Genomic DNA, 57,671 nt, shown 5'->3' with positions numbered 1-57,671 from the left:
TTCTCGAAGGATTCCAATAATATAGCTTACTTTTTTCATAGGGTAATTTCTGGCAGCATCTAAATATTCGTTCACAAAATAAGGGTTCACTTTTAATGCCGAAGCTACACTACGAGGGTTTTTATCAGACATACCATGAAGGTGTAATAATTGAGAAAAAAAGCCAAATAGCAAAGCCACGGAAACAACTATAGGGTTATCCTTTGGGTTTTCTGCAAAATACTTCGCAATTTGATGCGCCTTTATCGCATTTCTACTACCGACAGCTTTACGTAATTCAAAATTATTGTAATCTTTACTTATACCAATATTTTCCTCTATATGGTCGGGTGTTATTTGAGTACCTTTGGGCAAAACGATCTTAAGCTTATTAAGTTCGTTATCTATTTTACTAAGGTCCGTGCCCAGAAACTCAACTAACATTTGAGCAGCCTTTGGAGATATATTATAATCCTGACCAGCTAAAACACGTCTAATCCAATCGGCTACCTGATTTTCATACATTTTCTTACTCTCAAAAATAACATTATCCTTTTTAAGCGCCTTATATAAAGCCTTACGCTTATCTATTTTTTTATACTTATAGTTGAGAACTAAAACCGTTGAAGGTTGCGGATTAGCTGCATATTTTGCTAATTGCTCTATGGTTCGGCTTAAATCTTGTGCTTCTTTAACAATCACCACTTGGCGCTCTGCCATCATAGGATAACGCTTGGCATTGCTCACAATATCGTCTATAGACACATCGCGTCCATAAAGCACCATTTGGTTAAACCCTTTTTCTGTTTCATCTAAAAGATGTTCTTCAATGTAATCAGATATTTTATCAATATAATAGGCTTCCTCACCCATTAAAAAATAAATAGGTTTTATATCTCCCTTTTTTATTGCAGCTACGATTTCCTTTATTTCGTCCAAATTGTAAAAATACCTAGTTAAAAATTTCAAATCTAAACGCTTAATTCAGCTTTACACCAAATTATCTAGATTTTAGTAATTGAAAATTGTGATTTGTGCTATTCTGCTTTAACTTTGGAAAAAATAAGCTATCTAAGGTGTTGCAAGATCTCAACTTTCCAAAGTTTGAATACCGTTTCAAAAGTACAGAAAATAAAGTTTCTATTTTTGATGTCATTCGGAAAAAATTTATCATTCTTCAACCTGAAGAATGGGTAAGACAACACTGCGTTCATTATTTAATTAATGAGAAAAAATTTCCAAAATCATTGATAAATGTTGAAAAAGAACTGATAATAAATGGCTTAAAAAAACGTTATGATATTGTTATTTTTAATTCCGACGGTAGCATTTATTTAATTGTAGAATGCAAATCATACAGCATCCCAATTAATCAGACTACTTTTGATCAAATTGCACGTTATAATTTAGCTTTAAATGCATCCTATTTAATGGTTACTAACGGTTTAAATCATTATTATTGTGAAATGGATTTTGAAGCCGAATGCTTTTCCTTTTTAAGAGATATACCCAATTATACACCATACTAAATGTTACAAACCAAAGATATAGCGATTGTTATTTTAAATTGGAATGGGAAGGCTTTGCTCAAACAGTTTTTACCCTCTGTTATAAAATATTCTCACGATGCTATCATCTATATAGCTGACAATGCTTCTACTGATGATTCTGTTAGTTTTATCTCTGAGCATTATCCAAACATAGTTATAATTAAGAATAATGACAACGGAGGTTACGCTAAAGGTTATAACGAAGCCTTAACGTACGTTATAGAACCACTACTCTGTTTGCTTAATAGTGATATTGAAGTTACAGAAAATTGGCTTCAACCGATTCTTTCAGAATTTAATAGCAATACCAATACAGCTATCATTCAGCCTAAAATTCTAGATTACAAAAAAAAATCTCATTTTGAATATGCTGGAGCAGCCGGAGGTTTTATAGACAAATATGGCTACCCGTATTGTAGAGGACGAATTTTTGAAACCATTGAAGAAGACAATGGCCAATACGATGACACTAAAACTATTTTTTGGGCATCAGGCGCTTGTTTTTTTATAAAAAATGATATTTTTAAAAGCCTAAAAGGCTTTGATGAAACTTATTTTGCGCATATGGAAGAAATTGATTTATGTTGGCGCGCATTTAATGCTAATTATACCACAAAATATGTAGGAGCTTCAACAGTTTATCATGTAGGTGGTGCAACATTGAATAGCACTAACCCTAAGAAAACCTATCTCAATTTTAGAAATAGCTTATTTACGCTAGTAAAAAATACGGATAACAATTGGGTTTTTAGAGTGTTGATAAGAATGGTATTAGATGGTGTTGCCGCGCTACGTTTTTTGCTTCAACTAAAACCAGCATTTCTATTTGCTATTTTAAAAGCACACTTCTCATTTTATTTTAATTTGCCACGACTTTTAAGACAACAAAAACAGCTTTCTAAGCGTTCTGGTTATTACGAAACAAGCAGTATTGTTTGGTCTTATTTCATAAATAAACGAACTCAGTTTTAAATATTTATAAAACTGTTAAAATTTATGTTAATCCATGATTGGAGAACTTTTGTTTTCCATAATTTTGCTATGTTAAAATTAACAATTTAAACTAAAATTCAATTATGAAAAAATTAATGTTATTAGGTGTTTGTTCAATGTTGTTTTTAGCATCTTGTGTGTCTAAGAAAGAACATGTTGCGCTACAAGAAAAATATCAAGAAACCCAAGATTTATTAAATACTGCGACCGTTAAATTAAACACTTGCCTCTCTGATGCAGCTGCTGCAAATGCGAGAGTAGAAACGATGAAAGATCAATTGGCTGATTTGCGTAAATCAAATCAAGATTTAATTGATACTAAAGGTGATTTAACTATCTTAACTAAAAAAGGTTCTGAAAACCTTGAGAAGTCTTTAGAGAGCTTAAAAGAACGTGATTTAAAAATTACACGTTTACAAGATGCTTTAACTAAAAAGGATAGTGTAACACTTGCTGTTGTTACAAGCTTAAAGAAAGCTGTTGGTATTAATGATCCAGATATTGAAATTAACGTAGAAAAAGGTGTTGTATTTATTTCTATCGCTGATAAGTTATTATTCCAAAGTGGAAGTTATAATGTAACAACAAGAGCTAATGAAATATTAGCTAAAGTTGCAAAAGTAATTAATAGCAAGCCAGATTTTGAAGCTATGGTAGAATCTCATACCGATAACGTTCCATATAACAAGCCACCATTAATTGACAACTGGGATTTAAGTGTTAAACGAGCGACTTCTATTGTAAGAGTTTTAGAAAGTTTAGATGTAAACCCTCAACAATTAATCGCTTCTGGTCGTAGTTCTTATGTTCCATTGGTAGAAAATGATTCTGCTGAAAACAGAGCAAAAAATAGACGTACACGTATTGTTGTGTTGCCTAAGATTGACCAATTTTACGAAATGGTTGAAAATGAAATGAAAAATTTATCTGAAGAAAAATAATCTTAATAGATTTTAATATAAGAAAGCCCAATGCGTTTGCATTGGGCTTTTTGTTTTAAATAGTTATCGTTTTAATTTCTCTCTTGGAATCTTTATCACTTAATCTGAGGACTTTAATAACCTTTGTCTCATTCGGTTTTCCATAATTTCTATAGATAGTCACTTTTAAACTTGCTGGTCCTGTAATTTTCTGAACACGATCAGAGTAATAATCCACTGAAACGTTATAATCTCCTGTTGGAGCCTCTTTTATCCAGTAACTCTCAGGACCATAGCCTTCAGTTAAATCTTCTGATAATATACCTCCAAATTCGGAAGCCGGGTGTCCATAATAAATAACTTGATTACCGGGATTTTTGACATACAAATCTAGATCTGTTTCACCGTGATTCCAATCGACAACCACTCTAATATCTGTTTTTATGGATTTATATATTTCCCTTAGCTTTTTAGATCTGATACTGTTATCTGTATTTACTAAATGACACAACTCAATATAAGCCACCTGCTCTATTCCATAATACATTTCCTCTTCATCCTTTTCTAATAAATCACCATTAATGATTTTTAAAAATAAATCAATTGCAGTATTAATATCTCCATTTGCCTCATAAGCTAAAGCTAAATCTCTATAAGATTGCGGATGCTCCGGACGCAGCTCTAATACATTCTTGTAAACATAAATAGCTAAATCATATTTTTCGTATTGCTCTAACTTATAAGCTAAAGCTCTAATGAGTTCATGATTATCTAATTCAATCTCTATTAGGTTTGTTGCGACTCTTAAGGCCAAATCTATTCTGTTCTTCGTTTCAAAAAAGTCTGCCACATCTAAAAAGAAAGACGGTGTGTTTCTATAGTTTTCTCTAATTTTTAAATAAGCTATATAAGCTTCTTCTGAGGAGTTTTGTTCGCTCAAATACTGAATATAAGACGCATTCTTATCCCAATTTTGTAATGTGGATTGCTCTGCTATCTTCTTATTTAATTCTTCAATCTCTTTTCTATTCGTTTTTTCACCTTTCTTAGTTGTAATTATAATAACGCCATTAGCACCTCTAGAACCATAGATAGCAGTTGCTCCGGCATCTTTTAATACAGATATAGTAAGTATGTCTGGCGTATTAATATCAGAGATATGACCTGTGTAAAGTAAACCATCAACAATATAAAGAGGTTCTTGACTTCCGTTTACAGTCCCTAAACCTCTAATTTTAATAGTAGAATTTGTTCCAGGACTTCCATCAGACCGAGCAATGTTAACACCTGAAACTTGCCCCATTAAAGATTGAGATGTTTTATTTTCTACACTTTCAGATGTTATTCTCGTTATAGAACTTGTAACAGATACTTTCCTTGTTGTTCCATAAGCCATAACGACAACTTCATCTAAAGTTGAAGCATCTTCTGTTAAGGAGATATTGAGTGAAGCATCAGAGCTCAATCTTTTTTCTACGCTAGTCATACCTACATATGACATCACTAGTGTTTCGTTTGGTGATGCATTAATAACAAATTTTCCATCAAAATCCGTTTGTGTACCTCTAGTCGTTCCTTTCACGATAACCGATGCTCCGGGTAATGGCAGACCATCACCAGATGCTTTAATTACACCATTAACAATAGCTTTTGTGGAATCTATATGATGTGTGGCAACTGGCCTTGGGTTTAAGCTTTGAGAACTATTATTAACTATGCGTGTTTCTGTATCAGTATTAGTCGTGTTGGTTACATTATTAACTTTTGGTTTTTTCTTTATAGGTGTCGTTTTAAGAGTAAAATCTTTATTGTACCAATCTCTTATAGTCTTATAATCATCTGTTAGATCTAATTTTCTATCTTTTAAATTGGCACGTAAATTTTGTTGTTGCAGCTTAGATTGTGATAATCTACGCTTATACTCTTCCATTAATTCTGAAGGAGGCTCTATTTTATAACGCACATAATCTTCTATGCGATCTAGCACAATCATTGATGTATAAGGTGAAATTAAATGGTAAGCTTTAGCCAATTCTACAATATCACTTTTATGTTCTTCTTTGTTTTTAGTTAAATAGTTAAGCTTCGCTTTTGCCCAAAGGCGTTTAGATATTTCAGAATTTGAAGATGAAGACATCTCTACTTTAATGCGTTCCGTAATTTCATCACCATAACCAAACAATAATTCAATAGGTTTCGCTTCAATATATTTTCCGCTTAAATTGAAATTTTCATTAACAATAGCATGTGCTTTTGGATACATTTCATAAAGAGAATTATTATGGTTTACACCAATAAATTGAAATACTTCATGTTTTAAATTTTCTAAAGCTGAATTTGCAGACGTCGTGTTAAAATTAATATAATGCCCTCCTCCATCGGATGCCATAACACTTAGTAATTGATGATTTGCAGAGTTAACAGAATTTAAACAATACAGAGTTGACTTATTCTCTAGATTTAATGCTCCTAAATTATGTAGACCATCAGAAAACAGTAGAACTTCGTCAGATTTAGGAATGGACAACCCTTTGTAAGATGTACCACCATCGTATGTGATATTTTTTAGAGTATGTATGAGCTCCATACTCTCCCCTTTTTTAATTCTATAAACACCATTGCTAATTTCGGTATTACTAAATACCACTAATGTCACTTTTACATCACCTAGATACTTTAAATAATTAGAGATAACATTTAACTCTTTTTCTAGCTCTCGATACTGCATAGAATACGAAGCATCCCAAAGAATTGAGATGGATCTAGGTTTTGTTTTTAGTCTTTTTTTAGGAACAAAAGTTTTACTCAAATGAAAGTACTCTTCAAAAGTTTGTAGTGCAAAAACATTTGTAATAGGTATTTCTAATTTTAAGTCTTTATCTAGTAGTATATTTTTCTCATGATATGTAGCAGAAAGACCGTTATCGGTATTAATAAATTTAAGAGTTTTATTAAAACGTTCTGTTACAACTGGTACTTGATCTAGATTGTGGCATTTAATTTCAATTTTAAAATCATTTAGAGCGTCTTTAAAACCAAAAGGAATCCCAAACTGATAATTCCCTTCATTTACCAATAAATTTTGCTCATAGGTAATAACAATTCGTTTGTAACCTTTAGCAGGAATAGGATAAACTCTAGCCTTGTAATTATTTCCTTGAGTTTGTTCTAATAGCGCTGGATCTATACGTTGTTTAATGGTATTCTCATAAGCCACTCGGCCTAATTCTTTCTCCACAACAACCGCAGAGCGTAGTTTTCCATTTAAGTCCATAGCAAAATGAGAAACACTCTGCCCTTGCGCTAAAGGAAAAGCTAATTGACCTTCGAGAACTCTATTGCGTCCATTATAAAATAACATGTCGTAAGTCACAGTTGCGTAGTTTCCAGAAATCTCTACATCTACTTGTAGTTTATCTAGTTTTAAACTGGTCTTATCTTCTAATTGTAGGAATGGGAAGTTCTGAGAATAACTTGTTACTGATTGAATCAATACAAGTATAAAAAGGAGTTGTTTTATCATTGGTTTAGCATTTAAAGTTTACTCAAAACTAAATGCCAAACCAATAAAATAAAACTTATAATGAGTTAAGTACGTATTTGAATGAGTTAACTCTTTAAAACAGCTTTAATCGTTTTTTTACGCTGAATTTTTCCATTTACAGTTTCTGAAAATTTAGCTATAGTATAGACTTGCTTAGGGACTTCAAACTTCCCTAATGTTTTTAGTTCTTTAATTGCCTTTAAAATATCCTCTTTAGATTCTGACGGGTTTTCTACAATAAGAATCAATTTTTCACCTAAAGTTACATCATCTTCACCTGCTACAATAAAACGCTGTGTAATAGCTGGCTGTAGTTTGTCTTCTATTTGCTCCGGAAACAGTTTTACTCCACCAGAATTAATAACATTATCAAAACGCCCAAATAGCTGAAAGCTTGTTTCCGATTGTAACTCTACAATGTCATTAGTAATTAAAGCTTCTTCAACCAATTTTGGAGCGTGTATAACCAAACAATTTCTATCGTCTTGCTCAAAAGTAATATGTTCTATAGCCTTAAAATAGGTTTCTTTTTCAGCAGATTTAGATTGCAACTGTCTTACAGCAACGTGTGTAACAGTTTCTGTCATTCCATAAGTTTCGTAAAACTTAGGCTCACAGTTTTTTATTTTTTCTAAAAGTGGTTTAGTGACTTTAGAACCACCAACAATAATAGATTTAATGTTCTGAATATAATTAACAGTGTGCTTTAGTTGTATAGGGACCATTGCACAGAAATCATAGGTCTTTTCGTAATCAAAAATAGGTTGCGCAGAAGGTTCTACAAAATCTATTTCTAATCCTAGAACTAAGGCACGAACAAACATCATTTTACCTGCAATAAAGTGACTTGGTAAACAATGTAAAGCTTTATCTCCTGGTTCTAATCCGAAAAAATTACCTGTAGCTATGGCAGAGTTAACCATTGCTTGTTTCATTAATTTTATTTCTTTTGGTAAACCTGTGGAGCCTGAAGTCGTTACATACAAAAAGTCCTTATTATTTAACCAATCGATTAAAAAATTACCTGTTACTTTTTCATAAGCTTCTCCTTCTTTGATAAGACTATAAGCAACTTCTTTTAGATCTTCATGACTAAAATGAAGTCCATTAAATTTAAAACGGTTGTGTACTTTGTTATATTCTGGTGTCATATTCTACTCAATTATTTTATAATTTTCTTTTGATGGTTCTTCTACTTTTCCGAATAATTTATCTTTCCAGTTTGTCCATCCATATTTTTTTGAAAGCACTAATAGCATTATAGGGTATACAATTAAGACAGGCAATATAATTTCTGAAATTGATCCTAATCCCGGTTCTGACATATCTTTAAAAAGCGCATCAGTTTGCAATGCTGTCCAATCTGCTGTTATTAATAATGATGCAATTAAATTATTACCCAAATGAAAGCCTAAAGCTAACTCTAAACCTTCATCCATTAACGTCATAATACCTAAAAGTAATCCAGTTCCTATATAAAATATCATCATTTGCCAAAACCCAACAGCGCCTACCTCTGGGTTTGCACTATGAGCAATACCAAATAATATAGAAGTAAAAATTAAAGGAAGCCATTTGTTCTTAACTAAAACACCAATATGTTGCATTAAATAACCTCTGAATAGATACTCTTCTAGTCCAATTTGAAACGGAAATAAAAGAATACTTATTATAAATAAAATAGAAAATTTAACAGGATTAAACTGAAATACAATTTCAGATGAATCTATAGTATACATTGTAAAAAAGGAAACAACGGTATAAATTGTAATCATTAAAAACGAAAATAAGATGCGTTTATAATCGACCTTAGGTCTCGATGTTGTTAATGATAAAAGGCTTCTTTGGTGTATAAATTTAACCAAAACAAACAAGAGTCCTAGCAAAAACACAAACGGCACTAAGTTAACGACTAACAATACACTCGAAGGCAAATTCCAGCTTTTCATAGCATCCATAGCAGCATCTAAGTCATTTGGGTCTGCCACTAAATAAAACACAAAATTGCTAATAAAGATACCTGCTACTAAAATTGTAGTCAGGATAAACATCCAAAGTTCGCGCTGTCCTTTGTAGGCTTGTTGTATATAATTCATTTTAATAAATTGACGTTCCAATGTTGTTTTAAATCGTAATGCAAAGTACCATTTTTTACGCTTAATGGCGAAATAAAATTGTTAGTAAATAAACTTCCTGTTCCTAAACCTTGAGGCCTGCGATTTTTTAATATATATGTCCATTGTGCGATGGCATTTAAACCAATATTACTTTCTAACGCACTAGTAATCCACCAATTGATATTTAATGTTTCGGCACTATCAATCCATTCCTGACTTCCTTTAAAACCACCAACTAAGCTCGGTTTTAAAATAATATACTGTGGCTTTATAGTTTGAAGTAATTCTTGCCTCTTCTCTTTGCAAAACACTCCAATCAATTCTTCGTCTAGAGCGATAGGCAGTGGTGTTTCACTACAAAGCTGCGCCATTTTATGAAACTGTTTTGCTTTTATAGGCTGCTCAATGGAATGTAATTGGTATTCTGAAAGGCGTTTTAACTTTTCTAAAGCATCATTAGGAGAAAATGCACCATTGGCATCCACTCTTAGTTCAATATCCGAAACTGAAAACTCTTGTCGTATCGATTTTAAGATATCAATTTCTGTTTGAAAATCAATAGCCCCAATTTTCAATTTAATACAACTGAAACCAGCTTTTATTTTATCCTTAATTTGAGATCGCATAAAGTCGTCATCACCCATCCAAACTAGCCCATTAATTGGAATACTGTCTTCACCTCTTGAAAATTGAGATGGAAATAATTGAAACTGGTCTGTACTTTTTAAAGATTTAAAAGCAGTTTCTAATCCAAATTGGATACTAGGATATTCTATTAACTGAGCTAAAAGATTCTCTAGACCAAGATTAATATTATGACAAATCCATTTTAATTTATCTTCATAATCTGGCCGATCATCAATAGATAAACCTCTTAAAATACCAAATTCTCCAATGCCTGTTTTACCATCGCTTTCTATAACTATAAACCAAGTTTCCTTAGTGCTCATTACTCCCCGCGATGTACCACTTGGACGTTTAAATTCTAAAACATATTGTTTGTATTCTGCTCTCATCATAGTAATCAAAAATACTTAATTATTTCGTGATTTAGAGCGTAACAGATAATATACAATACCTAATTTTCGAATATTATTGTTATTAGTCTTTCAGCCTGCTATGATATTATTTTAAATGACTATTAGCTTATTCTATCAATTTTGGATTCATTCAAAAACGATAAATAAAATGCCAACTTGGTTTGAAGTAATTTTTAATACTCAATCACATTACGGACTGCATATTATTCGTAATTCAAATTATTTAGATGGAAATCATGCCGGAATTCTAATTATTCAGGATAAATTATTTGGGACGTTTCAATTAGAATTAAATAACGTAGGGTTACTAACAACCCAATTAAAATTGCATTTATTAAATGATAGTTGTTATTAACAGATGCATCTTCTAAATGATAGTAATAGAAAATGGAATACAATACTTTTTAAACGTCTGAGCCAGAAACATGATGATACAAGTAAAGTCAGTGATGATTTAGGAAATGAATGATTAATGAGAGAGAAATAATATATTTCACAACTAATACACTTAACTTAGGCCGTTAAATGATAAACGTTAAGTGTTTTTTCGACCATTAGATCTTCAGAAAAATAATTAATAGCACGTTGGTATGCATTTTCACCTAACACTGTTAAAGACTCAGTATTTAATGCTATAGTTGTGATTATATCTGCTAATTGTAAAACATTTTCGGATTCAAAAAGGAATCCATTTTCACCATCAATAATTTGATCTTTTGCTCCTTCAATATTAGACCTAATCACAGGTTTCTTCATCATCATTGCTTCTAATGGTACCAATGGAAACCCTTCTATTCTAGACGGTAAAATAAGTACATCTAACATAGCATAAATATCTATTGGATTTCTAAAAGGTATTAACGTTACAAGATGGTTTATCTGATTTTCTGTTAAACATTGGTTTAGCCATTCTCTTTTTCCATCGCCCAAAATAATAACATGAATTTTTAAATGTTTACATCGGTTAATAGCTTCAATTAAAATATCTACACCTTTACGATGATTTATAGTACCCACAAAACCAAAAACAACCTTTTCTGTAGGTATATTATTAAGTCTCCTTAAATCTGAAATAGTATCCTTATTCAAAGTATACTTAGGATCCTTAACTCCGTTAAAAATAAGTTTAACCTCACTTTTTTTATAATTATAATCGGAGACTAAATTGGTTTCTAATTCTCTACTAATTGCAATCGCATAGTCTCCTTTTCTATTGAAAATATGCTTTGGAATCCTCATATTGTGATGTGTTACAATAAATTGTTTCCCTGTTAAAAATCTATATATAGCAGCTAAATAAGTGGTAACAGGATAATGGGCATGAATGACATCTGGTTTTATTTTAAACAGGTAAAACAAGGCAAATGGAATTGAAAAAATGTATGAGAATAATTGATATAATTTGGTGCGAAAATTAATCTTTTTATAAAGAGGAAAAGGCAGTTTAATAAATTGAATACCATTACTTTTTGCTTTTTCAAATATTGCTACAGCACTAGGATTTCCCCCATGACCACCTGATAGGATATAAACAGAATTACCTCTTTTTACAAGGTTTTCAGCTATTGAATACATGTGAGTTGTAGAGCCCTCAGCCGGCAAATATCTTGCTAAGTAAACGATTATCATAACTATAAAAATGAATCTAATACTTTATATAACTTCAATTTTTTATTCATTAAATTAATACGCTATGCTATGAGTCAAACGCATAAATACTTTTTTCAAATAGTAGAGACATTTAATAAGATTGTATACATCTTTTAAACGCCCACATCGTTAGTACGATGTAGGACCCTATGAATCAAACCGATATAAAGATATACTTTTTAACTAAACGCTCTAACAAATAATTATAAATTTAAAACCTACTCATAGGATTATTACGGATATCTCACATTTCTTTATAAAAAAACTATGAATTAGACCGTGCTTATAGAAATTGCACATTACCCTAAAAGAACTGTGTAAATTCAGGAATTATAATCAGAATTTCTTATGAATTAAACTAACCGGATTAAGAGTATCATTCCATATAAGTTCAAAATCAACCACACCGATTATCAACTCTTCTTCGGTAATTACTTCAACTTTCCATAAACCAGGCTTCGTATTGTTCTTGTAGGTATAACCTCGATAGCCATAATTTCTACCTCCTTTTATTTTATAACCAATATCTTCAATAGTTTCCCATTCTTCGGATTGATTATTGTACCATTTCCAGCGGTGGTATATTGATTTTTCAATATCTGTAGGAGCAAATATGGATGTAAAAATATAAACAGTTTTATTAGGTTCTGAAATAAATTTTAACCGATGATCTCTCCAAAATATATACCAGTCATCCGTTTCATAAGTCACTATGTACGTATTATCTTCAACTTTAATATTATGCGCTACTAACCCTTTTTCTAAAGCCAAAGGTACAGGCGGAATGAGGTTAAAAACGTAAAACAGATTAATCATGCCGTACAGTCCAAATACAAGTGCTACAACATTTCCTAATTTGATTTCAGCTCTTGTACTTGGGCTTTTAATAAAAATTACTGTTATTAATGTTAAGGTTAAGATGAAACTAATGAGACCTGAAAAAATAAATACATTCGTATTCATTTCTTTAACAAGCACAGGAATGATGAAAGAGAAAAATGTGAAGTTAATAAAAAAGTAAACACTGAATTGCAAGTATTTATTAGAAATACGTTTTTTTAAAAACTCGTTTGCAAAGAGAAGTATTAGTAAGATGATAAAGAATAACATCGTCTTAGATAGTGAAACACTTCTAGAAAAATAAATAACATACGCGCTTGAAAGTGCACCAAAGAAAAACTGAATGGCCAACGGATAATAGTCTTTAAATCTCAGTAAAAAGCTGTTTTTCAATTTAAAATCATCAGCTACATTAAACAAGTAAATTGTTACTGTTAAAGATGTCATATGCAGACTTAACACAATTAAATCATACAAACGATCCACACGACCAAGCGTTAATGTATCAAAAATAAATCCACCAATAAAAAAGATAATAGGCGCATATTTTTTATGACTACGAATAAATTTTCTAAAAGTACCCTCCCTAAATTTGGCTAATGTCTCTTTCATATAAATCCTAGAAGCTGCTAAATTATCACAGGCTATTTATAAATAAAACGGTACCTTTTTAATGAACTCTTATAATGTAATTAATCTTTGGTATCAGTATTTAACGTCCATATTAAAGCTTTTTCCTTGGTCGCTCTAAAAATAGTGCTATGCTGTTCTTTTGGCTCATCAGAATATCTCCATATTAACCCTTTTGGTGTGTTGGTCTCTAAAGTCTTAGCTAAATTATTAGTGTGAATTGAGATTGTTTCGCTGTCAGAGCCAGCGAACCATAGCTTGGTTGTTTTGCTTGGTGAATTCTTTAAAAAACGTTTTGAATTACGCTCTAAGTAATGATCATTCCACCATAATGAGGGGTCCATAGCAATATAAAAATCAAAAGTATCTGGGTTAAGAAAAAATGTTTCCATTACAAATAAACCTGCTAACGATTCCCCAATTATACCAGTTTTATTGGTCGTTTTATAATTGCTATTGATTTCTACCATTAATTCATCCGTTATAAAAGCTCTAAAATCTTTGGCACCATCTGTTAATGGACAATAGTCTTCATCTGCTTTTACTGCAGAGGCGCCAGATAAATCTTTTCTTCTATCGATGTTTTCTATTCCCACAAGGATAATTGGATCTATACTTTTATTATCTACAAGCTTAGAAATTGTATTTGCGATATGCGGAAAATCCTCCATTACAATACCACCATCTGGCATATAGAGAACTGGCAGAGAATCATTACTCGTCTTATAATTTGGAGGTGTCCAAACATTAATAACGCGTGTCTCATTTAATAGTTTAGATTCTAACTTAAAACTATCATGTGGAGGAATAGGATCATTGTATTGTGGTGTATTTGAACAGCTATAAACAATAACACTGATGAAGAAACAACATATTAGATTTTTCATATTTTGAGTTTTTATTTATAAATTAAATTTTTATGATTTTCACAAACCGCCTTAAAACAACAAGTTAACAAAATATAATTACTATAGTCTAAGTTTTAAATAGTAACTTTACAACAACCTATACGTGTAATTTGGTCACATACATACCTCCTTTCAGCTTATAATTCTATACGCTCTCCGATTTCTAACAACATTAAGTCTTTGCCTCTATCGAAGAATTTGCGCTTCGCTTCTTCGTGATTAATTTCAATATACCCAAAGGTATCGAAGTGGTAACCTAAAATTTTATCACATTCAATAAAATCGCTTGCTAAAATAGCATCATCTATTCCCATTGTAAAATTATCACCAATTGGTAAAATGGCTAAATCGAGTTTAGTTTGCATGGGGATTAACTTCATGTCCATTGTCAGAGCCGTATCGCCAGCAATATAAATGGTTTTATGTTCTCCCTCTATAATGAATCCGCCCGGTTGTCCGCCATAAGATCCATCAGGGAAAGAAGAAGTATGAATAGCATTGACATATTTAAGGGTTCCGAATTCAAAATCCCAAGAACCTCCATGATTCATAGGGTGACCTTCTAAATCTTTGTTTTGGTAATGCGTTACAATTTCAAAGTTAGAAATGATTATAGCTCCAGTACGTTTAGCGATGGCTTCTACATCTAAAATATGATCTCGATGCGCATGTGTTATAAGAATATAGTCAGCCTTTAGCGTATCTATATCTATCGTTGAGGCCTTTTCATTTCCTGTAATAAAAGGATCGACTAAAATATTAATGTCTTTAATTTGAATGCCTAAAGCGGCGTGACCGTAAAATGTAATTTTCATAATTCTATAGTTGCTATTGTAAAATCATAAATTGTCTTTTCTTTCGACCAGAACTCATCATAATAAATTTTCCATCTTGATAAGTACCATAAAAAGGTTCATAATAGGTTTTCCCCTTATTATCCTGAATTTTGCTGTAAATTACTTCGTTAGAACTCTTGTAAACAATATCGTAGAGAGATGAAGATTCAAACCAACCTTTGGAAACTTTGGTTCTACCGTCATCCTTTTCGAGAAGATTTTTACCTGAATTTAAAAGAACATGTAATTCATCATCTTTTAAAAATGCGTTATAAGAAGGTGAAGTAGAGCGTTTGAAGATACTTCTGCCCCAATCTAAATTGCCAGAGACCCCAAATTTAAAAATTATAATATCATCATAATGATAAACAGTTTGCCAGTACCCATTACTCATACCCGTAGACACATAGGTTTGTGTGATGTAAAACTCTTCAGCCAATAAATATGTATTGCCTTGCGAGTCTTCTAAAATATAGTCTATGTAAAAATTAGTTAATTCTTTTCCTTTTTCTTTTTTTCTCGAGCCTTTTTTATCACCATACAAATCTTCATATACATCTAAAGGCAACTCATAATTATTTTTACTAGCAACCGAGAAATTATCAGAATCAATGATAAAGTTACAACCTCCTTTTATCTTACCAGTTCTTATTTCTGAATAAAAACCTATGAGATGCAGTTTATTGTCAACTATTGAAATCCTTAAATTTCGGATATGTTGATCATCTAGACTTATAGATACCTCTTCATTCCCTTTTTCTGTAATTTTATTTAAAATAAAACTGTAGTTAGCCTCCCCTTTTTTCTTTTCTTTCTTTCCATTTTGGTAAAGTTTTCCTAATATAAACACCACACCTTCATCATTTATAGAAATATCATTGTGTTGAAAATATTTTTCTTTATGCTTTTGATAGCTTTTAGTGTATATAAGCTTTAAGGTTGTTGCATCAAATACTCTTATAGCATAATCATTTATATCTTTATAAATATTATCTGTAGCCATCGCCAAATATTTTCCATTTGGAGATATAGCGATACTAGTTTGACGATCCTGGCGGTTACCAAATAGATATCTTTTTTTTGCAACTGTAGCTTCGAATAACTTCTGTTTACTATGCAATCCGCTATTTATATTAAATGTATGGCAGTATACGATGCGCTCTTTGGCTTTTGGAGAAAACACTGTAAAGACTTTAATTTCATTTCCATAGACCACTTCGCCTATATACCTTTCTTTACTGTCACTTTCTATTACCTGGTTATGTATTTTATTGAGGTCATTGTCAAAAACATCAAATAATATATCTCGCTTACTTTCTCTAACTATGCCCGTTAAACCATTTTCTGTGGTATGTATTGTTAAAACATTTATAGCTTTTTCTTTATCCTTGTACTCTGCGCTTTCGCTAACATTTAAGGTTGTGCTCTGAGCATTAACAATTGTAACTATTAATAAAAAGATTAACGTAAATAGATTTTTCATTTAATTTTTTTTAAAAATTATCAATTAAAGTGTTAAAATAAAAAAACTTAAGCATCTACGCGCTTAAGTTTTATAATAATTTCTATAAGTACCTATATTTAAATAATCTAATATAAAATATATCCAATTCCTAAAAGTATTGCCATAAGGAATGTGGACAGCGCTAAAATCTTTAATTGACTATCAAAATCATTAGGCTTTTGTGCAGCTTTAATCTTTTTAGCATGAATTAATAAGGGGATAAATGCTAACAAATACATAAAATTATAAGGCTCAACGTAATACAATATTGAGAATAATACTGTGATTAGCATAGCACTAAATATGAGGGCGTAATGATACCGCTTTGCACCTTTCTTACCTAATTTTATGGCTAAGGTAATTTTATCTGCATTGGTATCAGAATCAATATCTCTCATGTTATTAAGATTAAGTACACCAACACTTAATAGACCTATTGAAATCGCTGGTAAGACAACAACATGATCTAGTCTATGTGTAAAAAGTAAGTAACTTCCAAGCGTACTAATTAGACCAAAAAACACAAATACGAATACATCACCAAGCGCACGATAGCCATAAGGCGAACTGCCCATAGTATAATTTAAAGCGGCAAAAACCGAAAGTCCTCCAAGAATTAAGAACAACAGCATGTATAAAATACTAGCAGCATTGAAGGCGCTCCAAATAAGGGCCATTGTTAACATGATAACAATAACGATGTTTAATTTAATGCCATCCATCATTTCTTCTGGAGTGATAGCGCCACTTTGCAAGGCACGTTGTGGACCTACGCGTTCATCATTATCTGTTCCGCGTACACCGTCTCCATAATCATTCGCTAAATTGGATAGTATTTGCAAAGCAATTGTAGTTAGTATCGCAAGACCAAAAACCCATGGATTAAATTTACCATTATAAAAGGCAAAACATCCTCCAAGTATAATTCCAGACACAGAAAGGGGTAATGTCCTTAATCTCATGGCAGAAAGCCACGGCTTAATTTTATTCATTGAATTACATTTAGATTAAGGAATCCATTTTTTGGGAAAGTTAGGTTTCCTTTTTTCTAAAAAGGCATCTCTACCTTCTTTAGCTTCATCTGTCATATAAGCTAATCGTGTAGCTTCACCTGCAAAGACTTGCTGACCAACCATCCCATCATCGGTAAGATTCATTGCAAATTTCAGCATTTTTATAGAAGTTGGTGATTTGGCTAATATCTCTTGAGCCCATTCGTAAGCAGTATCTTCTAATTCCTCGTGTGGAATAACGGCATTTACCATACCCATATCATAAGCTTCTTGAGCAGAGTAATTTCGTCCTAAGAAAAATATTTCTCTCGCTCTTTTTTGACCTACCATTTTTGCTAAATATGCAGATCCATAACCTCCGTCAAAACTTGTAACATCAGCATCTGTTTGCTTAAAAATAGCATGCTCTTTACTCGCTAAAGTTAAATCGCAAACCACATGCAAACTATGCCCACCGCCAACAGCCCACCCTGGTACTACAGCAATAACTGCTTTTGGCATAAAACGGATTAAGCGCTGCACTTCTAATATATTTAAACGATGGTAACCATCCTCTCCAACATAACCTTGATGTCCTCTAGCCTTCTGGTCGCCTCCCGAACAGAAACTCCAAATACCATCTTTAGAAGAAGGACCTTCGGCACTCAAAAGAACAACTCCAATATTTACATCTTCTCCTGCATCGTAGAACGCGTCATAGAGCTCTGAAGTAGTCTTAGGACGAAACGCATTGCGTATATCGGGTCTATTAAATGCAATTCTGGCAACTCCATTACACTTATGATAGGTTATATCTTCATAAGACTTGGCAACTTTCCAATCTATATGGCTCATATTTATCACTATTTAGAGCGCAAAAGTAAGAAATTAATAATAATACGCTAAACACTATTTTTTACTTTATTTTAGTATGCAAGCATAGTATCTTTGCTGCCAAATTACTAATATGCAATGAATTATAATCCTGTTTTATTTAAAAAACCTTTTGAAACCTATAATCTCAAATTAGGAACGGTATATGTTTACGCAAATTTTCTAGTATCAGAGTTTGATGAGGGGGCGGATATAACTTTCAAAAATTTTGATGAGCTCGCCTTCATAATAAAAACACATTTTCTGGATAAACCTTTTGGTTTTATTGCTAATAGAAAAAATTCTTATTCCATAAACCTCAATGACGCCAAAGTATTCAATGAAACATTCAAAAACCTAAAAGCCTATGCTATAATTGTTTATAGCGATCTTACAGAACGTATTATTGAAATTGAAAGTCACTTTTTTAAATTTAACAGAAAAGTATTCAAAGATTTTGACAATGCTATAGTTTGGATTGAAGACTGCTTGTCTAAGCAAGAAAAACCGTCTTATACTAAATAAATACCGTCTTCCTTTATTTCTATCTGACGCTCTTTATATAACGACCCCACCGCCTTTTTAAAGCTCTTTTTACTCATCTGTAGTAAATCTTTAATTACTTCAGGGTTCGATTTATCATGCACAGGTAAAAACCCTCCATTGTCATGTAATTCGTTTAAAATATGATCCGCGTTAGGTTCAATATTTCTGTAACCAATTTGATTTAATGAAATATCTAGCTTATTATCTTCACGGACTTTTTTTATAATTCCCTTAAGCCTATCTCCTACGCTAATATCTTTATAAATATCATCATTAAAAACCAAACCTAAGTGTCTCTTATTTACAATAACATTCATCCCCAACTCGGAAGGATGAGACACAATAAGGTCTACCTCTTCAAATTGAGCAACTGTTAATTCTTTATTATCCAAAAAACGATTGGTTTTACTAGATGCAACAAGTCGTTCAGATTCTTCATCTAAATAACAGTGCACTAAATACCACCCACCAGATTTCATTTTAAAAGCTTGTTCTCTGAAAGGGCAAAATAATTCCTTTACTAAACCCCAATCTAAAAAAGCACCGTAATCTGTAACTTGGTTACAACGCAATAAAGCAAAATCACCTTTTTTAATATAAGGTTCATCTGTTGTGGCAACTGGTCGTTCTTCATTATCTAAATAAACAAAGACTTCAATCATCTCACCTATTTCAAATACTTTAGGTACATATCTGTTAGGTAAAAGTACTTCACCATCTGCACCATCTCCCAAAAATAATCCTGGTTCGGTATCTCTTAAAATTTCTAACGTATTGTATTCTCCTAAATATATCATGGTACAAAGGTAAATATATTTTGATGAGATTCTAAAAAGAAGTTCAATGTATAATTAATTATTTCTCAAAAAAAAAGCGTTACAATTAAAAAATTATAACGCATAATAGTATTTGAAATATTATCTATGAATAAACAGATTCTTTTTTGAAATGCACTGCTAGTAAATAGTAAACCACTACTCTATATTTTGATCTATTAGAACGACCATATGTTTCCATTACAGAATCAATAGCTTCATCTAATTCAGCACCTTCTTTTAATCCTAATTTTTTAATTAAAAAGTTATTTTTCACCGTTGCCAATTCTTTTTCATCTGAACCAGAAACCGTAGATGAATCTGCATTGTAAATTGAAGGACCTAAACCTATAGTTACTTTAGTTAATAAATCCATATCAGCATTAACACCACATTTATCTTTTAAATCTGCTGCATACTTTACGATTAAATCATCTCTTTTACTCATGTTTCTATTTGTTTTAAGTTATTAAATTTTCAATGAAATTATACCTTTTAAAGGTAACAATTTTTAGACACAATAAAAATCAAATAGTCACATCTTTACGATTTTTGAAGATTTACTTAATGTATTTAAAAAAATCTATTAAAATCTTATCATTAATACGAGATGGTGTAAACACCTCTAATAATCTTGGCTTTCTAGCTCCTTTATAAAAGGATTCTAATTGCAGATCTAATTCTTTTTCATTTTTGGCCACAGTATATTCAAAACCGTACATTTCAGATAATTGCTTCGCAGTTAAATGATGCTTGGTTTCAAAAAAGCGATCGAAATTCTCTGTGTTTTTATCACCTGGCAAAATTCTAAAAATGCCTCCTCCTTCATTATTAATAACAATAATTCTAAAGGTTTTTGGAATATAATTGTTCCAAAGTGCATTACTATCGTAAAAGAAACTTAAGTCGCCTGTAACCAATGTTGTCCGTTTATCTGATGCCACTGCTGCACCTATTGCAGTGCTCGTACTACCATCAATTCCACTAGTACCTCTATTACAAAACACATCAATGCTTTTTGTTAGTTGAAACAATTGTGTGTAGCGTATTGCAGAGCTATTACCGACCTGTAATTGGCTTTGCTTCGGAATACTCTTTAGAACGGAATTGAAAACCTTAAAGTCAGAAAATGGAAGCGTTTGTATATAATCCTCTTGTAATTTTCGTCGTTTTTGACGTACGGCAAGCCACTGACTTTTATAAGTACTTTTGGTATGATGTGTAACTTGAGGCAAAAATGAACTTAAAAATGTATCCGGACGTAATTTAATATGTTTCTCTAAGCAAAAAAAGGTATCATTAGCTCTTGTTAAAGCAACGTGGCAATGTAACTCTGGCTTATAAGTTCTTAAGAAGGCTTTTATCCGTTTTGAAACAATTAAACCACCAAAGGTGATTAATATATCTGGCTGAAGCGCTTTAAAATCATCCTCGTCTAAAGGTGATATTAACTTATCTATACCTGGAAAAAAATCGGCATGATGTAAATTAGAAGTCGTTTCAGTGAGCACAATAATGCTATCATCATCGGCTAACTCTTGTATCCATTGTGCCTCAATAGAATTGGGTTCTAAAACCCCTACTAGAATCATTTTTCGCTTAGCACTGTGCCATACATCTAACAAGCTTTTAATCTCAAAGCGATCAATCTTATCTTCTCTACTTTTAATTTTAAAAGGCTTAGGGTTTATTGTTAATTCTTCTGTAGTTTCGTACAATGGCTCATCAAATGGGCAGTTGATATGCACTGGCCCTGAGTTTAATTTAGAAACCGTTAAGGCATCATGAATTTCAGATTCATTATGTGTTTGTATATCTTTTTGAAGTCCTAAGAAACGCTCTAACTTGTTCTCTATGCTTTTTAAAATTGCTCTTTCATTATCAGTATGCGCGTTTTCTCCCTCTTTTAAATCTAGCTTTAAATTTGCACTATACAACACATGTTCTCCATATACATTTTTTTGTTTTATAGTTTGTCCATCTCCAATATCAATCAAATGTTTTGGTCTATCAGCAGATATAACAACTAAAGGTATATTACTATAATACGCTTCTGATACAGCAGGATAATAATTTAGTAACGCACTACCCGAGGTACAAACTACAGCTACCGGTTCTTGTAGTTGCTGCGCAATCCCTAATGCAAAAAAGGCAGCACAGCGCTCATCAACGATACTATAACACTTAAAAAAATCATCGTTTGTAAAACCTATAGTTAAAGGCGCATTTCTACTACCTGGTGAAATAATAATATGCTTTACATTATGTGTTTTACATAAGGTGACTACAGTTTGAGATAAAGGTATTTTAGAGTATTTCATATAAATACAAAATTACCTAATAAAAGGAAATAATAAAATAGAGCATCAACTAAAAAAAATAACTAATTGCGTTTTATATTTAATTTAGTACAGTATTTATTGTCGTTGTTTTATTTACGGTTTCTTCCCATTCCTTCTCTGGATCAGAATCTTTAGTAATACCGCCGCCTACATAAATTTTTGCTTTAGAGTCTTTGAGTTGCATACATCGTAAATTCACATAAAAATTAGACTGTGTTTTTACAACAGCATAAGCATTATTTTCAACGTTACGCCTATTAGTATTGCGCGTTCTACTTTGTTTGAGGTTTAATTCACCTAAAAAACCAGTGTAATATTCTCGGTTATAGTTTTCATGATTAAGAATGAAGTCCTTTGCTTTAAGTTTAGAGAATCCACAAACCGCTGGAGTTGGGTGTAAAGCTTCTATTATAGATTTTAAATCGGCATCATCTTTTAAAATACTTATAATTCTCGTTTTAAGATGTAATAAATTGCCGGCTCTAACAGTATCTACTTCTGATATCGTGATGCTTGAGGTATAAGGTTTTAATTGTTCTGTAATAAAATCCGTAACAATTTGCTGTTCTTCAAACTCTTTGTTTGTCCAATTCGGTTCCGACTCACTTTGATAGGGTTGGGTTCCTGCTAAAGAGATTGTGGTAAGTCGTTTACCTTCAATCTTTAATAATAATTCTGGTGTAGCTCCAATCCATAACCCTACTTTAGGATGATACCAGCAGTACACCATTGCATTTGTATAAGTATTAAACAGACGTTTAAAAATCGTTAACGGATTAGTATCTTGACGTGGTTTCGTTTCACACCTCGATAATACTACTTTTTGTAAATCGTTACTTAAAATACTATCGATCCCTTTAGAAACTAAATCTATATGTTGAGTTTTCTCAATTTCACTTTGCGTAATTGCGGTAGATTCAAAACCTTCAACTTCTAGGTTATCAATTATTACTTCAGAATATAAACACGTTTCTTTTGGAAAAAGAATACTGTTTTTCTTAAGGTCGAAAGGCGCAAATAAAAACCCACTTTCGCTAAAATTTTCTGATTTATAAACAACATCATCCTCTTGCAACCAACATTTAATTATTGAATTAATTGGCCTACTATAAACCACAAAAGGTAAATTGTTTTTGTATTGCTGCTCTAAAGCATCAAAAAAGGATATGGCATCCATTTCTTATTTCTTTTTTGGAAGTGAAATAGTAGATAATCTACATATTGAAATTAGATTATCGGCTTCATCTGTTACTCTAATATCAAGTAACTGCGTGGTACGTCCTTTATGTAAAAAAGTAGCTTTAGCATAGATAAAACCTTCTGTTATACTTTTTAAATGATTTGCTGTAATTTCTATACCACGAACAAACATATTCTCGGTATCTATAAATATATGCGATGCAAAACTACCTACACTTTCTGCTAAAGCGGCAGTCGCTCCACCGTGTAATACGCCGTCTGGTTGATACACTTTGGATGTTACAGGCATTCTGGCCACTAGGAAATCATCTCCAAAGTCCACCATTTCAATATCTAGGGTCTCCATTAGAGTGTTTTTGCTTGCTAAATTCGCTTTTGCTAAGAAATCCTCTTTACTCATTTGCATATAAAATAGTATTTTTGAATCGATCACAAAGATACAGAAACCGCCTAGAAAAATGAATTCACAAGAGAAAGAAATCTCATACAGCAGCACCAACTCCTACTCTACGTTAAATACACTTACTAAGCGTACAAAAACGGTTTGGTTGGTGTGTCATGGCATGGGGTATATGAGTCGCTATTTTCTGAAATACTTTAAAGGTTTAGACTCTGAAGAAAATTATATCATTGCTCCTCAGGCTCCAAGCAAATTTTATATACAACCAAAAATGCATGTTGGAGCTAATTGGTTAACGCGTGATAATACTGAGGCCGGAATGGACAATATTCTAAATTATTTTGATGCGGTATTAGAGGTTGAACGAATTCCTGAGGGTATTAATTTTATCGTTTTCGGTTATTCTCAAGGTGTTAGTGTGGCTATGCGCTATATTGCAAAACGCCAGCTACAATGTAACCAGCTTGTTCTTCATTCTGGTGGAATTCCGAAAGAACTAACAGCTAAAGATTTTGAGTTCCTAACGAGAGACACCAAAGTAAAATTAATTTATGGCACCGAAGATGAATACTTAGATGATCAAAGAATTCAATTAGAATCAGCACGTGCTAAAAATCTATTTGGGGATAAGGTTTCTTTTGTGCCTTTTAAAGGAACACATGTGGTTAATGTAGCGATTATTGCTAAATTAGTATAAGACTAATTTAGCAATAAAGCCCCTTTTAAAGATTAGCCATAATTTCTTGTAATTGCCCCGCCTTTATGGGCTTTATAATATAATCCGATATTTCGGTAATATTCTTAGCTCTCTCCATATCTACAGGATCTACAGAAGAAGATACCATATAGATTGTTATTTTCTTGTTTAATTTAGGTTTAATCCTTGCATATTCTTCCATAAATTGAAAACCATCCATAATTGGCATATTAATATCTAAAAATATGACATCTGGAAGTTCTTCATTATTATCAAGGTTATCTATTAAAAACTCTAAGGCCTCTTCTCCATCGGAAAAAAGACTTATTTTCTCATCTAAATCAATGGACTTAAGTATTTTAACAATGGTAAATTGATAGATATCGTCATCATCAATTACACATATATTGTAATTACTATTCATAATCAAAAAATTATTGTAAACGTTGTCCCTTTATTTACTTTACTCGATACTTTAATAGCTCCACCCATAGCTTCAATTTGTGTTTTGGTCATGTATAACCCCACTCCTTTAGCGTCTGGATGTCTGTGAAATACTTTATTTAAACCAAAAATTTTATTACCATGTCTATCTAAATTTATACCTAAACCGTTATCGGTTATTGTTAATATAATCTTTCCTTTATAGTTTTCTGATTCAATCTTAATCTTTGGGTCTCTATCTTTAGACCTATATTTAATGGCATTTCCAATCAAATTTAGGAAAATACTTTCTAAATAAATTTTATCATAATTAATTGATGGCAATTTAGAAAAATCCGCATTAATTATAGTATTTGTTTTTAATATTTCTCCACTTAAAATTTCTATGGTTGTTTTTAACACCTCTTCAAATTTAATATCTTCCTTATCTCTAGAATTATCGCTTCTAATTTTTAAAGCTTCAACTAATGTATTTAAGGTTAATGTAAGGTGATTAATAACGGCTTCGAATTTTTTAAATAAAAACTCCTTTTCTTCATTATCATCCGATTCTACATAAAACCCTAAAAGAGAATTTAAATTACTTACTGGAGCACGAAGATTATGAGACGTAATATGTGCAAAATCTGCAAGTTGACTATTTTGTATAATTAACTTCTGAGCTAAAACCTCTAAATCATTTTTTGCATTTATTATTTTAGTTTGAGCGGTTTTTTGCTTCGTTATATCTCGTATGGCAGCCGAAATTAATAAACCTTCTTCTGTTTCTAGTGGACTTAAACTTATTTGTATCGGTATTTCTCTTCCATTTTTATTTAAAGCGAACAACTCTTTTTCTTTTCCAACTCCCATAGCTCTGATATTTAGCTTAGAGAAAAAGTCTTCACTATTAGAAGCATCCCCTTCAGAAGGTTGTTTAGGAATAAGTATTTCAACTGATTTGTTAATTAATTCTTCTGCTGAATACTCAAACAATTTTTCAGCTTGTTTATTAATAAGTTGAATATTTCCTTCTGCATTTACGATTACCATGGCATCTGGTGCTGACTCTAACAATCCTCTAAATTTGTTCTCTGCCATTCTTTGTGCAGTTACATCTTGGCAAGTACCAACCATTTCAACAACATTACCGAGACTATCTAAGGCAACTTCAGCCAAAAGCTGTATAGTTTTAACGGTTCCATTAGCTAATGTTATACGATGCATTAAATCGATGACTTTTTTATCGCGAATTGACTTTTCAATATGTGCCGTTACTCTTTCTTTATCATTTACATGAACAAAACTAAAGTAGGTATCGTATGTTACCGTTGTATTTTCTTCTACTTCAAATATATTATAAAGGTTGGCTGACCATTCAACACCATTTGTTATAAGGTTCCACTGCCAATTCCCCATCATCGTAATTTTTTCAGCAAAAGTCAATAACTGATTTTTACGTAGAATTTCAATTTCTGCTTGTTTTTGAGCTGTGATATCTCTGATGGCGGCTGATAGCAGTAATCCTTGCTCTGTTTGCAGAGGACTAAGACTTACTTGAATAGGAATCTCCTTACCCGACTTATTTAGGCCATATAATTCATTTCTTGCCGTTGATAAACGTTTCTCAGGGTCGCCTTCAAAAAATTTCTCGCGATGCTGATTATGCATAGTTGCAAATCTTTTAGGAATCAGCATTTCTATACGCTCCCCTATTAGCTCATCTGCATGATACCCAAATAATTTCTCTGCCTCTTTATTAATTAATTGAATTTCGTCACTTTCATTAACAATTACCATAGCATCGGGAGCCGATTCTAATAAGCCTCTAAACTTATTTTCTTCCATTTTTTGCTCACTAATATCTTGGCAAGTCCCCATCATCTCAATAACCTCACCTTGCTCATTTAATATAACTTCTCCTAGAAAATGTACCGTTTTGATTTTTCCAGTGGTGGTAACAATACGGTGTATGAAATTACTTGGGAACTTTTTTAATGCGAATGAATCCTCAACATACTTAGCTATATAGTCTTTATCATCTGGATGAACATAACCGTAAAACGTGTCATATTTTAAATTCGTTAAACTTTCATCATGCTCGAATATTTTATACAGATTAGAAGACCACTTTAAGCTATCTGTAGCAACATCCCATTGCCAATTCCCCATCATCGTAATTCGTTCGGCAAAACTTAAAAAGTGATTTTTACGGATAAGTTCTGTTTCTGCCATTTTCTGGGCTGTTACATCTTGGCACGTCCCTATAATTTCTGTAACATCACCACAATCATTTGTAGTAACCTGAGCTAGAAGTTGAACAATTTTTATCGTACCATCTTTTAACTGAATCCTATGTGATATATTGGTAAACGTTTTTTCTTCAATAGTCTTAAGCATATGCTCAGCGACACGCTCTTTATCCTCTGGATGCGTGTGTTCTAAGTAGGTATTTAATGTGGTATATGTGTTTTCATCTAATTGAAAAATACGATAAAGGTTGGCTGACCATTTAACGGTTCCTCTTGAAATATCTACTTGCCAATTCCCCATCAGCGTTATTTCCTCTGCAAAATTTAGTATTTGATTTTTTCGTAAAATCTCATTCTTTGCTAATTGCTTTTCCGTAATATCAAAAGCCACACCCAAAAATCCAATTTTCTCACCTTGCTCATTCCTAATTGCAGTTAAGGTTAACTCTACAGGAAACGTAGAACTATCTTTTCTTATATAAGTCCATTCTCGCGTATCATATTCATTTCGTTTTGATAATTCTAAATACGGATCAAACCCATCAGGGTCTATACCATATTTTTCTGCTATATCTATTCTAAATTGATCTAACTCCTCTTCCAAATGATAAATTTCAGGACTTTGTAATCCAACCATTTCTTCAGTTGAATAGCCTAACAAATGTTCGGCTCCACTATTAAAATGACTAAATACACCATTATTATCCGTAGAGACAATTGCAATAGGGCCAGAATTAAAAATCGCTTTTAACTGCATATGCGCATTATTCAATTCTATTTCAGCGCCTTTAGCTGCCGTTATATCTTGACTAGTGCCATTTATTATTATAACCTCTCCTTTACCATTTGTAATGACCTCTCCTAAAACCTGAATGATCTTTATCATTCCATTACCAGTTATGATACGGTGTGTAAACTTGTTGAACGTTTTTTTCTCTATAATATCCTTTATATATTTATCCACAAAATCTTTATCATCTGGATGAACCAAATCAAAAAAGATTTCAAAATTTAAAATATCATTATCTTTATTAAGGTTAAAAATATTATATAGATTCTTAGAGCTCTCAATATTTCCAGTCGCTAAATCCCATTGCCAATTTCCTAATAATGTAATCTCTTCAGCAAAATTTAATTGTTTATTCTTTTGCAACAACTCATTTTGAGCCATTCTTTTTTCTGACACATCTGTAGATACCCCTAAAAATCCAATAACCTTGCCTTTCTCGTCTTTAATTGAAGTTAGCGTTAATTGAACAGGGATAGTGGATCCGTCTTTTCTAAGATAATTCCATTCTCGCGTATCGTAAGCATCATATTTTGCTAATTCTTCTTGCGCACTAAAACCTAGAAGACTTTTTCCATATTGCTTAGCTATATCTGCTGTAAAGGCATCTAATTCCTTTCTTAAATGATACACAATAGGCCTTTCTAAACCAATTATTTCTTCTGCAGAATACCCCGTTAAGACTTCTGCCCCAGGATTAAATTTATTAATTATACCATCTCTAGTTGTTGAAACAATAGCAATCGCTTTAGAGTTAAATATGGCTTTTAGCTCTGTATGAGCTTTATTTAAAGCAATCTGAGAAAGTTTCTTCTCATTTACATCTTGAAACACTCCAAAAACTCGTATACATTTTCCATCTACTATTTCTGCTTGGCCAATAGCACGTGTCCAAACAATATTACCTTTCAATGTTACTAATTCGACTTCTACATCATAAGACGTGCCGTTTTCCATGGCTTCATTCACGGCTTTTTTAATAGTATCTCTGCTAATTCCTTCTTTAAAAAATTCTATTGCATTTTCCAAATATGGTTGAAAACCTTCAGGTGCTTCATGTATTTCGTAAACCATTTTACTCCAAAAAATGGTGTTTTTTATTAAGTCTATATCCCATGTCCCTATACGAGAAACCTCATTAGATTTTTCTAGAATTTTTTCTACACGAATTTTTTCATCTTCTTTTTCTTTGATATGTGTTATATCACCGGTATGCATTAGCAAACCGCCAATCTTACCTTCAGAAATATACCAAGGGCGTACATCCCAAAAGATCCATTGTACCGTTCCATCTGCACGAACAAAGGGAGCTTCATCACAAGTGTCAATGGCGCCATTTAAACACTTTTGATGATTCATTTTCCATTCCTCTCCTATTTCTGGGAAAAGATCATAATGACTGCGACCAACAATATCTTCATCTTCCATTTTATAATCTGTTATCCAACGTTGAGATACCGCTATATATCTCATATCGTTATCTAACATAGCAATAGCAGTAGGAGCCTGCTCAATAAATACTCTATTGTAAGTGTCTTTCTTCTCTAAGTCTGTTTTAAGACTTGTTAATTCTGATAAATTCTCTGTTACCCTAGCTTCAGATTTAGCTAAATCGTTATTCACTTTTAAGAGCTTATCATTTTGGTCAAATAATTGCTTTAGTGCAGGCATAAGGATAAACAGGAATTCTCCCATTAATATCAATATCGCAACTAACCCAAGGAAGTAAAGCGTTTGTAAAAGATTTTCAAGATTTTCATCTGCACGTTCTTGATACTTTTTAATAGTAGCTTGCATCGTTAGGAAATATGGTAATTCTGCTTCCGCAATAATATCTGTATCCTTAGCAATAAGATTTTTATCAGAATTCTTAATAATATTTCTACTTGATCTTATAATTTTTTGAGATTGCCTGCCCGTAATTTTAAGTAAAGAATCTAACACCTTACTTTCTCCTTCTTGCTTATTTACAGAGTCCAGATGGCGATGTGTACTTTCAAATTCATCGACATAGCCTTTAAGAAGCTCTCTTGTTTCTGAACTAATAATATCCTCATCACTACTTTCAAAAGAATATACCAGGCTGTTCATGCGTTCATTTAACAAACACTGCTCAGAGGCCTTACTAATTAATAAAGCCACTTTTTTTTGATCATTAACGCTGCTTTGAAGAATAAATAATGCAGCTACAATGATCAAAATAATTGTAGATATAAATAATAAATACCTTTTCTTAATTGAATGTTCTAATCTCTTCATTAATCGTTTTTCAATAGTCCATACACCTGTTTAACAAACCGATTCGTTTAGATATATTTCTTATGTTTTATTTTTAACTACAAAATTTTACTAACATATAACATGAGACACATTCAATTCATTAAGAGTCACTTATAAATAAAAAAAAGACGAATATGACTTGGGGCAAATACGTATAGATAAAACGTTAAAATACAAAATTTTAGTTAGTTTTACTAAATGTCACACTTTAGTTGAGGTGAATTAGTTTAAAAAGAACACTTCTAAATAATACGCTATAACTATAGAAAATATAATAATCAATACAAATATCTAAACGGCGTAAATTGCATATTGAAAACTGAATAGTTCTAACAAAAAAAAAGAGCACTATAAATAGCACTCTTTATCAACATTATTCTATAATCCCCCCTAAGTGTAAAACAAATTACACAGCGAATTCCAATCCGTGTTATTTTATTTAGGGCTTCACATTAACTTGTTTTCTGAAGGATTTTATTTTTATCTTTTAAAATCGCTAATTGCTTTTCTAAAAACGTAATGGCTTGCTCTGTTTTATAACTCGACTTTGATGCGAAATCTTCTAAATCTTGTTTAAACTTCTCTTTACCAGAAGACGCTGCTTTAGATAAATCTTCTTTGACTTCTGTAAAATCATTAGTGATTTGATCTTTAATCTCTTTACCTTCTTTTTTAAGCTTATCTCTTGCAACACTGCCTTTTTCTGGTGCTAATAAAACGCCTGCCGCTGCTCCAATTAGCGCTCCTACTACTAATGCTCCTTTATCAATCATAACCTTTCTTTTTTTTAAAATTAAACATGTATTCTATATGATACGTCGTAAAACAGACTATTTTGTTACAAACAAATTTAGTGCCAAGAGTTTATGAAAATATTAAGCTATTAAAAACGGTTATTTAACTTATGTGTTGAATTCACCAAAATGCCAAAGTATACCTGAAGGGTCATGAAGAAAAAACTCATTTCCCCAATCGTTATAGACAATTTCTGAACATCTCACGTTTTCATACTGTTCAACTAAACCACTTTGTTTCAATTGCTTTAAATGATGTTGAACATTAGCAACTTCAAGAAAAACCATAGTATTATCAATCCAATCTTTGGTGTAATAATCTTGTAAATAAAAGGCGAATTCTCCGGTTTTAAATACAGACATGTTATGAGAAATAACAAATTCTTGAAAGCCTAAATCTTTATAAAATTCTCTTGAAAGCTTATAATCTTTAGCTCCAATAAATAGTCTTATGGATTTTGGTTTTAGTTTCATATATTTTAATTATGAATAATTAATTAACAGTCTTATTTAGTGAACCTTAACAATCGGAATTCTATAAATAGCTCTCGGATAATCTGACATTCTTATGCCTTCTTTCTGTAATTCGGTTAAAGCATTTTTGGCAATCCATTGGGCTGATTTACTTTCAAATTCTAAGATTTCATTGGCCACTTCTATGGCCTTTCTATTGAGGTCAATATTACGTTTACCGATGTTTCTTAAAGCCCAATTCACGGCTTTTTTAACGTATATCTTATCATCATTGGCTTCGCGTTTTATGATTGTAAAAAATTGCTCAAACAAGTTGTTATCTGAGGTTTTGTCTGCCATGCAATACGATGCTAAAGTGGCAAAAGCTGCCCTTTTTTCAAATTCTGGATCTCTATTTGACCATTCTAATATTTTGGCTGATGCAATGTCACTTTTTGAAAACAATCCCATGCAAAAAGAATCGCAAATTTCCCAATTTTCAAAGGTCTTCACCCATTTTTCCATGAGGTCTTCTGTAACATCTTTGGGTTTAAATAGTTTACTGCATAATAGACGGGCTTCATAAATACCACTATCAAAAAGTTGTAAAGCGAGTTCATTATCTGAACCAATGTCCTTGGCTATTACTTTTAAATCTTGGTGATAAATGCCTAGGGAATTATTTGAGATAACTCCGAATTTCTTTGCCTTAAATGCCACTTTATCTTTATCTTGTAAGTCATATAGACCGTTTATGATTTCAGTGTAAGTCATGTAATCGATTCTTTTTTTTAAGTAAAAACTATAAAGTCCAAGTTGTTTTTTTCTTCAATAAATATACTTTCTCTAAAGTATTAGTCACTGTTTCTAAAGCTAAGTTAATATGCAGCAAAGCTTCATCAAAATTATCGGTTCCTGCATAATAATCTGCTTTTACTGCGTAAAATAAATAAGCACGTTGCTCTAATTCTTCAGGTTTTAATTGTTTTAAATACGCATTCGCTGTTTTGTAATCCTTAGTTTGCATGGAAATTACTGCCATAGTTAACAAGTGCGATGCCATGGGTTGTAATCGATATAATGCTTGGTACCATTGTAAAATTTTATTCCAATTGGTAGCTTCAAAAGTTTTAGCTTTTAAATGTTCGGCAGCAATGGCGGCTTCATAATGATAACATGAAAAATAGTCCGTTTCCACAGCTTTAAACATCATAGTATTGCCAAGTTCAATTAATGGCATATGCCATAAGGCTCTGTCTTGTTGTTTTAAATCTTGCACTTCATTATTGACGTTTGTTTTGGCTTCTAATCTTGCCGAATGAAAACAAAACAATGCAAAAAGCGCATAGCATTCTGGTAATTGTGTTTGTTTATGGTTGAGTAATAATTGACATAAACGTAAGGCTTCACCACATAGATCTTCTCTAATTAACTGGTCCTTAGTATTAGAATGAAACCCTTCATTAAAAATAAGGTATAACACTTCTAATACGCTATCTAAGCGTTCTTGTAAGTCTTTGCCTTGTGGAATATTGAATTGTAAATTAGCTGATTTAATCGCTTTGCGAGCACGTAATAATCGTTTTTTTACCGTTTCTTCTTTAGTGAGTAATGCAGAAGATATTTCTTTAATACTGAATCCGGAAACCGTTTTTAAAGCAAATGAAATGCGCTCTATAGCATCTAATTTTGGATGACACGCTGTAAATATCATTCTGAGCTGAGCGTCTTCAATTTCTGAATCTAAAAACAATTCATTTATGGCGATGGCATCTGTCCCTTGCGTAATATGAAGACTATTATTCTTTTGAGCTTTTAAGGTTCTAAAACTCTATTTTTAGCTGCTTTTGTGAGCCATGCTTCAGGATATTCTGGTTGTTCTTTTCTCCAAGATAAGCTCGCTTTTATAAAGGTGTCTTGTACGGCATCTTCAATGATATCGAGATGTTGCAATCCAAATATTCGTGTTAAAACAGAAACCATCTTTCCACTGTGATGGCGAAAAAGATGGTCTATGAGTTTTGGTTCCATTATTAATTATTGGTCGAACACCATAATTTCACGAATTTCCACTGTATTTCCTAAATCATAATCCGGAAAATCTTTAGCAATTTCCTGTACGGCATCAAAATCCTTAGCTTTTATCAAATAAAAACCACCGACTATTTCTTTAACTTCTGCAGAGGTTAAATCGGTAACGGTTCTGTCTTTACCCGTAACACGTCTAATTTGTGGTGTTAAAGCTTCGCCTTCTTTCAAAATGCCTGCTTGTTCCATTTTGGCTCCCCAAGTAAACCATTTTTCCATTCGGCTTTGTAACTCTTCTGGTGACATGCCTAAATCAACATACTCTTTACCAACGAAAATCATCATAAAATCTTTCATAATTTTTTAAAATTTAATAGTTATATCCTTATGACGTTTACCAAAAGATAAAAGAGGACAATTATTGAAAAAAATTCGAAATAAATATATTAACTTTTTTCTAAAGTAGTATGTTATTATTTAAAAGGCAAGGCATTAGGTGTATAATAATATTGAAATTCTATAATTTCACCTGTATCTAAAGTGTCGCGAGCCATAAGATAATAACTTTCACCAACGTGATTACTGAAATACGATTTTGCGGCATGAAACGTAATAACATCACCTGGTTGGTAGTGTTTTACAGACTTTACATCTTCGTAATCTAAGTTAGAATCTTCATTAACTACCAAATTATAATGACTAAAACGTAGATTATCTTTATTCCAACGAATAGTACTCACTTCTTTTACGAGTTGTGGTTCATTTAAAAAAGAGACATAGGGTTCTTCATCGGATATATCTTTTTTAGACTCGTATAAAATAAAAAAGAGTATAATTCCCACCACGAGAACACCTAAAATTACAATAGTCAATACAATATATTTAATAACGTTAGAAGTTGTAGCCATTAATTGACTAGTTTATTTACAATGGCGCTTACAGGTAGAATTTCAGTAGTATGCTCAATACTTGGCCCAGCAACCCAAACCGTTTTGTAAGTCGCTTTTTTCGCAGCATTTTCGGTAGCTTTCATTCCTATTGAAAAACGAATCATCTTCACCCATTTTTTTAAGCTTTTATTTCTATTTAAAAGGTTTTCAATCCAAGTAGATTTAGTTCCAATTTTTTGAACATAAGGCGTATTGATTACAGTACAAGGAGTGCCTGAAATTCGTTCTGTCATTATAATGTCTTTTTCACCGTAATCTACACACGCCTGTTTATAGTCGTCTGTTACACCAGCTTCAATTGAGGCGATAAAAGGACTTCCAACAGAAACTCCTTCTGCTCCATAGTTTAACATTCTATCTATATCTGATTTGCAGCCTACTCCTCCTGCAGAAATTACAGGAATTGATAATTCTTTATTTAATAAACTTGTTAAGTCCTCTGGCGATAAATTACCCCTATGCCCGCCAGCTTCGTTATTTACAGCAATTGCAGCGTCTGCACCTAATTGCTCAACCTTTTTAGCAAATCTTAAATCCGTAACATCACAAAACACTTTTATACCTACAGCATGTGCCTGTCTAATCGTTTCTTCCGGACTACCCAAAGAGGTAATGATAAAATCGCAACCTTCTTCACATATCACTTCTAATTGCCCTTTGTACTTAACATTGGATTTGTTTACAATTAAATTGAATCCATAAGAACCGCCTTTCACCTTATTAGCTTTTAGCTCTTTTATAGCTGTCCTTAACTCATCTAACGTTCTATAGTTTAATGCCGGTATACACCCCGCAATCCCCGCCTTCATCGCTTCTGTTACCATGGCTACATTAGAAACTAGAAACATTGGCGCTTGGATAATTGGGTATTTAATATCGAGTAATTCAGTAAGTTTGGTTTGCATAGTTTTTTGCTAATAAAATGAAAAACATATTAATATCACTTAAATGATATGATTACAAATATAAAGTAATTTATTATGCATGCATAGCAGTTAATTACGAATTATGAAATAAATCTAGTCATTATTAGGATAAAAATAAAATTAGCCCTCGGAATTGTGAAATCTTAATTAGGTCATTCTATCATAAGTTAACCAATAATTGAATTATTCCAAAAATCGATAATAGCCACATTTTAAATAGGCGCCCTCGGGAAATGCTATTGGGTGATCACTATCGTGTTTAGTTTTTAATTCCGTTTCAAAAAGTCGCGATTGAGAATTTAAGACTTGAGAATTCAAATCAAAGAAAGCTTGTGCCAATACTCTCGAAGAACACGATGCTAAAACTAAAAGTCCATTTTTAGCAGTCAGCTGCTCACCTAGTTCGGCTAGTTGTGCATATTTCTTTTTCGCTAAATCAATCTCAGATTGTTGCTTTGCAAAACTAGGTGGATCTATCACAACCACATCAAAAGTTTTACCTTTTGCTATTAAGGTCTTCATTTCTGCAAATGCATCTCCAGAAATAGTTTTATGTTGACCTGAATACGCATTTAACTTTCCATTTTCGCGAGCCATATCTAACGCTTGCTTACTAATATCTAAACTTGTGACATCGGTTGCTCCCTTTGCCAAAGCGTGTACTGAAAAGCCACCAGCGTAAGAAAACACATCTAAAACCGATTTACCTTTACTCAATTCTCCTACTCGTCTTCTATTATCCCTATGATCTAAGAAATAGCCTGTTTTATGACCTTTTATAACGTTGGCAGAAAAATTGACACCATGCTCAATAAATTTAACGACCTCATTATCTAACGTACCGTAAATGACTTCTCCATCTTTTAAAGCATGTTTAGCACTATTTTGAAGACCTCTACTCAAACGCATTACCATGGTTTCCGCTTTTGAAATTTGTTGTAAACTTTTTAAAATAGACTCTAAATACGGCAACCATATTTCAGAATACACTTTTACAACTAAAACCCTATTGTATACATCAGCTATAAGTCCAGGAAAACCATCATTCTCACCAAATAAAAGTCGGTAGCTATTGGTATTCGTTTGAAGTAATTCTGAACGTTTCTCAAAAGCCAATTCTATTTTATGATGAAAAAAAGCAGCATTAACCTCAACTTTAATGTCAGCATTGTGGATAATCTTAATACGGATTGGAGAATCAGCATCATATAACCCTAAGCCAACAACTTTGTTTTTATTCTTGCTAAAAATTATGGCTAAATCACCTGTTTCAGCTTCGTCATTTATTTTCACAATACTATTAGAAAACACCCAAGGATGGCCTTTAACAACGAATTGTTCGCCTTTTGCATTAAGCTTTACAGCTAATCGTTTTGGTACGTAATTAGAAGGTATTTGATATGAAAAAGACATGCTTATATTTTAGGCTTCGAAAGTACGAAACTAAATGACAATGTTTTTAATGAGACCTTAGGAATATGGTATTATAAAACAAAAAAACGCAATCAAATTAATGATTACGTTTTTTACTATATAATTTCAGTCTTTAGCTTCTTAAAGCTTCTGACTTTAATTGGTGTTGACATTCCAAAACAAGTTTGGGATAAGTAATTCTCTCAAAATATGCCTAAAACATATTTTAGTTCTCTACTTACTTAACTTCTTCGAAGTCTACATCTTCAACATCACTACTATCATCAGCAGCTTGTCCTTTTGCACCTGCACCTGCGTCAGTTGGTCCACCTTCTGGGGCTCCACCTTCTGCTTGTGCTTTATACATTTCTTCACTTGCTACTTTCCATGCTTCGTTGATTTTATCTAAAGCAGGTGCAATCACAGCGATATCTTTTGTTTCATATGCTGCTTTCAATTCTTCAAGAGCCGACTCAATTGGCGCTTTCTTATCATCTGATAATTTATCACCGAATTCTTTCAACTGGCTTTCAGTTTGAAAAATCATAGCATCTGCCTCATTCAATTTATCAGCAGTCTCTTTTGCTTTAGCATCTGACTCAGCGTTTGCCTCTGCATCAGCTTTCATCTTTTGAATTTCCTCTTCAGTTAATCCAGATGACGCTTCAATTCTGATATCTTGAGTTTTGTTTGTTGCTTTATCTGTAGCAGATACTTTAATAATACCATTAGCATCAATATCAAACGTTACTTCAATTTGAGGTGTTCCTCTTCTTGATGGTGGAATTCCGTCTAAGTGGAAACGACCAATCGTTTTGTTATCTGCTGCCATTGGACGCTCACCTTGTAAAACGTGAATCTCTACTGATGGCTGATTGTCTGCTGCTGTTGAGAATACTTGCGATTTCTTTGTAGGAATCGTAGTGTTAGACTCAATTAACTTCGTCATTACATTACCCATAGTTTCGATACCTAATGATAATGGAGTAACGTCTAATAAAAGAACATCTTTTACATCACCACTTAATACACCACCTTGAATTGCTGCACCTAAAGATACAACCTCATCAGGATTCACACCTTTACTTGGAGCTTTTCCGAAGAAAGCCTCAACTGCGTTTACAACTGCAGGAATACGTGTAGAACCACCAACTAAAATAACTTGGTCAATATCAGATTTTGATAAACCTGCTGCTTTTAATGCAGAAGCACATGGCTCAATAGTACGTTTAATTAAATCATCAATTAACTGCTCAAATTTAGAACGTGTTAAAGTACGTACTAAGTGTTTTGGTCCGCTAGCTGTTGCTGTAACGTAAGGTAAGTTGATTTCAGTTTGTGCAGAAGATGATAATTCAATCTTCGCTTTTTCAGCTGCTTCTTTTAGACGTTGTAAAGCCATAGGGTCTTTACGTAAATCCATAGACTCATCAGCGATAAATTCTTCAGCTAACCAATCGATAATACGTTCGTCAACATCATCTCCACCTAAGTGAGTATCACCATCTGTAGATAAAACTTCAAATACACCATCACCCAATTCTAGGATAGATACATCATGTGTTCCTCCACCAAAATCAAATACTACGATTTTTTGGTCAATACCTTTTTTGTCCATTCCATAAGCCAATGCTGCAGCTGTAGGTTCGTTTATAATTCTACGAACTTTAAGTCCTGCAATCTCACCAGCTTCTTTTGTAGCCTGACGTTGTGCATCGTTAAAATATGCTGGCACTGTAATTACAGCTTCAGTCACATCTTGACCTAAATAATCTTCAGCAGTTTTCTTCATTTTTTGAAGAATCATAGCAGATAATTCTTGAGGTGTATATAAACGACCATCAATATCCACTCTTGGCGTATCATTGTCACCTTTCACAACAGTATATGGTACACGCTCTGCTTCTTTTGTAGACTCAGAATACTTGTTACCCATAAAACGTTTAATAGAATAAACTGTTTTTGTTGGGTTAGTAACCGCTTGTCTCTTTGCTGGATCTCCAACTTTAATTTCACCACCTTCTACGAAAGCGATAACCGAAGGTGTTGTTCTTTTACCTTCAGCGTTTGGGATTACAACTGGCTCATTACCTTCCATTACAGAAACACAAGAGTTGGTTGTACCTAAATCAATTCCAATAATCTTACTCATAATTATATTTGTTATTTGTTTTCCGCTTTCACGGAAAGTATCGTGTTATTACTTTTTTAAACTCGGTATATATTAGTCAATGATTATGCCATGACAAAAAATATGACATGATGTCACTTTAATAAATTGTTAAGAGATAACGCACTACACAACATTAAGAATACGTCTACATAACCTTATTAAAAATTTCTTCATTCTTTAATAATACTGAGCTTATAATCAAGTCACGTATGGTTAATAGTTTTACAAGAACTTAAAACAACCAAAAATTATGAAACACACTTTACATTTATTTTTTATCTTTTTTACCTGTTTTGCTAGTGCTCAATTAAGCACTGGAGACATGGCGTTTACTGCTTTTCATGCCAATGACGATGATGATTTTGCTATGGTTACATTTGTTGATATACCAGCAAATAGCATTATTTATTTTTCTGATAAAGAATGGACAGGTACTGAGTTTAATTCTGGTGAAGCTAATTACGAATGGCAAACAGGCACAAATATAATTAATGCCGGAACAATTATTACATTTTATACTATTAGTGACATACCAAGCGTGTCACACGGAACTATTGTTGGGGAACCTGGTGGAATTTCAGCCTCAGCAGAAGCCATATTTGTATACCAAGGTACAGATATAGATACACCAACGACTTTTATTACGGCTGTTGCCAATTCATCCTCTGCTTACGATGATGGTGCTGGCACAGGACTAACAGGTACAGGACTTACCGAAGGTTCTACTGCCTTAACATATGCGAACGGAACGTCTTTAGCTGTTTACAATGGACCAAGAACAGGTTACACAGCTAACGGTTATATTGTTAATCTAAATGACATGAGCAATTATAACTTTGAAGACACAGCTATTTTACCTTTTGATACGACTCCGTTTATAATCGCAACGACAGATACTAACCCGCCTAATGTTGCTAACGTATATTCATTAAATCAGACGACTACAGAAGTTGTGTTTACTGAAGCGGTCACACAAACTACAGCAGAAGCTATGGCTAATTATGCTTTTAGTCCTGCTTTAACAATTAATTCAGTTGTTTATGACAACACCTCGTTAACAGCAACTCTTACACATTCAGCTTTAACTGAAGGTTTAGCTTATAACGTTAGCATTAACAATCTTGAAGATACATATGCAAATACACAAACTACAGCTTATGTGAGTGATGCTTTTTATTACAATGCATTAACCACTGGTTTAATCATTACTGAAATTATGTATAACGCTCCTTCTGATGACTCTAATGCGTTAGAGTTTTTAGAGATCTATAATCATAGTGATACTTCAGTTAATTTAGGTGGTATAACAGTTAATGATGAAGGTAATTTCTTTTTTACATTTCCTGAAATGACATTGGCTCCAGAAGGCATTGTTTTATTAGCAACTGACAAAGCTTCTGCCGATGCCTTTTACGGAGTGACATTTTTAGATATGCCACAGGCTATTTCTAACGCTTTAGGTAATGGTGGTGAATTATTAGAAATTAAAAATTCTGAAGGCACTGTCATATCTCAAGTTGAATATAGCGATGATGCTCCTTGGCCAACCACTGCAGATGGTGATGGCCCTTCTTTAGAATTAGTGAATCCTGAAGGAGATTTTAACCAAGGTACTAATTGGTTGCCTGCAACGAGCTTAGTTGGCCCATCTCTTGGTGACAATGTTTATGCCTCACCAGGAACTTATAGTCCTATTATCAATGTGACTCCACAGATTAGTTTTGCCGAAAGTACTTATGTTATTAGTGAAGATGGAACTAGCCTTGAGGTTTCAATAGAGTTATCTGCATCTACTGCTAACATCGTTTCAATAGATGTTAGTTTAGTTACCGAATTATTAACAGCTACAGAAACTGATGATTTTACTTTTACAAACCAAACCATAGATTTTCCTGCTAATTTTACAGATGCAATTTCAATAACAATTCCTCTTGTTGATGATGCTCTAGCAGAAATGGATGAACTTTTCATTTTAAGGCTTTCAAATCCTATTAATGGTACTTTAGGTGCTTATGAAACTACAGGAGTTTATATTATAGATAATGATACGGCGACACCTGCGGCAGCTGATCTTTTAGATATTACTTATTTATCTAGTTATTTAGTAGATGGTGCAGGTTCTGCAGAGATTGTGGCTCACGATCCGGTTTCAGAACGTCTATTCGTTTTAAATTCAATAGCTCAGAAATTAGAGATAATCGACTTCTCTGATATCAATGCCATTTCTACAATCAGTGCTATCGATTTATCGACCTATGGTGATCCTACAAGTGTGGCTTACATGAATAATATCGTCGCTCTTGGGATTTCAAAAGGACCTTTAGAAGATGGTGTTGTTGTATTTTGCGATATTAATGGCACAATCTTATCGACCGTAACCGCTGGAAATCTTCCTGATATGGTAGGATTCACTCCTGATGGCACAAAACTTTTGATCGCTAACGAAGGCCAACCAAATGATGATTATTCTGTAGATCCTGAAGGCAGTATTTCCGTTATAGATGTTACTGGAGGACTAGGAAATATTTCTCAAGCGGATGTTACAAGTATCAACTTTAACAGTTTTGATAGTCAATTGGCCTCATTACAAGCTGCAGGTGTTAGAATATTTGGCCCAAATGCTTCAGTATCTCAAGACTTAGAACCAGAATACATTTCATTCTCAAGTGATTCACAAACGGCTTATGTAACGCTTCAAGAAAACAATGCTATTGGAGTTATCGACTTAAGAACAAACAGTATTACATCTATATTACCATTAGGTTTAAAAGATCATGCTTTAGCAGGAAACACATTAGATGCTTCTGATGATACGGACTTTATTTTCTTAGCGAATTGGCCTGTAAAAGGAATGTACATGCCAGATGCTATGGCGTCTTACGAAGTGGGAGGTGTGACTTATTTAGTAACGGCCAATGAAGGTGATGCTAGAGAATACGACACATTTGAAGAAGAAGAGCGCGTAAGCGATTTAAACTTAGATCCAACAGTTTTTCCTAATGCTGAATTCTTACAATTAGATAGCAACTTAGGACGATTAACTGTTACAAACGTTAATGGTGATTTAGATGATGATGGTGATTTTGACGAAATTCATGTGTTAGGTTCACGTTCTTTTAGTATTTGGAATACAGCCACAGGTGCATTGGTTTTTGATAGTGGTGATGACTTTGAACGTATTACTGCAAATGACCCAACTTATGGAGGTTTATTTAACGCGAGTAACAGTAATAACAACTTTAAAAACAGAAGTGACAATAAAGGTCCTGAGCCAGAAGGTGTCACTATTACAGAAATTGATGGTCAGGTTTATGCGTTTATCACTTTAGAACGTGTTGGTGGTTTTATGACCTATAACATTACTGATCCTAACAATGCTGTTTTTGAAAAGTACATTAACAATAGAGATTTAGGTGACGATGAAGGTGGTGATTTAGGTCCTGAAGGCATAATATATGTGACTCCAGAACATAGTCCTAATGATACTGGCTTAGTAATTATGGCAAACGAAGTAAGTTCTACATTAAGCTTCTATGCACTTAATAATAACTCTTTAAGTGCTGATGAATTTACTTTACAGTCTGAAGCTTTAAAAATGTTTCCTAATCCTTCAAAATCTAACCAAACAGTATACTTTAATAAAACGGTATCTGTTTCACTATTTGATCTTCAAGGTCGTGAAATAGTGTCTAAAGAAAATACAATGGATTTTCAATTGCCAACTTTAACTGCTGGTACCTATATCTTGATAACAAAAAATGGTGAAAGCTTTAAGCTTTTAATCAAATAAATCTGCTAATTTATGTCCATGAAAAGCACCTTCAATTGAAGGTGCTTTTTTTATTGTAATAATTCCATTCAATTTTTATTTGAAAGTTAAATCTTAATAATATCTAAAAGGGCATGTTGTTTGATAACAAATAGCAATACATTAGTAATTAATTAAATTTTATATCATCATGAAAAAAATAACCTCTTTATTATTTGCCCTTACCTTTATATTAACCTCTTGTACAGGAGATCAAGGCCCTCCTGGTTTTGATGGTGCACCAGGTATACCAGCAGATGAATATGCTGCTCAGTCATTTGAGGTATCGCCAATTAATTTTCAATACGATAACGATACAGGTCTTCAGGAAGTAATTGTAGCTTTGCCTTATGACTTACTAGATAGCGATGTTGTTTTAGTTTATAGATTAGATGAAGTAGTAACTATTGATGGACAAGACACTGATGCATGGTCGCCGCTTCCTCAAAACTTCTTTCTTAACGACACTGATATTATTCAATACGTATTTAATCATACTTTTGCTGATGTTAAATTGTTAATAGATGGAAACTTTAATCTTTCAACTTTAGATGCTGGTTTTACTCAAAACCAAGTTTTTAGAATCGTTATTTTACCTGCAGATCCTGTTAATAGCCTTGATATTGATTTTACAAACTTAGACAGTGTCATAGAAGCATTTCATATAACAGAGTTTGAAACACTATAAACTTACTTTCAAAGAAAAACACAAAGCCTGAAGATTCAATTTTCAGGCTTTTTTTATTTCGGAAATTGACACCATTGAATTAACATCTACCTATATTTGTATTTAAACAAAAACGATTTCGTAAATGGAGTGTATTTCAGTTTTCGACATGCTAAAAATTGGTGTAGGCCCTTCAAGTTCTCATACATTAGGACCTTGGAGAGCAGCAGAACGTTGGATTAAAGAATTAAAAGACAAAAACCGTTTTGATAAGGTTGAAAAAATAACCGTAGATTTATATGGTTCTCTATCTTTAACAGGAAAAGGTCACGCTACTGATTTTGCTGTAATCTTAGGCCTGACAGGTGCAGATCCAGAACGCATGCCTATTGAAGATATTAGCACCATTATCGATGAGGTTAAAACTACCAATGTTTTAATGTTTAATAATGAACGTGCAATTCCTTTCGATTTTAAATCCAATATTGTTTTTAACAGAAAAGCACTACCCTTTCATTCTAACGGAATGATTTTTACAGCGCTAATCAACGGTAGAAATTACAAATACACCTACTACTCTATTGGTGGCGGTTTTGTAGTGCAAGAAGAACGGAAAGTCTCTAAAGCAAACAAAATAATATTCTACTGTACTTTTCCTTATCCTGTCGCTTATGGGACAGAATTACTGAAATTTTGCGAGCAATTACGACTACCAATATCTGGAGTCGTTTTAGAAAATGAAAAATCGATAAGAGATGAATCTGAAATAGATTTTGAATTAAAACGCATTTGGAATACAATGCTAGAATGCATGTATACAGGTTGCCATACCGAAGGTAATTTACCAGGTGGACTTAATGTAAGACGCCGTGCTTTTGACATGCACAAAAATATAATTGGAGACAATACTTACGAAAACCCTCAAGAATGGCTAGAAACCATTAGAAAAACGGAAGTTAAATTTCGTCAGATTCTAAAATGGGTAAGTTGTTTTGCTTTAGCAGTCAATGAAGTTAATGCCTCTTTAGGTCGTGTGGTAACCGCTCCTACGAACGGAAGTGCTGGCGTTATTCCATCGGTATTAATGTATTACTTAGTGATTGAAAATCATGAAGCGGATTTTGAACATATTAAAAAATTCCTTTTAGTGGCTAGTGAAATAGGAAGCATATTTAAAAAGAATGCCACTATTAGTGCTGCTATGGGAGGCTGCCAGGCCGAAATTGGAGTATCCTCTGCCATGGCAGCTGGTGCTTTAACCGAATTATTAGGAGGAACACCAGAACAAGTTTTAGTTGCTGCAGAAATTGCTATGGAACATCACTTAGGTTTAACTTGTGATCCTATTGGTGGTTTAGTTCAAATACCGTGTATAGAACGCAATTCTATGGGAGCCATTAAAGCTATTAACGCTGCCGAATTAGCTTTAGATACAGATCCCAAAAACGTAAAAGTCCCATTAGATAAAGTAGTTCAAACCATGTGGGAAACCGCAAAAGACATGAGTTCTAAGTATAAGGAAACCTCTGAAGGTGGTTTGGCCGTTGGAGTTCATTTAACAGATTGTTAACCTAATGAATTTAAAAATACTTTATATATGTCTTTTTGTTTCAACCGTGATTCAAGCTCAAAATCACCACTATTTAAACGCTGATACACGCCTTTATAATGAAGCTAACGAAAGCGAAGGTTTTAAAGGATATTTTAAAGTCAATGCGCGTGTTGAAGTACTTTCTGCACAAACATCTGATTGGAGTTTTGTTAAAGCGGATAATAACACTAAAGGCTATGTGCAATCAAAACACCTTTCCGACAAGCCCATTTCAAGTCAAAATACAGTAGAAGACAGTGATAATCCCATTTTAAATGGCGACACCTATTATGGTGGACATCATTTATTTGTGACTGTGGCCTCTCTAAGAGCAAGAGCAAAACCCAGTTTGTCTGGAGAAATTAGAGCCATCTTAACCATGGGTGAAGCTGTGCCTATAAAATATATACCGATTGAAAAAGAGGCATGGGTAAATATATCTAACAACAAATACATTCAGAGAAAATATATTAATGAACGTCCAGATTATGATGCTTTAGCATTGTCTTATGCTAATATAGAAAAAGATAATTTTGAAGAACGCTTGAAGATTGCTGAACGTTTAGTAGAGTTGGCTTGGAATAGTGGCTATGCCTATCTAAAATCTGCTTATCTTGTTTTACTCGATGTCGCTAAGGAAAGTAATAATACAGCATTGATTACATCTACACAAATGTATTTGACTTTAGCTGATGGTTTAGAACATTCATTACCACATGAATCTGTTACAGAATTTATAAAAAATGTGAGTTTTAAAATAAAAGGTGTACAAATAAACAAGCTAATGGTAGACTTAAATACGGTAATTAACACTTACGGGCAACCTTTAAAAATCGAAAGCATAAGTGATGAATGCGGGGTCTATTATAGTAGTACATTTTACCATTATAAAAACATGACGTTATCTGTTAATGTTGAAGAAAACATAGGAGAAATCGTAGAAGTTGTTTTAGATAAAAATAGCATCTTTATTATGAACGAAAACTCTATTTTAGATCATACCGTAACTGAAAATGAATTCATAAAATTATACTCCAAGTACATAATAACTAGCATACAAAATCTACATACATATACCATTTTAAATGCTTATGGAGGCTATAATATCAATTTTAAAAATGGTAAGATCTATAGCATTACGCTATTCAACCTTTGCTAATTATTACAGTCGTCGCATCGCTTCCGATCTTCCAAACAAATGATTCCCCATTAGTCTTCAAATTAACAGAAAATAATTACACCTCAATGACTCATTTTTCGATCCTACCAAAACTCAAATAGTAACCAAGTGGTTACAGTGTAATGTTCGTTCAAATTACAGTTTTGATAGTATTTGTGTCTTAGAATAATCAAAAGCTTAACAATTCTCATTATTTTTACATCAACTAATAAAAACACAATGTCAGTAGCAAAAAAAGACTATAAAAGAATCACAGTAAAAAGCCTTGTAGATATGAAATCTAGAGGTGAAAAAATATCAATGCTTACTGCCTATGATTATACTATGGCAAAAATCGTTGATGGAGCTGGTGTAGATGTCATTTTAGTTGGTGATTCTGCAAGTAATGTTATGGCGGGTCACGAAACGACATTGCCAATTACTTTAGATCAAATGATTTATCATGCCTCTTCCGTAGTTAGAGCTATTGACCGATCTTTGGTGGTGGTTGATTTACCTTTCGGTAGTTATCAAAGTGACCCTAAAGAAGCCTTACGTTCTGCCATTAGAATCATGAAAGAATCTGGAGGCCATGCTGTTAAAATGGAAGGCGGAAAAGAAGTTAAAGAATCTATAAAACGTATATTAAACGCAGGCATCCCAGTAATGGGACACTTAGGATTAACTCCTCAATCTATATACAAATTTGGAACATACACCGTAAGAGCCAAAGAAGAAGTTGAAGCTCAGCAATTAAAAGATGATGCTCTAATGCTAGAAAAAGCAGGATGTTTTGGTATTGTGCTAGAAAAAATCCCTGCAGCATTGGCTAAAGAAGTTGCAGAAAGCGTTTCCATTCCTGTAATTGGTATTGGTGCTGGTGATGGAGTTGATGGTCAGGTTTTAGTATTACATGATATGTTGGGAATGACACATGAATTTAATCCTCGTTTTTTACGTCGCTATATGAATTTATTTGAAGACATGACTGCTGCTATTGGACAGTATGTTGATGATGTAAAGTCTAAAGATTTCCCTAATGATGAGGAGCAGTATTAGTTTAGATTTTTAGATCCTTAGACTTCATTAGATTATTTAGATCGCTAAACTTAAAATATGGCTCATAAATTTAAAGAATTGCTGATTTGGAAAAGAAGTAGGTTATTCTGCTCTGATATTTATGAAATTACTTCAAAGTTTCCTGATTCGGAAAAATTTGGACTCACCAATCAATTGAGAAGGGCATCAGTTTCAATTCCATCAAATATAGCTGAAGGATCTTCCAGAAATTCTAATAAAGATTTCGCTCGGTTTTTACAAATATCAATCGGTTCAGCTTACGAAATAGAAACTCAGCTTCTTATTTCTGCTGATTTAAATTTTATTTTAGATAAAGAACTCCAATCAAGCCTTTCAGAATTAGATGAAATTATCAAAATGATTTCAAAATTTAAATCTAATTTAATCTAATATTTTCTAAACGTCTAAAAGTCTAAAGATCTAAAATGTCTCATAAAATCCTTTCCAACAAAAATAACCTTCAAGTTATCCACGAAGACAATCACATCATCATTGTAAATAAAAGAGCTGGAGATATTGTACAAGGTGACAAAACAGGTGATAAACCGCTGAGTGAAGTGGTTAAGTCGTATCTAAAAGATAAATATAATAAGGATGGTAATGTATATCTAGGTGTTGTACATCGTTTAGACCGACCAACAACAGGCATTGTGATGTTTGCTAAAACTAGCAAATCACTTCCTCGACTAAATAAATTATTTGCAGAAAAAACAGCGAAAAAGACCTATTGGGCTTTGGTTAAAGAACAGCCGCCAAAAACGAGTGACACCTTAGTTCATTGGCTAAAAAAGAATCCTAAAAACAATAAATCCACCGCATATATTAAAGAAGTTGAAGGCAGCAAAAAGGCTATTCTACATTATAAAGTCATCCAAAAACTTGATAATTTCTTTTTATTAGAAATTGATTTAGAAACTGGAAGACATCACCAAATCCGTGTACAATTAGCATCCATAGGCTGTCCCATAAAAGGAGATTTAAAGTATGGTTTTGATCGTAGCAATAAAGATGCTAGCATTAGTTTACATGCTAGAACCTTACGTTTTGTACATCCTGTAAAAAAAGAAGAGGTATTTATTACAGCTCCATTACCAAATGATCCACTTTGGAATGCTTGCAATATTTAAATTGTTCTATATGGATATTCCAACGTAAGTGTCGTGCCTTTATGCTTTTGAGATTCTAGGTTATATTTAGCACTTAACAGTTCTGCTCTTTTTTTCATGTTAATTAATCCAGAGCTTTTTGCTACAGATTCAATATCATAGCCGATACCATCATCTTCAATTTTTATTATTAATAATTGTTCTTGGTAAGATAAAGTTATGTTTAGATGCTCAGCTTCAGCATACTTCAAGGTATTTGAAAAAAATTCTTGAAGAATCCTAAATAAGATAATTTCATCTTTTTTATTCTCGAAATTTACCTTCTCACCTGTTATTGATAACGTAGAATCAATAAGCCCTGATTTATTTAAGCGCGCCACTTCATTTTCCAAAGTAGCTTCAAAACCTAAATTAAAGATGACGTCGTTATTTAGAGATTTAGATAACGCTCTCACTTCATCTAATGTGTTTTTTAGAGTTTCTGCCGCATTATTAACTTTAGTCTTAGCTTCGTTATTCACAGCTGTTAAAGCCGCATTCATTTGCATTGTAGACATAACGAGCATTTGCCCAATGTTATCGTGTAATTCCCTACCAACATGTTTTAAGGTTTCTTCCTGAATTTCTTGTTGCGTCTTTAACAACTCTTCATCAAATTTTTGTTGTTGCTCAACATTTCTTAATAAAAGCTGATTTTTACGTTTTTGATAAAAGACAAAAAAGAGAATGACTAATGAGCATATGATGATTAATACAATAATCATATATATAATTAAATTCCGTTCTGCCTGAGTACTAATTATTGGGCCTTCGGCTTGCAAAATAGTAACGCAGCTGATAACGTCATATAAAGAAAAATGTTTAATGATAAGTGAATTTTCCATTTTAAAAGTACATAATCCCAATCGTCTTCTATAAAATATAATTCAAAAAACAATATTGGGAAAATTATTAGAATCCAAATAAAAAAAGTAGCATTAAAATAAAAATAAATGGATTTATAGAATAAAACTATCGTTTCTGATGCCAAGGTCTCAAAAAAGTAGATAATTATGGATAAAATTATTATCCATAAGCTAGCAATGCTTATAAATTCATTGTAATTAAATAAATTTTCAAATTTAAAAATGATATACAATATAACTTGCAACAGATAGATATAAAATCCATATTTCAGAATTTGTTTAAACCGAACCGTTTTGACAACTTTATAATTAACAAAAACCATCATTAACGCTAAGCCAATCCACCAAAATAAAGTGTACCACCAATAATTACTTTCAATCAGAGTACCTTCAATGAGATGGAAATAACCTATATCCTTTAAGTAATTTGGATAACCGCCAATTAAATCTACAAAAAATGCATATGCTAAAAAGTAAATGATATACTTAACTGGTGTGAATTTGTATGACTTATAAGTAATTACACCAATAATTGCGGCAAATAATTCTACCATTGATGTAATTAAACTATAATTTTCTTTAAGAAAATCATCCATAAAATCTGTTATTGTGGATAATTTGCTTTTGGTGGCATGCCTTGATTACCAAAATTTAAACCATCAGAACCTTTTAAGTCATTGCTTCCACCTTGTATAGATATAAAACCACCTTCAGAAGTGTTCTTGTAGCCTGTAGGTACAAACAGTAATGTTGTTAAACCTTCGGCTTCTTTGGTATCTGGATGCGCACCTAAATACAAACGTAATCCATCTAATGTATTTCCATTATCTTTAGCTTGCTGCTTAGCGTAGGCTATATAAATCTCAATATCTTCTATTTTATACCAAGATGATCTGTTATCTCCTGTTTTAGAATTTTTAAATAGTGAATCATTTATTATCTCATAACGCTCATTATACGCTTGGTCTAGTGTTTTAATTTCTTCTGGTGTAATTATACCTGACGGGGGCTTTACTGTTGGTGGTTCTGTTATCATATCTCCATCATTACAGCAATAAAAATACATAACTAGTGCACCTAAAATAACTCCTATAATAAGCAATCCAAAATTTTTCATAATCAACCGTTGGTTTTGTTAATAGCGACCGTAAATTATTGATTATATTTAACATATAAAATTTAAATCAATCGTTTTCATAGAGAATCAATCATTCATTCTGATATTTAGGTAATTACCTGTAGTCTTTTGGCTTAGGCTATTTATTGATTTTTCGGTTAACTGAAGGACTCTAGGATAACCACCTGTCGTTTGGCAATCGCGCATTAAAACGATGAGTTGCCCTGATGGTGTAAGCTGTACCGTTCCTGGTAAAACCGCTGAGGTTAATATAGATTTTAAATCATTTTGGACTAAAGGTTGAAGTTGATAAGCCATGCGATTGTTGTATTTTGAAACTTCAAACGTGGTATTTATAAGTACATCCTTTTGGTCTTTAGAGAGTTTCTCAAATTCCGGACCTCTCGTAACACAGAAAATATCCTCATCCAAATAGGACGCATCAAACTTTAACTTTGCATGTTTTGGAAGTATTAAGCTTGAAGGCTTCATTGTATCTAAACAATCACCCTTTTGAATTCGGATGTCATCCGTAATACCTTGCATCATACTTCTACTTCCTAAAACCGTTTCGGATAACACTCCTCCTTTTACAGCCATATAAGCTCTAAAGCCTTTAATCAGTTTCCCAAAAGTTAGCGCATCATTATCCTTAACCGTAATTGATTTAAACATCATAATCGGCTTACCATTTAATTTAGGACTCATGTCTGCACCTGTAATGGCAATAGTCGTGGCCGTTAAAAACAATAATTCTGCACCTGTCATTGTCATTTCTAAGACTGCAGCATCTTCATCATTACCGAGAAGCGCATTGGCAAATTGACTAGAATAAGAATCCATAGCACCAGATATTGGTACTCCATAACCTAGATACCCTAAACGCCCTTCATCTTGAATCGTGGAATAGAATCCTGTTTTTAAAACCTTAATCATGCACTAATAATGTTTTAAAATCGAAACATGAATTTATGACTTCGGATTTGATGTGTTGATATTCTGATTTTGAAATAGAATAAAACTTTATCTTATCTCCTGCTTTTATGAAACACGGCGGATTTTGTTTTGGATTGAATAATTCAATAGGTGAATTTCCTATAATATGCCAACCTCCTGGACTGTCTTGTGGGTAAATTCCGGTTTGCTTTCCACCGATGCCTACAGCCCCTTTTTTTACATTGAAACTTGGTGTTGTTTTTCGATCTAAATACAAGGCTGAATTGAGCCCTCCTAAATATAAAAATCCCGGTAAAAATCCTATAAAATACACACTGTAAATCGCCTCGGAATGCAACTTTAAAACAGCGTCTTTTGACAAATGTATTGCTTTAGAATAGCTTTCTAAATCGAAACTAAATTCTTCATCATAACAAACAGGTATTCTAAAAGTTTTAGAATTTATTTCTTTTAAATTATCAAAGGTTGAATATATTTTTTTTAAGCTTAAAAACACACTATTGACATCATCAATACCATAACCATAAACCACTAAAATTGAATTATATGCAGAAATTAACTCAACAGATTCTTTAATTAAAACAACCCCAATCACTTCTTTAAAAAACAAAACATCTTTAAGCGTTTCTTCATCAATAACTACTGGCCACTCTATTAGAATAGAGCGCTCATTATATTGTGAATATCGAAGTTGAAAACTCATGATTTCCTATTGAATTTGAATGTTGTTTTTCTTTAAATTATCGGATAAAAACTTTAAAATCTCAATGGCATTCTCTGTGTCTCCATGCACACAAAATGTCGATGCCTTTACCGAAACTTCTACCCCTCTTACAGACGTCACTTTTTGATGATTTACCATGCTCAAAACATGACTCAAAACAGCTTCCTTTTCATGTAAAATAGCATCTTTATCTCTGCGAGAAACTAAGGATAAATCTTCGTTGTAATTTCTATCCGCGAAGGCTTCAAACACAACTTCAATATGTTCTTGTTTTGCTAGCTTAGCAATCACAGAATTATAAGGTGCATATAACTTAATTGGAGTCGAAAAACTCTTTACAACCTCAACAATAACCTGAGCCGTATTTTCATCTTTAGCTGCCAAATTATATAATGCACCATGAGGCTTTATGTGGTTTAAAGGCAAACACTCATTTTGCAAAACTGCTTGCAAGGTTTCTATTTGATGTTTTAAACTTACATATAAATCGGCATTAGTAAGACTCATGATTTGTCTCCCAAAATTCAATATATCAGGGAATGAAGGATGCGCTCCAATTTTCACTTGATACTTCTTCGCCAACTGCACAACCTCAGTTATAGACTCTAGATCACCAGCATGACCACCACAAGCTATATTGCATGAAGACAGATAAGGCATCAATTCAAACTCATTCCCTACCCCTTCACCAACGTCTGCATTGATATCTACACTAATAACATTTTCCATTTTACAATATATTAAAAACGCTCAAAACCCCTTTTGCACCCAAAAAGATTGTGATTACTAAAATAACACCCCCTAAAGCATTCTGAAATTTCGAATTTACAAACACACCTAAAACAGACGATTTATTCATTATCCACAACAAAAACCCAGCAATAACAGGCAATAATAAGCCATTAGCGACTTGAGCGAATTTTATAATTTCGATAGATTTAAATCCAATACCAGAAAACACAACCCCCAATACCACGATAAACATCCAAACCGATTTAAACTTTTTAGATTTTAAATCTAGCTCCCACCCTAAACACCCACTAGCTACAAATGCAGCAGCTAAAGGTGCTGTAATCGCGCTCGTAATTCCTGCAGCAAATAAACCAATAGCTAAAAAGTATTTTGCAAAACTTCCAAACAAAGGCTCTAAACCTAAAGCTAAGTCAGACGTATTTGTAATGGGTTGTTTTTGAATAGCTGATGCCGCAACGATAATACACATTGACACCGTTCCGCCTAAAATTACAGCAACTAAGGTATCTTTCTTCGCCAATGGTAAGTCATTATTCGATTTCCATTTGGTTTTTGCTAAAGACGCATGCAAAAAGAGATTGTAAGGCACAACGGTTGTTCCAATTAATGCAATAACCGTTAAAATACTACCCTCTGGAGCCACAGGAGTAACGATACCTTTTAAAATTTCTAGAAGATTAGGTTTTGTAAGAATCGCTGTCGTTATAAAGGCAAAACTCATCAAAATCACTAAAAACACAAAGACTTTCTCTAATACTTTATAATTTCCGATATAAAGTAAAACAAAAGCAATGGCACCAATAATTAAACTCATTATATTGAGTTTTAGCTGACCGACTTCCAAAATCACATTTCCAACAATAGCTTCCATTCCTAAAGCACCTCCACTAATGTTTCCGGCTTCGTAAGCTGCATTTCCAATGACGATAGCGCTGATAATTAGAAGCACAGCAATACCTTTTACAATTGGGTGTTTTATTTCTTCTCTAATAATTTCAGATAAACCTTTTTGAGAAACGATTCCTAATCGCGCTGCCATTTCTTGCAATATAACGGTTGCAAAAATAGATAATGCCATGGCCCACAATAATGTGAATCCGAAATTGACTCCCGCTAAAGTGCAAACCGTCACTGTTCCCGGACCAATAAATGCGGCTGCAACTAAAGGTCCTGGTCCAATATTTTTAAAAAATTTCTTCATTCGTTACCTATAGAATTCAGAGCGTAAATAGCGAAACTCCCTAACCAATGCCCTCCTTCGTAGCTATCCCCAACAATACTTGGTAACGAATAATTAATATGCTTATTCGCTAAATTCTGAAGATGTTTGTATTCTGGTAAATCTTGAGCGATATAATTGAGACTCCATGCTCTAGAAAAGTTGACACCATCAAGATGCACCAGCTTTCCGTCAGTTCTATCAGAGACTTCACCTACAGCGATATCAAAATCATCATTTATTAATTCTGGTATAAAATCATTTACCCATACTTTAAAGTCTTCAACAGACAGAACACGCTTCATTAAAGCCGCTTCCTCTAAGCAAGGTGACAAAAAATCGAAACCACTTGGCTCCCATTCTATTGGACAATCTTGATCTTTTTCATAAAAATCTTTCGCTCTATTTTCTATTAAAGTCATTAATTCTGAATGCTCTACTGCAACCGCGTAATCATAAGCAAAACTTAGACCGAATGCGGTATTAGGGTGTTCTCCTACTCTGATTGGATAATTTAATTTGGGTAGAAATTCTAAGTACTTCCCAACAATCATATTTGTCATCGGTTGCAAATTAGCTTCCAATTTACGAGCCAACGGATTATCCCAGGTGTGCAATTCTTCAGCAAGCTTCAATAACCAGGCCCAACCATAAGTGCGCTCAAAAGACGAATTGTATTCTCCGTCAAAATAAAGCAATTCTTGTTCTATGTTTTCCTTCGATATATTATGAAGTAATTTCTGTCCTATTTCTGCTCTATTATCCAAATCCGGAAAATCCTTTAACAAAGACACCAAACTCCAATGGCCATGAACAGCAGAATGCCAATCGAAACAACCATAAAATGCAGGATGTAATTCTTTTGGAGTCTTTAAATCAGAAGCAGTACCAATCGTTTGATTAAGCTTGTTTGGATATTCCGTATCCATACAATGCAGTGGTAATTGCGCTAAACGGTTAGCTTGTTCAAGATTTAAAACCGGAGTTTTTACAACCTCAACTTCTACAACATTAGCCGAGATCTCAACTTGTTTTTCTTCATTATTTTTACAACTAAAAGCAAACAATACTCCTATTAAAATGTAATATTTTTTCATTTATATTTTTAAACTATTATTATAAATTGTTTAATTAGGTAAAGGCAATTATTAAACTATAAATCAACTACTAATGATCTATAAATATAATTAACCTAACCAACCTTCACGATCTAAACTACGATACTGAATGGCCTCACTAATATGTCCTCCTAAAACATCATCAGAACCTTCTAAATCTGCGATTGTTCTAGAAACTTTCAGAATTCTGTCGTAAGCTCTTGCTGATAAATTTAAGCGTTCCATAGCAGATTTCAAAAGTAACATTGAAGGTTCATCTAATTTGCAATATTTTCGGATTTGCTTCGTGTTCATTTGTGCATTGTAATGAATATTTTCCAATTCTTTAAAACGTTCCGTTTGGTTCTCTCTAGCTGAAGTTACTCGTTTTCTAATATCAACTGAAGACTCACCATTCCGCTCGTCTGCCAATTTCTCAAATGGCACAGGAGTAACTTCAATATGAATATCTATTCGGTCTAAAAGTGGACCAGAGATTTTCCCCATATAACGTTGCATTTCCGCAGGAGATGATGTTATCGGAGAATCCGGATCGTTAAAATAACCACTAGGGCTTGGATTCATACTTGCCACTAGCATAAAAGACGAAGGATAAGTCACTGTGAATTTTGCTCTAGAAATCGTCACTTCCCGATCCTCCAAAGGCTGACGCATGACTTCTAAAACTTCACGTTTAAATTCTGGTAATTCATCTAAGAATAAAACTCCATTATGCGATAGAGAAATTTCGCCTGGTTGCGGGTAACTTCCGCCGCCTACAAGGGCTACATTCGAAATTGTGTGGTGAGGGCTTCTAAAAGGCCGTTGCGCCATTAAACCCGTATGTGCTTTTACTCTCCCAACAACCGAATGTATTTTAGTTGTTTCTAAAGCTTCATGCAAAGTCATTGGAGGTAATATACTCGGTAAACGTTTTGCTAGCATGGTTTTACCAGAACCTGGTGGCCCAATAAGAATAATATTATGACCACCTGCCGCTGCGATTTCCATACAACGTTTAATGGATTCCTGTCCTTTAACGTCTGCAAAATCAAACTCTGGGAAATCTAGATTTTTGTAAAATTCTTCTCTTGTATTAATAATCGTTTGCTCTAAAGGTTCGCCTTTATCGAAATGATTAATGACTTGCATGATGTTTTCGACTCCAAAGACTTTTATATTATCTACAATAGCGGCTTCTTTGCAATTTTGAATCGGCAGAATGATATTTTTAAAGCCTTCTTCTCGTGCTTTAACAGCAATTGGCAATGCTCCTTTAAAAGGCTGTAAACTGCCATCTAAGGACAGCTCTCCCATTATAATGTAATCCTCTAAGTTTTCTGCTTTAATCTGATTAGATGCCGCTAAAATACCAACAGCCAAAGTTAAATCGTACGCCGAACCTTCTTTTCTTAAATCAGCAGGTGCCATATTGATGGTAATCTTTTTTCCCGGAATTCGGTAACCATTGTTTTGAAGCGCAGCAGCTATTCTGTAATTACTTTCTTTAATGGCATTATCTGGCAACCCGACTAAATGATAACCGACACCTTTGTCAATATTAACCTCAACGGTAATTGTTGAGGCTTCCACTCCAAAAACGGCACTAGCGAAAACTTTTTTGAGCATAAATGATTAGTTTTCTTAAAATTAAGAAAATCAACGATATAAAAAAGCCTTTCAAAATATAATCTTGAAAGGCTTCAGTTATGATACACTATAATATCTAGCTTTTAATAAATCTTTTAATCATTTTATTAATGCCAGATTGAATTTCTAAAAAGTAAACTCCATTTGATAAATCATCAACATTGATTGTTGAATTATTATTGTTTATTAAAGTATTGATACGTCTACCATTTACATCGTAAATAGTAATTTTATCAATAACTACAGTCGATTCAATATTTAATACATCAGCAACTGGGTTAGGATATATGCTTATAGCATCTCCTAAGCTTTCATCCTTTACTGACAAACTAGAAAGTGCATATTCAATAACCAATTGAGGTCCTGCAGAACCATCAAAAGCTTCTGCTTCACGCTCTCCACTTCCATTGATTACAAATGTCATTGCATTAAACATAGTCCAGTTGTCCTGCGCTAAAATCTCTTCAACTAAAGAAGCAATATTTGGTGTTTGCTGATTGACACCGGCATCTCCTATATTTTCAGTATCCCACGCAGGTATATCGTTCCAGCTTACCACATTATTTCCTAGTGTTCTAAATGAAATATCAAAATCTGTGTTTGAGAATTCCAATGAATACGCATTAGCTTCTGCTCTTATCTCTACACTCGTAGGATCAGAATTATCATCATCTACCGTAAATTGAATATAAGCGTTAGTAATTACAGCATCAGAAGGTAATTGAATATCTGTAAATCTTACACCTACAAGTTGGTTAGTAGAACCACTTTCATCAACAAGCTCTAAATCTGAACTCCCTAAATCCATAGCTCCTGTTGCCACCTCTTCCTCAGCATCATTATTAGATCTATTAACTTCATAAATTAATGTACCCGTTTCTAGAATACCTTCACAATTACAATTACCATCTTCTACATCAAAAAACGTATCTGCATTACCATCGTCACAAGACGTTCCATCAGGCTCACAAGGTGTTTGATAA

52 protein-coding genes (2 of these 52 cut by a window edge) are annotated in these 57,671 nt (G+C 33.0%); 13 read left to right on the top strand and 39 right to left on the bottom strand.

Annotated features, from left to right (window positions below; genetic code table 11):
* Nucleotides 1–918, bottom strand: the 5' portion of a protein-coding gene (gene holA / locus HM986_RS15650) for a DNA polymerase III subunit delta (protein WP_179336012.1). Its footprint begins 87 nt before the window's first position; 918 of the gene's 1,005 nt are visible here — the first part of the coding sequence; its start codon is at nt 916–918; the stop codon falls past the left edge of the window.
* Between the two features lie 140 nt (nt 919–1,058).
* On the opposite strand from holA, the gene HM986_RS15645 reads away from it, so the two are divergent.
* From HM986_RS15645 to HM986_RS15635, 3 genes are all read left to right on the top strand, one after another.
* Nucleotides 1,059–1,508 carry a type I restriction enzyme HsdR N-terminal domain-containing protein gene (locus tag HM986_RS15645; protein WP_179336031.1) on the top strand — a complete coding sequence of 150 codons (450 nt, stop codon included), beginning with the start codon at nt 1,059–1,061 and terminating at the stop codon, nt 1,506–1,508.
* Nucleotides 1,509–2,501 carry a glycosyltransferase family 2 protein gene (locus HM986_RS15640; protein ID WP_179336011.1) on the top strand — a complete coding sequence of 331 codons (993 nt, stop codon included), beginning with the start codon at nt 1,509–1,511 and terminating at the stop codon, nt 2,499–2,501.
* A gap of 104 nt (nt 2,502–2,605) precedes the next feature.
* Nucleotides 2,606–3,463: an OmpA/MotB family protein gene (locus tag HM986_RS15635; protein ID WP_179336010.1), complete on the top strand. Its 858-nt coding sequence runs from the start codon at nt 2,606–2,608 to the stop codon at nt 3,461–3,463.
* A gap of 55 nt (nt 3,464–3,518) precedes the next feature.
* Here HM986_RS15635 and HM986_RS15630 read toward each other — a convergent pair whose 3' ends face one another.
* The 4 genes from HM986_RS15630 to HM986_RS15615 all read right to left on the bottom strand — a co-directional run bounded on the left by HM986_RS15630 (nt 3,519) and on the right by HM986_RS15615 (nt 10,119).
* Entirely contained in the window at nt 3,519–6,965 is a 3,447-nt protein-coding gene (locus HM986_RS15630; RefSeq protein ID WP_179336009.1) for a VIT domain-containing protein, read from the bottom strand.
* Nucleotides 6,966–7,051: 86 nt separating this feature from the next.
* A complete protein-coding gene (locus tag HM986_RS15625; protein ID WP_179336008.1) occupies nt 7,052–8,137 on the bottom strand; it encodes an AMP-binding protein in 1,086 nt (361 codons plus the stop codon).
* A 3-nt stretch (nt 8,138–8,140) separates the two neighbouring features.
* Nucleotides 8,141–9,082, bottom strand: a complete 942-nt coding sequence (locus HM986_RS15620) for a CPBP family intramembrane glutamic endopeptidase (RefSeq protein WP_179336007.1) — start codon at nt 9,080–9,082, stop codon at nt 8,141–8,143.
* Nucleotides 9,079–10,119: an o-succinylbenzoate synthase gene (locus HM986_RS15615; RefSeq protein ID WP_179336030.1), complete on the bottom strand. Its 1,041-nt coding sequence runs from the start codon at nt 10,117–10,119 to the stop codon at nt 9,079–9,081. Before HM986_RS15615 ends, HM986_RS15620 begins: the two co-directional genes overlap by 4 nt.
* 172 nt (nt 10,120–10,291) lie before the next feature.
* Between HM986_RS15615 and HM986_RS15610 the strand changes: the two genes are divergently transcribed.
* Nucleotides 10,292–10,498 (top strand): sterol desaturase family protein, encoded by a 207-nt coding sequence (locus tag HM986_RS15610; RefSeq protein WP_179336006.1) that lies wholly within the window; start codon nt 10,292–10,294, stop codon nt 10,496–10,498.
* A gap of 158 nt (nt 10,499–10,656) precedes the next feature.
* Here HM986_RS15610 and HM986_RS15605 read toward each other — a convergent pair whose 3' ends face one another.
* The 7 genes from HM986_RS15605 to HM986_RS15575 form a co-directional block, all read right to left on the bottom strand.
* On the bottom strand, nt 10,657–11,772 hold the full coding sequence (locus HM986_RS15605; RefSeq protein WP_179336005.1) for a glycosyltransferase family 4 protein: 1,116 nt from the start codon (nt 11,770–11,772) through the stop codon (nt 10,657–10,659).
* A gap of 357 nt (nt 11,773–12,129) precedes the next feature.
* Nucleotides 12,130–13,245, bottom strand: coding sequence for a DUF2914 domain-containing protein (locus HM986_RS15600; protein WP_179336004.1), 1,116 nt, complete (start codon nt 13,243–13,245; stop codon nt 12,130–12,132).
* An 80-nt stretch (nt 13,246–13,325) separates the two neighbouring features.
* The gene (locus HM986_RS15595) at nt 13,326–14,150 is read right to left on the bottom strand and encodes an alpha/beta hydrolase (RefSeq protein WP_179336003.1); all 825 of its coding nucleotides are present in this window, start codon (nt 14,148–14,150) and stop codon (nt 13,326–13,328) included.
* A 158-nt stretch (nt 14,151–14,308) separates the two neighbouring features.
* Nucleotides 14,309–14,986, bottom strand: a complete 678-nt coding sequence (locus HM986_RS15590) for a metal-dependent hydrolase (protein ID WP_179336002.1) — start codon at nt 14,984–14,986, stop codon at nt 14,309–14,311.
* Between the two features lie 13 nt (nt 14,987–14,999).
* Nucleotides 15,000–16,490: a hypothetical protein gene (locus tag HM986_RS15585; protein WP_179336001.1), complete on the bottom strand. Its 1,491-nt coding sequence runs from the start codon at nt 16,488–16,490 to the stop codon at nt 15,000–15,002.
* 107 nt (nt 16,491–16,597) lie between these two features.
* Nucleotides 16,598–17,503: a 1,4-dihydroxy-2-naphthoate octaprenyltransferase gene (gene menA, locus HM986_RS15580; protein WP_179336000.1), complete on the bottom strand. Its 906-nt coding sequence runs from the start codon at nt 17,501–17,503 to the stop codon at nt 16,598–16,600.
* Nucleotides 17,504–17,518: 15 nt separating this feature from the next.
* Nucleotides 17,519–18,358, bottom strand: a complete 840-nt coding sequence (locus HM986_RS15575; RefSeq protein ID WP_179335999.1) for a 1,4-dihydroxy-2-naphthoyl-CoA synthase — start codon at nt 18,356–18,358, stop codon at nt 17,519–17,521.
* 117 nt (nt 18,359–18,475) lie between these two features.
* On the opposite strand from HM986_RS15575, the gene HM986_RS15570 reads away from it, so the two are divergent.
* Complete coding sequence (locus HM986_RS15570; protein ID WP_179335998.1) at nt 18,476–18,901, top strand: STAS/SEC14 domain-containing protein; 426 nt, start codon at nt 18,476–18,478, stop codon at nt 18,899–18,901.
* On the opposite strand, the gene HM986_RS15565 is transcribed toward HM986_RS15570, so the two are convergent.
* The 5 genes from HM986_RS15565 to HM986_RS15545 all read right to left on the bottom strand — a co-directional run bounded on the left by HM986_RS15565 (nt 18,889) and on the right by HM986_RS15545 (nt 23,685).
* Nucleotides 18,889–19,719, bottom strand: a complete 831-nt coding sequence (locus HM986_RS15565) for a CvfB family protein (RefSeq protein WP_179335997.1) — start codon at nt 19,717–19,719, stop codon at nt 18,889–18,891. The genes HM986_RS15570 and HM986_RS15565 overlap by 13 nt on opposite strands.
* Nucleotides 19,720–19,843: 124 nt before the next feature.
* Nucleotides 19,844–20,185 (bottom strand): DUF2853 family protein, encoded by a 342-nt coding sequence (locus HM986_RS15560; protein ID WP_179335996.1) that lies wholly within the window; start codon nt 20,183–20,185, stop codon nt 19,844–19,846.
* Nucleotides 20,186–20,297: 112 nt separating this feature from the next.
* On the bottom strand, nt 20,298–22,058 hold the full coding sequence (menD, locus tag HM986_RS15555; protein WP_179335995.1) for a 2-succinyl-5-enolpyruvyl-6-hydroxy-3-cyclohexene-1-carboxylic-acid synthase: 1,761 nt from the start codon (nt 22,056–22,058) through the stop codon (nt 20,298–20,300).
* Between the two features lie 79 nt (nt 22,059–22,137).
* The gene (locus HM986_RS15550) at nt 22,138–23,256 is read right to left on the bottom strand and encodes a chorismate-binding protein (protein ID WP_179335994.1); all 1,119 of its coding nucleotides are present in this window, start codon (nt 23,254–23,256) and stop codon (nt 22,138–22,140) included.
* Nucleotides 23,257–23,259: 3 nt separating this feature from the next.
* On the bottom strand, nt 23,260–23,685 hold the full coding sequence (locus HM986_RS15545) for a PaaI family thioesterase (protein ID WP_179335993.1): 426 nt from the start codon (nt 23,683–23,685) through the stop codon (nt 23,260–23,262).
* 52 nt (nt 23,686–23,737) lie between these two features.
* On the opposite strand from HM986_RS15545, the gene HM986_RS15540 reads away from it, so the two are divergent.
* A complete protein-coding gene (locus HM986_RS15540) occupies nt 23,738–24,376 on the top strand; it encodes an alpha/beta hydrolase (RefSeq protein ID WP_179335992.1) in 639 nt (212 codons plus the stop codon).
* A 25-nt stretch (nt 24,377–24,401) separates the two neighbouring features.
* On the opposite strand, the gene HM986_RS15535 is transcribed toward HM986_RS15540, so the two are convergent.
* The 12 genes from HM986_RS15535 to dnaK form a co-directional block, all read right to left on the bottom strand.
* Nucleotides 24,402–24,800, bottom strand: coding sequence for a response regulator (locus HM986_RS15535; protein ID WP_179335991.1), 399 nt, complete (start codon nt 24,798–24,800; stop codon nt 24,402–24,404).
* A gap of 2 nt (nt 24,801–24,802) precedes the next feature.
* Nucleotides 24,803–30,097 carry a PAS domain-containing sensor histidine kinase gene (locus HM986_RS15530; RefSeq protein ID WP_179335990.1) on the bottom strand — a complete coding sequence of 1,765 codons (5,295 nt, stop codon included), beginning with the start codon at nt 30,095–30,097 and terminating at the stop codon, nt 24,803–24,805.
* A gap of 473 nt (nt 30,098–30,570) precedes the next feature.
* A complete protein-coding gene (locus HM986_RS15525; RefSeq protein ID WP_179335989.1) occupies nt 30,571–30,891 on the bottom strand; it encodes a YtxH domain-containing protein in 321 nt (106 codons plus the stop codon).
* Nucleotides 30,892–31,020: 129 nt separating this feature from the next.
* Nucleotides 31,021–31,386 (bottom strand): VOC family protein, encoded by a 366-nt coding sequence (locus tag HM986_RS15520; protein WP_179335988.1) that lies wholly within the window; start codon nt 31,384–31,386, stop codon nt 31,021–31,023.
* 36 nt (nt 31,387–31,422) lie between these two features.
* Nucleotides 31,423–32,139, bottom strand: coding sequence for a DNA alkylation repair protein (locus HM986_RS15515; protein ID WP_179335987.1), 717 nt, complete (start codon nt 32,137–32,139; stop codon nt 31,423–31,425).
* Between the two features lie 28 nt (nt 32,140–32,167).
* Nucleotides 32,168–33,118 (bottom strand): RNA polymerase sigma factor, encoded by a 951-nt coding sequence (locus tag HM986_RS15510; protein ID WP_246288520.1) that lies wholly within the window; start codon nt 33,116–33,118, stop codon nt 32,168–32,170.
* Nucleotides 33,119–33,180: 62 nt separating this feature from the next.
* Complete coding sequence (locus tag HM986_RS17775; protein WP_246288519.1) at nt 33,181–33,396, bottom strand: RNA polymerase sigma factor; 216 nt, start codon at nt 33,394–33,396, stop codon at nt 33,181–33,183.
* 6 nt (nt 33,397–33,402) lie between these two features.
* Entirely contained in the window at nt 33,403–33,750 is a 348-nt protein-coding gene (locus HM986_RS15505) for a YciI family protein (protein ID WP_179335986.1), read from the bottom strand.
* A 116-nt stretch (nt 33,751–33,866) separates the two neighbouring features.
* Nucleotides 33,867–34,301, bottom strand: coding sequence for a hypothetical protein (locus HM986_RS15500; protein ID WP_179335985.1), 435 nt, complete (start codon nt 34,299–34,301; stop codon nt 33,867–33,869).
* Nucleotides 34,301–35,248, bottom strand: a complete 948-nt coding sequence (locus HM986_RS15495) for an NAD(P)H-dependent flavin oxidoreductase (protein WP_179335984.1) — start codon at nt 35,246–35,248, stop codon at nt 34,301–34,303. The genes HM986_RS15500 and HM986_RS15495 overlap by 1 nt, the downstream gene beginning before the upstream one ends.
* A gap of 204 nt (nt 35,249–35,452) precedes the next feature.
* A complete protein-coding gene (locus tag HM986_RS15490) occupies nt 35,453–36,682 on the bottom strand; it encodes a class I SAM-dependent rRNA methyltransferase (RefSeq protein WP_179335983.1) in 1,230 nt (409 codons plus the stop codon).
* A gap of 238 nt (nt 36,683–36,920) precedes the next feature.
* A complete protein-coding gene (gene dnaK / locus HM986_RS15485; protein WP_179335982.1) occupies nt 36,921–38,834 on the bottom strand; it encodes a molecular chaperone DnaK in 1,914 nt (637 codons plus the stop codon).
* 271 nt (nt 38,835–39,105) lie between these two features.
* Here dnaK and HM986_RS15480 point away from each other — a divergent pair, with 271 nt between their 5' ends.
* From HM986_RS15480 to HM986_RS15450, 7 genes are all read left to right on the top strand, one after another.
* On the top strand, nt 39,106–42,645 hold the full coding sequence (locus HM986_RS15480) for a choice-of-anchor I family protein (protein WP_179335981.1): 3,540 nt from the start codon (nt 39,106–39,108) through the stop codon (nt 42,643–42,645).
* Between the two features lie 169 nt (nt 42,646–42,814).
* Nucleotides 42,815–43,351: a collagen-like protein gene (locus tag HM986_RS15475; RefSeq protein WP_179320029.1), complete on the top strand. Its 537-nt coding sequence runs from the start codon at nt 42,815–42,817 to the stop codon at nt 43,349–43,351.
* A gap of 124 nt (nt 43,352–43,475) precedes the next feature.
* Entirely contained in the window at nt 43,476–44,900 is a 1,425-nt protein-coding gene (locus HM986_RS15470; RefSeq protein ID WP_179335980.1) for an L-serine ammonia-lyase, read from the top strand.
* Nucleotides 44,901–44,904: 4 nt separating this feature from the next.
* Nucleotides 44,905–46,080: an SH3 domain-containing protein gene (locus HM986_RS15465; RefSeq protein ID WP_179335979.1), complete on the top strand. Its 1,176-nt coding sequence runs from the start codon at nt 44,905–44,907 to the stop codon at nt 46,078–46,080.
* 240 nt (nt 46,081–46,320) lie between these two features.
* A complete protein-coding gene (gene panB / locus HM986_RS15460) occupies nt 46,321–47,139 on the top strand; it encodes a 3-methyl-2-oxobutanoate hydroxymethyltransferase (protein WP_179335978.1) in 819 nt (272 codons plus the stop codon).
* A gap of 57 nt (nt 47,140–47,196) precedes the next feature.
* Entirely contained in the window at nt 47,197–47,550 is a 354-nt protein-coding gene (locus HM986_RS15455; RefSeq protein WP_179335977.1) for a four helix bundle protein, read from the top strand.
* Between the two features lie 35 nt (nt 47,551–47,585).
* The gene (locus tag HM986_RS15450; RefSeq protein WP_179335976.1) at nt 47,586–48,287 is read left to right on the top strand and encodes an RluA family pseudouridine synthase; all 702 of its coding nucleotides are present in this window, start codon (nt 47,586–47,588) and stop codon (nt 48,285–48,287) included.
* Here HM986_RS15450 and HM986_RS15445 read toward each other — a convergent pair.
* From HM986_RS15445 to HM986_RS15400, 10 genes are all read right to left on the bottom strand, one after another.
* Entirely contained in the window at nt 48,284–49,030 is a 747-nt protein-coding gene (locus HM986_RS15445) for a sensor histidine kinase (RefSeq protein WP_179336029.1), read from the bottom strand. The genes HM986_RS15450 and HM986_RS15445 overlap by 4 nt on opposite strands.
* A gap of 35 nt (nt 49,031–49,065) precedes the next feature.
* Nucleotides 49,066–49,767 carry a hypothetical protein gene (locus HM986_RS15440; protein ID WP_179335975.1) on the bottom strand — a complete coding sequence of 234 codons (702 nt, stop codon included), beginning with the start codon at nt 49,765–49,767 and terminating at the stop codon, nt 49,066–49,068.
* A gap of 8 nt (nt 49,768–49,775) precedes the next feature.
* Complete coding sequence (locus tag HM986_RS15435; protein ID WP_179335974.1) at nt 49,776–50,288, bottom strand: hypothetical protein; 513 nt, start codon at nt 50,286–50,288, stop codon at nt 49,776–49,778.
* An 87-nt stretch (nt 50,289–50,375) separates the two neighbouring features.
* Nucleotides 50,376–51,224, bottom strand: coding sequence for a 5-oxoprolinase subunit C family protein (locus tag HM986_RS15430; RefSeq protein WP_179335973.1), 849 nt, complete (start codon nt 51,222–51,224; stop codon nt 50,376–50,378).
* Nucleotides 51,217–51,948, bottom strand: a complete 732-nt coding sequence (gene pxpB / locus HM986_RS15425) for a 5-oxoprolinase subunit PxpB (protein WP_179335972.1) — start codon at nt 51,946–51,948, stop codon at nt 51,217–51,219. The genes HM986_RS15430 and pxpB overlap by 8 nt, the downstream gene beginning before the upstream one ends.
* A 6-nt stretch (nt 51,949–51,954) precedes the next feature.
* Nucleotides 51,955–52,698 carry a 5-oxoprolinase subunit PxpA gene (gene pxpA, locus HM986_RS15420; protein WP_179335971.1) on the bottom strand — a complete coding sequence of 248 codons (744 nt, stop codon included), beginning with the start codon at nt 52,696–52,698 and terminating at the stop codon, nt 51,955–51,957.
* Nucleotide 52,699: 1 nt separating this feature from the next.
* Nucleotides 52,700–53,923 (bottom strand): Nramp family divalent metal transporter, encoded by a 1,224-nt coding sequence (locus tag HM986_RS15415; RefSeq protein ID WP_179335970.1) that lies wholly within the window; start codon nt 53,921–53,923, stop codon nt 52,700–52,702.
* Nucleotides 53,920–55,038: a DUF2891 domain-containing protein gene (locus HM986_RS15410; protein ID WP_179335969.1), complete on the bottom strand. Its 1,119-nt coding sequence runs from the start codon at nt 55,036–55,038 to the stop codon at nt 53,920–53,922. The genes HM986_RS15415 and HM986_RS15410 overlap by 4 nt, the downstream gene beginning before the upstream one ends.
* Nucleotides 55,039–55,128: 90 nt before the next feature.
* Complete coding sequence (locus HM986_RS15405; protein WP_179335968.1) at nt 55,129–56,667, bottom strand: YifB family Mg chelatase-like AAA ATPase; 1,539 nt, start codon at nt 56,665–56,667, stop codon at nt 55,129–55,131.
* A 97-nt stretch (nt 56,668–56,764) separates the two neighbouring features.
* A protein-coding gene (locus HM986_RS15400; RefSeq protein WP_179335967.1) for a T9SS type A sorting domain-containing protein crosses the window boundary here: on the bottom strand, nt 56,765–57,671 show its 3' end. The gene runs 3,167 nt beyond the window's last position; only the last 907 of its 4,074 coding nucleotides appear in the window; the start codon falls outside the window, past its right edge; the stop codon is at nt 56,765–56,767.

The organism is Winogradskyella costae (assembly GCF_013403865.1).
GTDB classification, from domain to species: domain Bacteria; phylum Bacteroidota; class Bacteroidia; order Flavobacteriales; family Flavobacteriaceae; genus Winogradskyella; species Winogradskyella costae.
This window is presented reverse-complemented; position numbering and strand designations above follow the sequence as displayed.

Excerpts from the sequence above, each read along its gene's own strand:
- HM986_RS15640 (WP_179336011.1), top strand. The coding sequence starts at position 1,509 with ATGTTACAAACCAAAGATATAGCGATTGTTATTTTAAATTGGAATGGG.
- HM986_RS15635 (WP_179336010.1), top strand. The coding sequence starts at position 2,606 with ATGAAAAAATTAATGTTATTAGGTGTTTGTTCAATGTTGTTTTTAGCA.
- HM986_RS15630 (WP_179336009.1), bottom strand. The coding sequence starts at position 6,965 with ATGATAAAACAACTCCTTTTTATACTTGTATTGATTCAATCAGTAACA.
- HM986_RS15625 (WP_179336008.1), bottom strand. The coding sequence starts at position 8,137 with ATGACACCAGAATATAACAAAGTACACAACCGTTTTAAATTTAATGGA.
- HM986_RS15620 (WP_179336007.1), bottom strand. The coding sequence starts at position 9,082 with ATGAATTATATACAACAAGCCTACAAAGGACAGCGCGAACTTTGGATG.
- HM986_RS15615 (WP_179336030.1), bottom strand. The coding sequence starts at position 10,119 with ATGAGAGCAGAATACAAACAATATGTTTTAGAATTTAAACGTCCAAGT.
- HM986_RS15610 (WP_179336006.1), top strand. The coding sequence starts at position 10,292 with ATGCCAACTTGGTTTGAAGTAATTTTTAATACTCAATCACATTACGGA.
- HM986_RS15605 (WP_179336005.1), bottom strand. The coding sequence starts at position 11,772 with ATGATAATCGTTTACTTAGCAAGATATTTGCCGGCTGAGGGCTCTACA.
- HM986_RS15600 (WP_179336004.1), bottom strand. The coding sequence starts at position 13,245 with ATGAAAGAGACATTAGCCAAATTTAGGGAGGGTACTTTTAGAAAATTT.
- HM986_RS15595 (WP_179336003.1), bottom strand. The coding sequence starts at position 14,150 with ATGAAAAATCTAATATGTTGTTTCTTCATCAGTGTTATTGTTTATAGC.
- HM986_RS15590 (WP_179336002.1), bottom strand. The coding sequence starts at position 14,986 with ATGAAAATTACATTTTACGGTCACGCCGCTTTAGGCATTCAAATTAAA.
- HM986_RS15585 (WP_179336001.1), bottom strand. The coding sequence starts at position 16,490 with ATGAAAAATCTATTTACGTTAATCTTTTTATTAATAGTTACAATTGTT.
- menA (WP_179336000.1), bottom strand. The coding sequence starts at position 17,503 with ATGAATAAAATTAAGCCGTGGCTTTCTGCCATGAGATTAAGGACATTA.
- HM986_RS15575 (WP_179335999.1), bottom strand. The coding sequence starts at position 18,358 with ATGAGCCATATAGATTGGAAAGTTGCCAAGTCTTATGAAGATATAACC.
- HM986_RS15570 (WP_179335998.1), top strand. The coding sequence starts at position 18,476 with ATGAATTATAATCCTGTTTTATTTAAAAAACCTTTTGAAACCTATAAT.
- HM986_RS15565 (WP_179335997.1), bottom strand. The coding sequence starts at position 19,719 with ATGATATATTTAGGAGAATACAATACGTTAGAAATTTTAAGAGATACC.
- HM986_RS15560 (WP_179335996.1), bottom strand. The coding sequence starts at position 20,185 with ATGAGTAAAAGAGATGATTTAATCGTAAAGTATGCAGCAGATTTAAAA.
- menD (WP_179335995.1), bottom strand. The coding sequence starts at position 22,058 with ATGAAATACTCTAAAATACCTTTATCTCAAACTGTAGTCACCTTATGT.
- HM986_RS15550 (WP_179335994.1), bottom strand. The coding sequence starts at position 23,256 with ATGGATGCCATATCCTTTTTTGATGCTTTAGAGCAGCAATACAAAAAC.
- HM986_RS15545 (WP_179335993.1), bottom strand. The coding sequence starts at position 23,685 with ATGCAAATGAGTAAAGAGGATTTCTTAGCAAAAGCGAATTTAGCAAGC.
- HM986_RS15540 (WP_179335992.1), top strand. The coding sequence starts at position 23,738 with ATGAATTCACAAGAGAAAGAAATCTCATACAGCAGCACCAACTCCTAC.
- HM986_RS15535 (WP_179335991.1), bottom strand. The coding sequence starts at position 24,800 with ATGAATAGTAATTACAATATATGTGTAATTGATGATGACGATATCTAT.
- HM986_RS15530 (WP_179335990.1), bottom strand. The coding sequence starts at position 30,097 with ATGAAGAGATTAGAACATTCAATTAAGAAAAGGTATTTATTATTTATA.
- HM986_RS15525 (WP_179335989.1), bottom strand. The coding sequence starts at position 30,891 with ATGATTGATAAAGGAGCATTAGTAGTAGGAGCGCTAATTGGAGCAGCG.
- HM986_RS15520 (WP_179335988.1), bottom strand. The coding sequence starts at position 31,386 with ATGAAACTAAAACCAAAATCCATAAGACTATTTATTGGAGCTAAAGAT.
- HM986_RS15515 (WP_179335987.1), bottom strand. The coding sequence starts at position 32,139 with ATGACTTACACTGAAATCATAAACGGTCTATATGACTTACAAGATAAA.
- HM986_RS17775 (WP_246288519.1), bottom strand. The coding sequence starts at position 33,396 with ATGGAACCAAAACTCATAGACCATCTTTTTCGCCATCACAGTGGAAAG.
- HM986_RS15505 (WP_179335986.1), bottom strand. The coding sequence starts at position 33,750 with ATGAAAGATTTTATGATGATTTTCGTTGGTAAAGAGTATGTTGATTTA.
- HM986_RS15500 (WP_179335985.1), bottom strand. The coding sequence starts at position 34,301 with ATGGCTACAACTTCTAACGTTATTAAATATATTGTATTGACTATTGTA.
- HM986_RS15495 (WP_179335984.1), bottom strand. The coding sequence starts at position 35,248 with ATGCAAACCAAACTTACTGAATTACTCGATATTAAATACCCAATTATC.
- HM986_RS15490 (WP_179335983.1), bottom strand. The coding sequence starts at position 36,682 with ATGTCTTTTTCATATCAAATACCTTCTAATTACGTACCAAAACGATTA.
- dnaK (WP_179335982.1), bottom strand. The coding sequence starts at position 38,834 with ATGAGTAAGATTATTGGAATTGATTTAGGTACAACCAACTCTTGTGTT.
- HM986_RS15480 (WP_179335981.1), top strand. The coding sequence starts at position 39,106 with ATGAAACACACTTTACATTTATTTTTTATCTTTTTTACCTGTTTTGCT.
- HM986_RS15475 (WP_179320029.1), top strand. The coding sequence starts at position 42,815 with ATGAAAAAAATAACCTCTTTATTATTTGCCCTTACCTTTATATTAACC.
- HM986_RS15470 (WP_179335980.1), top strand. The coding sequence starts at position 43,476 with ATGGAGTGTATTTCAGTTTTCGACATGCTAAAAATTGGTGTAGGCCCT.
- HM986_RS15465 (WP_179335979.1), top strand. The coding sequence starts at position 44,905 with ATGAATTTAAAAATACTTTATATATGTCTTTTTGTTTCAACCGTGATT.
- panB (WP_179335978.1), top strand. The coding sequence starts at position 46,321 with ATGTCAGTAGCAAAAAAAGACTATAAAAGAATCACAGTAAAAAGCCTT.
- HM986_RS15455 (WP_179335977.1), top strand. The coding sequence starts at position 47,197 with ATGGCTCATAAATTTAAAGAATTGCTGATTTGGAAAAGAAGTAGGTTA.
- HM986_RS15450 (WP_179335976.1), top strand. The coding sequence starts at position 47,586 with ATGTCTCATAAAATCCTTTCCAACAAAAATAACCTTCAAGTTATCCAC.
- HM986_RS15445 (WP_179336029.1), bottom strand. The coding sequence starts at position 49,030 with ATGATTATTGTATTAATCATCATATGCTCATTAGTCATTCTCTTTTTT.
- HM986_RS15440 (WP_179335975.1), bottom strand. The coding sequence starts at position 49,767 with ATGGATGATTTTCTTAAAGAAAATTATAGTTTAATTACATCAATGGTA.
- HM986_RS15435 (WP_179335974.1), bottom strand. The coding sequence starts at position 50,288 with ATGAAAAATTTTGGATTGCTTATTATAGGAGTTATTTTAGGTGCACTA.
- HM986_RS15430 (WP_179335973.1), bottom strand. The coding sequence starts at position 51,224 with ATGATTAAGGTTTTAAAAACAGGATTCTATTCCACGATTCAAGATGAA.
- pxpB (WP_179335972.1), bottom strand. The coding sequence starts at position 51,948 with ATGAGTTTTCAACTTCGATATTCACAATATAATGAGCGCTCTATTCTA.
- pxpA (WP_179335971.1), bottom strand. The coding sequence starts at position 52,698 with ATGGAAAATGTTATTAGTGTAGATATCAATGCAGACGTTGGTGAAGGG.
- HM986_RS15415 (WP_179335970.1), bottom strand. The coding sequence starts at position 53,923 with ATGAAGAAATTTTTTAAAAATATTGGACCAGGACCTTTAGTTGCAGCC.
- HM986_RS15410 (WP_179335969.1), bottom strand. The coding sequence starts at position 55,038 with ATGAAAAAATATTACATTTTAATAGGAGTATTGTTTGCTTTTAGTTGT.
- HM986_RS15405 (WP_179335968.1), bottom strand. The coding sequence starts at position 56,667 with ATGCTCAAAAAAGTTTTCGCTAGTGCCGTTTTTGGAGTGGAAGCCTCA.